Below are 57,671 nucleotides of genomic sequence, written 5' to 3'. Positions count from 1 at the left end.
TAGCCGCCGGGCCCCGCTCGCCGAATCCGACGTCCGGCTCACCTCGGGACGACTCGCCCCGGAGCATCGAGCGGGCCTCGTTCGCCTCCTCGGCGCCGAGCACGTCCTCGACGACCACGCCACGCGCCTGCGTCACGCCGGCGGTAAAAGCACCCCGGACCTGTTGCATCGGCAGGCCTCCGATCCGCAGACGGCACCGGACGCGGTGGTTCTCCCCGCAGATCACGACGAGGTCCTGACCCTCCTCGAGTACTGTGCAGCACAGTCGATCGCGGTTGTCCCATTCGGCGGCGGTACCAGCGTCGTCGGGGGAGTCGATCCCGATTCCGGCCGCTTATCCGCAGTGATCGCGGTGGATCTCCGGCGATTGAACGCACTCACCGATCTCGACCCCGTCTCCCGCATCGCCACTGTGCAGGCCGGGGCCACCGGGCCGCAGGCCGAAGAGTTGCTCGGTACCCACGGTTTCTCGCTCGGTCACTACCCGCAGAGTTTTCGCCACGCAACCATCGGGGGGTTCGCCGCAACTCGCTCCTCCGGCCAGGCCTCCGCTGGATACGGGAGATTCGACGACATGGTCGAACACATGACGGTGGCCACACCCCGCGGAACCCTTCGGGTCGGCCACCCACCCGCCTCCGCAGCCGGCCCGGATCTGCGACAACTCTTCCTCGGTTCCGAGGGGACCTTCGGAATCATCACGGACGTCGGTGTCCGGATCCATCCCGTCCCCGCCGTCGTCGAGCACCGGGCATGGCGCTTCCCCGATTTCGCCACCGGCGCGGACGCACTCCGCACTCTCGTCCAGAGCGGCCTGCCGCCGACCGTGCTCCGGCTCTCGGATGAAGCCGAGACAGGCCTCAACCTCGCCCTGCACAAGGACATCGGACGTACATCGCCAGGCGGATGTCTTGCCGTGACCACGATCGAGGGCGACGAGCGCTACGTGCGCGACCGTGGTGCAGCAGTGCAGGACATCGCCCAGGCAGCAGGAGGCGAGGACCTCGGAGCGGGGCCTGCCCGCCAGTGGGAGCAGGGACGATTCGACGCACCCCACCTGCGGGACGCGCTACTGCAGGCGGGTGCCCTCGCGGAGACGCTCGAAACTGCGACCACCTGGTCGAACCTGCCACGGTTACGTGTCGCGGTCACCGAGGCGCTCACGGACACGCTTCGTGAAGGCGGCACCCCGCCGCTGGTGATGTGCCACATCTCGCACACCTATCCGGCCGGCGCATCGCTGTATTTCACCATCGTGTGCGCACAGGCCGACGACCCGGTCGCGCAGTGGACCGCGGCGAAGCAGGCGGCCACCACGGCGATCGTCGCTGCCGGTGGAACCCTCACCCACCATCACGCCGTCGGACGCGACCATCTGCCGTGGATGACGGACGAGATAGGAGACTGCGGCGTGGACGTGCTCCGTGCCATCAAGAACGCGCTCGATCCGCACCACATCCTCAATCCCGGAAAGCTAATCCCTTGACCACCGGTTCGGTTGTGGTGCTGAGCAACCCGACCGCAGGCGCCGATGCCCTCCACACGCTCGCGGTTGCCAGCACACGACTGCGCGTGCACGGACGGCGCATCACTCACATCGCCGCCGATTCGGTCGACGAGTCGATCGCACTCACCCGACACGCGGTCGACGACGGCATCGACGCGGTCGTCGCTGTCGGCGGCGACGGCATCGTCTGGCAGGCGTGGCAGGCCACCGCCACCACGGGCACGCCCGTCGGGATCATCCCTGCCGGAACTGGAAACGATCTCGCCCGCGTCCTCGGGATCCCCGCCGACCCGGCTGAAGCAGCCGATGTGGTGGCCACCGGTCGGCGACGAACCATCGATCTGGGCCGAGTCTCCTCGACCCAGGGGCCCGCCCAGTGGTTCGGCACTGTGCTCGCGGGAGGTTTCGACGCTCTCGTCACCGATCGTGCCAACCGCATGAAGTGGCCGCGCGGTCGACTGCGATACAACGCCGCCACAGTCGTCGAACTGGTGAACCTGCGGCTCCTGCCGTACCGGATCACCTTCGACGACGAACCGGCCCTCGAACTCGACGCAACATTGGTGGCTGTCGGCAACGCCTCCACCTACGGGGGCGGCATGCGAATCGCACCTGGTGCGCTGCTCGACGATGGTCTGCTCGATGTGGTGGTTGCCACCTCGGCGAACCGTTCTCGCCTCCTGCGTCTGTTCCCGACGGTCTACCGGGGCACCCACATCGACCTGCCCGAGGTGATGGTGCGCCGCGCGCGAGAGGTGCGGCTCGAGTGCCCCGGCATCACCGTCTATGCCGACGGAGAACCGCTCCGGCCATTGCCGGTCGACGTCGAGGCGGTGCGCGGCGCCGGGACGGTGCTGGTGCCGGCCCGTTGACGTGGGGCAGCGGCCATTCCAGTGTCGATCGATGGAGGGTCAGTCGATGGAGCTGCGGAACTCCGCTCCTTCCTGGAGAATTCGCACACCTTCGGCGACGTCGACCACGGGATACACGTGGAAGTCGAAGAACGGGGAGAACTTCGTGGGCCCGTCGGCCACGTCTGCAGGGTTGTCCGACTCGACGACGGCGAACCCGCCACCGAGATCGAGACGGCTCACGAACTGGTGGAAAGTAGCGCTCTCCGGCGGTGCCCACTTCGAGAACACCTGTAGGAGACGCTGCACGTCCGGTTCTCTGTCGACTGCCGATCCGCCGGACCGGCTTTCCCACTCCACTACGTACTTCATCGTCCGTACCTTCTTCCCTTCTCGTTGATTGTCATGACACCCGGACCTCGGGTGGATCCGAGACCAAGGCCGGCGCGCACGTCATTGCGCAGGATCGTTCGCGGTCAGAGCGTGGTGCGATGTGATCGCATCCACCGCGTCGCCGTCGTAGGTCATCCGCATCGCCAGGTCGGCTCGCAGCACGCTCGGCAAGCCGGGGGCGAACTTCTTGAAGTACGCACGAAGCCATTCCTGGCGAGCCATCAGGAACGGAAAGTCGGTCGTCATCATATTGCGCGCCACGAGCATCGGAAGTGGTGCATCCAGCGGGTGGAAATCATGGTTCCAGAGGCCGGGCTGTGGGCAACCGGGGTAGAACTGGCCGAGCATGCAGCCGTGGCCGACGAACAGCGGCTTGCAATCGGCGTGAACGACGTCGATGACAGTGAAGTCGGTGAGATCGGGAAGGACCGTGACCAGTGTCTTCAGGCTGCGATCCTTGTCGTTGGGGCGGGCGAGATCGAGGTAGATGTCGAACTGATCTGCCACGATCGTGGCGAGAGTGGTCGCGCTTACGTCTGCTCCGTGCACGAACGCCACGCCGAAGAGCTGCCTGGCGAGGGAGGAGCGGACGAAGGGGCACACCGGACCGTCCCGGCCGAGATCCGGGTGGGGCGCGGTGAGGTACTCGCTCACCCAGGATCGCAGGAGGTGCGCGGTCGGTTCGTGCGCGTACTCGGACTGCTCCTCGAGCAGATCCACCCATGCGGTGCCCGACCGAGTCCCCACTCGTTTCTGGATCGGCATGTCGGCTTCCTTGCTCCCGGTCGGGGAATCGCAGACCTGTCTCGTGGGCGAGGATCCTCGATCAGGTTGTGGTGCACTCGGTTTCATCGTGTGATACCGGGGTATCGAGCGTGCACCATGATCGCGTGCACGCGATGGGTGGGGAGTCGCTGCGAGCGGCGGTGCGCCGCGATCCCGGCGCCGCGGCGTGATGTGACTCGACAACGATATGAACAGTCCCCCTATGAAAACCCCCTATGAAAGAAGCTCTGCCTCAATGCATTCGGATTTGCGGCGCCGATTCGGTCGCGGAGCCCGGGGGTCCTGCCCCGGTCCCGGGAGGGAACGGTCCGTACGCGGTGGCCAACGATCACTCCATGGCGCTTCGAGTCTGTTATTCGACAATACAACCACCATGGAAAAGGATCCAGGCATACAAACAAACTCTCAGTATAAGCCCTGAATGGGCGAATTACCCCACCGTGAACGCTGACCCGTGACGCCGCCATCGCCCCGTGCATCTCGGAGCGGTCCCGCGTGAGGTGTTGCCGCGCAACTGTACAGCCGCCTATTCTGACGGACATACAGCACGGCGTCGTCGTCCGCCTGTACTTCCCGTTTTCGTCCTCCGTCGGAGGAGGGCGATGCCGCGACGCGGCGGCGTGATCGACCACAACCATCGACGACAACGGTTTCCATGTGAAGGGGGCCGACATGGCCACGTCAGTTGCACGCCGCAACCACAGTTTCGGCGAGGCCCGGCCTCCCGATGGTGCATTCCCGTTGACGCCCGCACAGCACGGCATCTGGCTCGCGCAGCAACTCGTTCCCGAGGTCCCGTTCGTCATAGCGCAATATGTGGAGTTTCACGGCGACCTCGACCTCGACCTGTTGCGGTCGGTGTCGACGAGAGCGGGCCGCGAGTTCGAGACAGTGTTCCTGCGTCTGACCGAGGTCGACGGCACACCCTTCCAGATCATCGACAAGAGCCTCGGATTCGAGACCGAAGTATTCGATCTCCGCGGCGACGACGATCCGAGAGCGGTAGCGGACGAATGGCTCCGCCGAGACGTCGAGACCCCCATCGACCTGTTGTCCGACCGATTGTGCCGCATCGTCGTTCTCCGCACCGGCAACACCGACTACCTCATCTACGTCAAGGCCCACCACATCGCGCTCGACGGTTACGGAGCGATGATCCTGCTCGACCACGGCGCGGAACTGTACTCGGCAGCAGGAGCCGCTCAGGGCGCACAGCGAAAGGCGCCCGCAGACCTGCGGACGTTGTACGAGAAGGACCGGCGGTACCGCGCGTCGCGACGTTTCGTCGCCGACCAACAGTACTGGGCGGACCGGATCCGAGACCTTCCCGATCCGAACGAGGAGCCGCCTGTGCCGCCGGCCGTGCGGAGCATCACCATGCACACCGAACTGTCGGATGCGGCCGCCACTGGCCTGGCGGAGTCGACGAGAATACGAGGGGCGTCCCCCGCCGCGCTGGTACTCGCGGCCTTCGCATGCTGCTTCTCGCGCATGTCCGGTCGGCGCGACGTGCTCGTGAACATTCCCGTGTCGGCGCGGACAACCGCGGAACTGCGCCGCTCCGCAGGCATGCTGGTGAACGTCGTACCCCTGCGGATGCGGATCCTGCCGAACGACACCCTCGAGGCCACGGTCCGCCGGATGCAGATCGAACTGGTCGGGGCCCTGCGGCACCAGGGCTGCGGGATCGAGGACATCCACCGAGCCGCGTCCCAACCGGTGTCCCGCTTCTCGGTTCCCCTCGTGAACGTGATGCTCTTCGACCGACAACCGGTGCTCGGTGCGACCCGCGGGACACCCCACGTGCTGTCCCGCGGCCCGGTCGGAGACCGGTTGATCACCGTCCACCGCGCCGGAACACCCACCCGAACCGCGATCGAATTCCGCGCGAATCCGAACCGATACCGCCCGGACGCTGTGGCCGCGCAAAGCGAGCAGATTACGCAGATCCTCGAAGAATTCGCCACCGCCGACCCACAGACGCCCCTCAGCGAGATCCATCCGGCGAGCGCGTCCGCGGCCGCGGCACGCTACCGCGACACCGCATTGCTCGACCACTGGATGACGGTACTCGCCGGAGCGCCGGCGCCCGCTGCCTCGTCGAGTGCACGCGGTCCGGCCACCACCGCGGTGAATCCCCCCGGAAGCCCACACTCCTGGGCAGCCGTCGAACACCGGCTCGACGCCCGACTACAGCACGCGATAGCCACACTCACCGATCACCACGGCGCGGATTGGCACGACCTACTGCACGCCGCGACTGCGGTGTGGCTCGCCCGGATCGGGGACACCGACGACGTCGTCGTCGGAACCGTCGTGCCCGCTGTCGCCGGGTCCCGATCGAACGGTGCGACCACGCAGCGCCGCGCATTGCCACTGCGCACCACGGTGCACCCGGCCACCCGATTCTCCGAGCTGCTCGACGACGTCCACAGGGCACGTGGTGAGGTCCGTGCCCACGCCGACGTGCCGGCGCAGCGCCTGCTCGACGCACTGGCGCCGACCCGCAACGGGTCTCACGCACCACTGTTCCGGATCGTCCTCGCGCACCACGGCATCGCGGAACCATCGATGACGCACGCGGCGGCGCCCACCGGACCCGCCACCATCCTCGGCGACGTCGATCTCATCCTGACGGTGACCGACCACCGCGGCACAGTGACCGAACCCAGCGGCCTCGACGCGGCCACCGGACTCACCCTCCACCTCAGGTTTGCCACCGACGCCCACGACGCCGCCGCCGTCCGCAGCGTCGCCCGCCGGATCGTAGGGATCCTCGAGGCCGTTGTCGCCGACCCGTCCGTGCCCGTCGGCGACATCGACCTCCTCGACCCGCGTGAGCACCGGGCGCTGGTACCGGTGAGCGGAGCAACACCCGTCGCGCCCCGACTGCTGCCGGACATCCTCGCGTCCGCGGCAGCGCTGCACCCGGACGCCGTCGCGCTGTCGAGCGGCTCGACCGCCATGCGGTATCGCGAACTCGACCGCGCGGCGAGGCAGCTCGCCCGGTTGCTCATCGCACGGGGCGCCGCACCGGAACGCTACGTGGCGATCGGGATGTCCCGATCGGTCGAGTCCGTGACGGCAGCATGGGCCGTGGCCAAGACCGGGGCTGCGTTCGTGCCCGTGGACCCCGCCTACCCCCGGGACAGGATCGAGTACATGCTCCGCGACTGCCGCGCGGTGCTCGGCCTCACCACGGCCGAGGAGCGAAGCCGGATGTCCGACGCCGTGCCGTGGCTGGTGGTCGACGACCCCCAGACGGCGGAGGCCGTTGCGCGGCACTCGCCGGTGCCGGTGACCGACACCGATCGGCGCGCGACCGTTCGGGCCGACCACCCCGCGTATCTGATCTACACCTCCGGATCGACCGGCACCCCCAAAGGCGTCGCGGTCACCCACCGGGGACTGTCGAACCTCGTGGCACACACCAGGACTTTGGCGGATTCGAACGCCCGAGTGTGGCACGGTACGTCCCCGAGCTTCGATCTGTCGGTCTTCGAGATGCTCGTGGCGTTCGGGGCGGCCGCGCATCTGGTGGTGGGGCCGACAACCGTCTACGGCGGGGTCGAACTCGAGCGACTGCTCGGGGCCGAACGGATCACCCACCTGTGCACCACACCGGCGGTGCTCGCCACACTCGATCCGGACGCCGCGACGGGTCTCGCCTTCATCAGCGTCGGGGGTGAGGAGTGCCCGCCGTGGCTGGTGGCGCGCTGGGCACCCGGTCGCCGGATGGTCAACGGATACGGGCCCAGTGAAACCACCGTGCAGATGGCGTCGGCAGAGCTGGAACCGGGACAGCCGGTGACTGTCGGGGGGCCCGGCCCGGGGTTCGACGCACTCGTGCTCGACGGGCGCCTGCACCCCGTGCCGGTGGGGGTGGCCGGCGAACTCTATCCGGCAGGCCCAGCACTCGCTCGCGGCTACCACCGCAGGCCCGGACTGACCGCGACGCGGTTCGTCGCCGACCCGTTCGGGTCGCCGGGACAGCGGATGTACCGCACCGGCGATCTGATGCGGTGGGTCGCAGGATCCGGGGCGTCGCCGACCGCGGTGACGGATGTGCAACTCGACGATCTGCAACTCGACTATCTGGGGCGCGCCGACCTACAGGTGAAGCTGAGTGGGCGGCGCGTCGAACTCGGCGAGGTGGAGGCCGCGCTGCTGCACCTGCCGGAAGTGGCGCAGGCCGCGGTCGTCGTTCGCGCCGATCAGACCACGAGCCGCCTGGTGGCCTACGTCGTCCCGCGCACAAGCGTCACATCGGATCCGACGGCGATGCGTTCCGCGGTCGCCGCGACACTCCCGGAATACATGGTCCCGGCCGCGGTGGTGCCGCTGACCCGGATGCCACTGACTGCCAACGGAAAGCTCGACAGAAGTGCCCTACCTGCCCCTGAGATCCGCGGCGCCGTGTACCGGGCGCCGCGCAGCCGTCTGGAACGGACGCTGGTCGGTGTGTTCGCGGAAACACTGCGTGTAGCGCCGGACCGGATCGGCCTCGACGACAATTTCTTCGACCTCGGTGGAGACTCGCTGGTGGCGACCGGGCTCATCGCACGGCTGCGCTCGACACTGCACGCGGAGGTTCCGATCCGCGCGATCTTCGAAGCACCGACCGTGGCGGGCCTCGTACCGCGACTCGCCGAGTGCGGCGTCGCCCGGACACCGTTGGTCCCGCAACCCCGGCGACCGCGAATCCCCCTGTCCTACGCACAGACCCGCTTGTGGTTCCTCCACCGCTACGAAGGCCGTTCGGCGACGTACAACATCCCGATGGCAGCGAGGCTGACCGGGCGGCTCGACCATGCGGCCATGGAAGCGGCCTTCGCCGACGTGGTCGCCCGACACGAGAGCCTGCGCACGGTGTTCGGCGAGGCGGACGGAATTGCCTACCAGGAAATCCTGTCGATCACACGCGCAGCACCGTCGGTGCCGGTGACGGCGGTGCCGCCCGACGGCGTCGCCGATGCGGTGCACGCACAGGCGTGGCGTCCGTTCGATCTGTCGACCGAGATCCCGGTGCGGGCCCTGCTCCTGCGCGAAAGCACCACGGTCCACGTGCTGGTGCTCGTGCTGCACCATATCGCCGGTGACGGGGCATCGATGGTCCCGCTGGTCCGCGACCTGCTCGACGCGTATGCGGCACGCTCGGCCGGGACCGAACCGGGCTGGGACCCGCTGCCCGTGCAGTACGCCGACTACACGATGTGGCAGCGCGACATGCTGGGCAACGAGGACGACCCGCACAGCGTGCTCTCGGGCCAGTTCGCCTATTGGCGTGACGAACTGGCCGGCACCCCGGAGTGCCTGCGACTGCCGTCGGACCGGCCCCGGCCCGCAGTCCAGTCGTTCCGGGGCGGGCAGGTGCAGTTCACCGTCGCATCGAGTGTCCGGACCGCGGTCGAGGACCTCGCCCGCTCGCGGGGAGCGACAGCGTCGATGGTGTACCAATCGGCGCTGGCCGTGCTCCTGCACAAACTCGGCGCAGGCGACGACATCACCATCGGGGGGCCGGTCGCGGGCCGCACCGACGAGGCACTGACAGATCTGGTGGGCTTCTTCGTCAACACCTGGGTCCTGCGGGTGGACCTGGCGGAGGCACAGGATTTCCTCGACGTGCTCGACCAGGTTCGAGGAAAAGCACTGGCCGCCTACGAGAATCAAGACGCACCCTTCGAGCGGCTCGTCGAACTGCTCGATCCGGCCCGATCCACCGCACACCACCCGCTGTTCCAGGTCGCGTTCGCGTTGCAGAACAATCCGCTGCCCCGGCTCGATCACCCCGGCCTGCACGTCGAGGTCATTCCGATCCCGACCGAGGCCGCCCGGGTCGATCTGTACGTCAGCCTGTCCGCTGACACCGAGTCCGAAGAAACCGACACGCTGCGCGGGACGATCGAGTACGCAACCGATCACTTCGACCGCGACACCGTCGAACAACTCGCGGACCGCTACCTGCGGGTGCTGGACGCCCTGCTGCGGTCCCCGCGGGGACGACTCGACGTGGTCGATCTGCTCTCCCCGCGGGAGCGGCGGCTGCTCGTCGAGCTGTGGAGCGGTTCGGCGACCGCGATCCCGACGGGCACGGTGCCGGAGCTGTTCGGTGCCCGGGTATCGACCACTCCGGATGCGGTGGCACTCACCGCCGGCGCCGAGCACCGGACCTACCGACAACTCGACGCCCGCGCGAACCGGCTCGCACGACTGCTCATTGGCATGGGCGTGGGACCCGAAGCGGTGGTCGCTGTCGTGATGGACCGATCGGAAGCACTGATCGTGGCGCTTTTGGCCGTCTCGGCCGCGGGCGGTGCGTATCTTCCGATGGATCCGAACTATCCGAGCCGGCGGACGGCCTACATCCTCGCCGACGCCGCGCCACACGTGGTCCTCACCGACACCGCCGGCGCACGGAATCTCACCGCCGGAGATCATCCGCTGGTGCTGCTCGACGCCACGGGCACCCCGCACACCCACGAGCTGACGGAGGATTGCCGACCTGTCACCGATGCGGACCGAACTGCGTCGCTCCACCCCGAGAACACCGCGTACACCATCTACACCTCCGGCTCGACCGGCGTTCCCAAAGGCGTCGCGATCACGCACCGCAACCTCGTTCATCTGGTGACGAACGGCTGGCTACCGCATCGACCCCACACCCGGACGGCCATGACCGCCTCACCCGGATTCGATGCGTCGGTGTACGAGATCTGGCCGGCTCTGCTCGGCGGAACGGAACTCGTACTCGCCCCGCCCGGAACAGCCGACCCCTCCGACATCGCGGAGACGATCACCACGCATGGTGTGACGTCGATATTCGCGGCGACCCCCCTGTTCCACGCCCTCGCCGACCCCGGCAACGTGCCGGCTCACACATGGGATCGGGTCGGCCACGTGGTCACCGCCGGTGAGGTGCTGTCACCGGCGACCGTCGCACGCTTCGGCGCGCAGCACCCGGCGACGGTGGTCGTCAACGCGTACGGACCGACGGAAGCAACCGTGTGCACCACCGCTTACGCGGTACCCGCGCACGACAGCTCCCGCCCGGACGGCACGACTGCCACCCCGGTACCGATCGGGACACCGATCCCCGGCGTGCGCGTGTTCGTGCTCGATGCCGGCCTGCAACCGACTCCGCTCGGTGTGCCGGGAGAGCTGTACATCACCGGTGCAGGGGTAGGTCGCGGCTACCGTGACCGACCGGTGCAGACCGCAACCCGGTTCGTTGCGTGCCCATTCGGGGTACCGGGTCACCGGATGTACCGCTCCGGTGACCTCGTGCGGTGGGTTCACCGCGAGCACGCCGACCGCGACTCCGTCCCACACCTCGAATTCATCGAACGCGTCGACCAGCAGATCAAGATCCGCGGATTCCGGATCGAGCCCGGGGAGATCGAAGCGGTCCTGGCCGCCCACCCCGCCGTCGCGCGTGCCGCAGTCGTTGCCCGCGACACACCCGGCGGCAGCACGGGCACACACCTGATCGGATACGTGGTCCTGGACCGCGACCGCACCCTCGTCCCCGATCCCGAGCGAGCGACCGAGACCGTCGAGCGCTGGCGAGCGCTGTACGACGACGTGTACTCCGCGACGCGTGACCACCAGGACGCAGCCAGCCACACCCCGCGCCTCGGAGAGGACTTCAGCGGCTGGACCACCAGCGACACCGGACAGCCGATTCCCGTCGCCGAGATGCGACAGTGGCGTGATTCCACGGTGCACGCGATCCGCCGGCTGCGCCCCCGCCGCGTCCTCGAGATCGGGGTCGGCGCAGGACTTCTACTCGCCGAACTCGCCCCCGAATGCGACGAGTACCAGGCGACGGACTTCTCGGCAGCGACCATCGACAGCCTCCGCGCAGCCGTGGCCGGGCAACCGTGGGTGGAGCGGATCGAACTGCGCGTGCAACCAGCCCACGTGACCGACGGTCTGCCCGAACACCATTTCGACACCGTCGTGCTCAACTCGGTGATCCAGTACTTCCCCGACGCCGCGTACCTCCTCGACGTGCTCGGCAAGATTCTGCCGCTGCTGGCGCCGGGCGGCACCGTGTATCTCGGGGATATACGGAACCTGACCCTGCTGCAGCACTGCACCACCGGTGTGGAACTGGCCCGCGCCGACGGCAACGACACCGCAGGCACGATACGCGAACGCGTCCGCCGCGCCGCCCTCGCCGAACGCGAATTGATGCTCGCCCCCGAGTTCTTCACTGCACTGCCACGGCACGTCACCGGTGTCACCGGCGTCGATGTCCAGCTGAGCCGGATGCGGGCGATCAACGAACTGAGCCTGTATCGATACGCCGCCGTGCTGCACACCGCACCGGATCGGCTCCGCTGCCTCGCCGAGGTGCCGCAGCAACCGTGGGAGCGGTTCGGGACCCTCGACGCCGTCGGTGAGTACCTGCGCACCGCGCGCCCGCGCACAGTACGCATCACCGGCGTCCCGCGCGCCGGTCTGGGCCCCGCCGTCGCCGCGGTCACCGCCCTGGAGGGCGCACCCGCACACACCCCGATCCGGACTCTGCGCCGAGACACCACCGAGTCCGACGGCATCCTGCCGCACCGCTGCGATACGCTCGGCGCGGACCTCGGATACCGGGTCGCGGTGACGTGGTCGCCCGAACCCGGACTGATGGACATCGTTGTCATCGGTGACGGACCGGCCGCCGGCCAGGCCGCACCCGCGTGGACCGGCGTCTACCACCCGGCACGCGGCGTCGACGGACTCGCCGGGTACGTCAACGATCCCGTCGCAAGCACCCGGATCGACGACCTCCGCCGATACCTCACCGAACGATTGCCCGACTACATGGTCCCGGCTGCGCTGGTCCGGATGGCTGAGCTGCCCGTGACGGTGCACGGCAAGCTCGATCGGGGGGCGCTACCCGCACCGGACTTCGCCTCGCGCGGCGACGAGTATGTACCGCCGGCGACCCGGCTCGAGCGCACCGTGGCGCACCTCTTCGCCGCGGTGCTCGGAGTGGAACACGTCGGGGCGCGGGATTCGTTCTTCGCGCTCGGCGGGGACTCGATCATGTCGATCCAGCTGGTCGCGCGTGCCAAGGCCACAGGGGTGGTGTTCTCCCCCCGGGATGTGTTCGAACACCAGACTGTCGCGGCGCTCGCCGCGGTCGCCGCGACGCCCGAGCCGGCTGCTCGGCCGCTCGCGGAACTCCCCGGCGGAGGGGTCGGCGACATCCCGCTCACCCCGGCCGCACGACGGTTGGTCGGCGCGGGACGGCTCGCCCGGCGGTTCTGTCGATCGGAGTTCCTGACGCTCCCGGACGGACTCCCGCCGGCGAATCCGGAGGCGGCCCTGCAGGCCGTGCTGGATCGACACGACATGCTGCGTGCACGCCTGTCCACCGGCGCCGGTGGACAGGCGTGGCGTCTGGTCACGATGCCGACCGGATCGGTGCCGGCGGCGTCGATACTGCGGCGGGTGCCGGTCGATTCGGTCACCGGACCCGAGTTCGGGTCCCTCGTCGGCGTCGCGCGGACCGCGGCGGCCGGGCGACTGGACCCCGCCCGCGGAGTGGTGCTGCAGGCGGTCCTGTTCGACACCGGAACCGAGTCACGGCTGCTGTTGGTGGTCCATCACGCCGTGATCGACGCGGTGTCCTGGCAGATCCTCATCGCCGACCTGGCGATCGCATCGAGGCGGCTCGTCGACGGATCGGTTCCGGATCTCGCGCCGGTGAGCACCTCGATGCGTCGATGGGCCCACGGCCTCGTCGAAGAAGCGCGACAGGGAAACCGCACCGCGGAGCTGGACCTGTGGCGCACGATGCTCGCGGGCGCCGATCCCATGCTCGGGCGGAGACCGCTCGACCCGGACACCGACGTCGGCGCCACCACCGTCACCGTCACCGTCGACCTCCCGCCCGCCACTACCGCCACAGTGCTGACCACCGTGCCCACGGTGATCCACGGCGGCGTGCTCGACGGCCTCCTGACCGCCCTCGCCGCCGCCGTGATCAGCTGGCGGACCGACCGCGGGACGACACTGCCGCGGGTACGCATCGGGCTGGAAGGACATGGCCGCGAAGAACAGGTGCTCCCGGGCGCCGACCTGTCGCGGACCGTCGGCCGGTTCACCGCGGCCTACCCGATGACACTGGATCTGACAGGCATCGACCTCGGCGACCTCACCTGCGGCGGCCCGGCCGCGGGAACCGCGCTCAAGGCGGTCAAGGAACAACTGCTCGCCGTGCCCGACCACGGAATCGGATACGGCATCCTGCGCTACCTCGACGACAACTCCGGTCCGACGCTCGAATCTCTGCCCGAACCTCAGCTCACCTTCACCTACCGGGGCACGATCGCCGGGACCGGGACGGACCACGCGACCGGGTGGCTCCCGGATCCCGACGTCGACCTCGGCCACGGACTCGACCCCGCGCAGCCGGTGTCCGCGGTGCTCGCGATCGATACGGCAGTCACCCACACCCCGGCCGGCCCGGAACTGCGGGCGACGTTCGCCTGCCCGTCCGGTGTCCTTCCCCGGGTCGACGTGGCCGACTTGGCCGACCGATGGACACACATGCTCACCGGCCTCGCCCACCACGCCGTCGCCCCCGGTGCGGGTGGTCGCACGCCTTCGGACCTAGCATTGGTCCGCTTGGACCAGCGTCGGATCGAGGCACTGGAGCACCGATATCCGGGGCTCGAGGACGTGTGGCCGTGCACACCGTTGCAAGCAGGCTTCCTGTTCCACGCCCTGCAGACCGAATCGGTCGATACCTACACCGTGCAACTCATCCTGCACCTCGCGGGTCGGGTCGATCCGTCCCGCCTGCACCGGGCCATCACGACGCTGACGACGCGGCACCCCACCCTGCGGGTGAATTTCGTGCTCGACGGCGCGCAGCCACCCATCCAGATCGTGCAGGACCAGGTGGACATCCCCCTACGAGAGCGCGATCTGAGCGGACTGGACGAGCATCGTCGCGCCACCGAATTCGATCGTCTGCGCGCCGCCGAACGAGCAGAACGGTTCGACACGGCCCGCGGACCGCTGATCCGGGTGGTCCTGATCACGATGGCGCCGGGCGACTTCCGGCTGGTGGTCACCAATCACCACATCCTGCTCGACGGTTGGTCCACCCCCTTGCTGCTCAACGAGATACTTGCCCTCTACGCGAACGACGCCGACACCTCGATGCTGCCTCCGGTCCACCCGTATCGCGACTATCTGGCCTGGCTCGTGCAGCAGGACCACGTGGCCGCGCGCGACGGTTGGTCGAAATACCTCGCCGGTCTCGACCAGCCGACGCTGCTCGCTCCGGCCGCCCAGGGCGCACCCGTCACCGTCCTCTCCGAGAGCGTGAGCGGGGTCCTTCCGGCAACCGCGACCGGACGCCTGGACGTGTTCACCCGCCACCACGCGGTCACGACCGGCACCGCGGTGCAGGTCGCCTGGGCGATCGTGCTGGCCGCGCTCACCTCACGCGACGATGTCGTCTTCGGCACCACCGTCTCGGGTCGGCCCGCCGAGATCCGAGGCATCGAAGAGATGATCGGGCTGTTCATCAACACGCTGCCGCTCCGGGTTCGGCTCGACCCGTACGAGACACTCGCCGCACTGGTCGAGAGGATTCGCGCCGAACAGACGGAACTCCTCGACTGGCATCACCTCGGGCTCGCCGAGATCGGCCGGGTCGCGGGGCCGGCCGCGGTGTTCGACACGCTGACCGTGGTCGAGTCCTACCCGATCGACCGTGCCGGACTGTCCGACGCCATCGACCTCGCCGGCCTGCAGATACGCGAGGTCACCACCCGAGACTCCGGCCACTACCCACTGACCCTGATCGTCCACCGCGACACCCGACTCCAGCTACGACTCAGCTACCGACCGGACTTGTTCGAGCGCGCGGCGGCCGAGGAAGTCCTCGCGCACGTCGTGAGGGTGCTCGACACGATCGCGACCCGGCCCGACCTGCCCCTGGGTCGGCTCCGCATAACCGACGGGACCACCGTGCGGGGCGCCGCCGGGGACCGCGCCCGCCCGCCGACCCCGAGCAGGGTGTGGAACGACCTCCTCGATGCCCGGCCGGCCCGCGTTGCCGAGAGCGTCGCGGTGGTCGACGGTCACCGGCAGTGGACCTACGCAGACTTCGACAGCCGCGTCAACAGGGTTGCACGCCTGCTCATCTCGCGGGGAGTCGGCCCGGAGACACCCGTGGTGGTGGCGATGCGCCGGTCGGGTCACCAACTGGTCGCGATGTACGCGGTCATCCGGGCGGGAGGGGTGTACGTACCCGTCGATCCCGACCATCCCGGACACCGTACCGCCGCAATAGTCGCCGCAGTACGGCCGGTGTGTGTCCTCGTCGGCGGCGACGAGGACACCCTGCCCGGCACGGTGCCGACGGTGCGCATCGACGACTCGACCTCGAACGGATTCGCTGCCACCACCATCACCGACGCCGACCGTACAGCTCCCGTATGCGCCGACCACAGCGCCTACGTGATCTTCACGTCAGGATCGACGGGGGCGCCCAAAGGGGTGGTTGTGACCCACCGTGGCATCGCGAATCTGATCGACCGACTCTCGGACGTCGCGGACTCCGATTCGCGAGTAGCGCAGTTGGTGTCACCGGTGTTCGATGCATCCTTGCTGGAATCGATCGTCGCCTTCGCGGCGGGCGCACGGCTCGTCGTGGCACCGCCCGGGGCCGATGCGGGGATCGACCTCGCGCGGTTCCTCGCCGCTGCGGACATCACCCACCTGTACACCACACCCGCGGTGTTGACGACACTCGATCCGGTTACCCTGCCGGACCTGACATTCGTGAGTGTGGGTGGAGAGGTGTGTCCACCGTCGCTGGTGGCGAAGTGGGCATCGGGTCGTCGCATGGTCAACGGATACGGTCCGAGCGAGGCGACGGTGATGTCGAATCTGCTGGACCCGCTGGTTCCCGGGGCCGTCGTCACCGTCGGTGCTCCGATGCCCGGCTTCTCCGAGACCCTGCTCGATTCCCGTCTGCAATCCGCCCTACCCGGCGCAGTGGGGGAGCTGTATCTTTCGGGCCTCGGGCTGGCCCGCGGCTACCTCGGGGACTCGGGATCGACGGCCACGCGCTTCGTTGCCGATCCGGTCGGCGCCCCCGGAGAACGGACCTACCGCACCGGGGACCTGATGCGATGGACACAGACATCCGGCCGCACCGAACCCGAGTTCATCGGTCGGGCAGACTTTCAGATCAAGGTACGGGGCCTGCGCATCGAACTCGAGGAGATCGAGGCCACGCTGGTGCGACACCCGGCGATCGCGCAAGCCGCGGTGGTGGCCCGTGACGACCGACTGGTCGGGTACGTGGTCCCGGACGGGCCCGAAACGCTCGAGCCGGCCGAGGTACTGCACTTCGCGGCAGAACGACTACCGCGGTACATGATCCCGGCGACGCTCGTCACGCTATCTGAACTGCCCGTCACCTCCGGCGGGAAGATCGACCGGTCGACACTTCCGGAAGCCGACCTCGCCCGCGCGCAGTATCGCGCGCCGCGGACCCCGACGGAGCAGATCACGGTGCGGGCGTTCGCCACAGCACTCGACCGAGACCGGGTCGGAATCGACGACAACTTCTTCGATCTCGGGGGCAACTCCCTCAGCGCAGTCGGGGTGGCGGCGGACCTTCGGGCGCAGTTGGGCCGGGACATCGCACTGCAGTCGGTCTTCATCGAACCCACCCCGGCCGGGCTGGCGCGCCATCTCGACAGCCGCGGATCGGACGCCGTTCCATCGTCCGGAGCGCTCGATGTGCTGATCACCCTCCGCCGAGACGGACACCGCACACCCGTGTTCTGCGTGCATCCCGCGATCGGGCTCTCCTGGGTGTACGCGGGGCTTCTTCGATACCTTCCGGACCGGCCGGTGTACGGACTGCAGTTGCCGTTCCTGTCCGGAGGGCCCACCTACTCTGCAGCGGCCGACCTGGCGCATCGGTACGTCGAGGAGGTGCAGGCGGCACAACCTCACGGCCCGTACATCTTGCTCGGCTGGTCGCAAGGCGGCCTGATCGTGCACCACATGGGCGCCGAACTGCGTAGGGCAGGCGAGCACGTCGACCTGATAATCCTGGACTACTACCCGCTCGAGCGTGCCGCGCGGACGTTCACCCTCGCCGAGATGCTGACCGGTCTCGGGATCGAGATCGCCGGTGACGGCGCGGTGCCGGTGTCGTATGACGAAGCGCTCGATGCGGTGCACCGCGCAGTCGGCCACCAGACCGGACTCACCGCACGGGATCTGGAACGAATCATGGAAGCGTATGCCGAGGTTCATCGCAACCCGACGACGGTCGATCTCGGGTGCTTCGACGGAGACCTGCTGTTCTTCGCTGCCGCACGGTCTCTGGCGGGGTCCGACGGCGCCTCCCCGGCAGTGTGGCGACCCCACGTGACCGGCACGATCACCGAGCACACGATCGACTGCGACCATCTGCAGATGATGAGCGCGGACTACCTGGCGATCCTCGGGCCGGTCCTCGCCGACTATCTCGATGCCGTGATCGCAATGCCGTGATTTGTGGCCGTGTCTATCGGATCGATCGCCGCTTCTTGCGCTTCTTGCGCTTCTTGGTGTTCCCGGGAGGCTGCGAGGAGGTGCGCACTTCGGCGGACTCGACCTCAGCGGACTCGACCCCGGCCACAGGAGGCGCGACCATCTGCTCCTGCACCGACCGTTCCATCTCTCGACGCAGGCTGGCCATCAACTCGGGGGAGCGCAGCAGGAACGAGGCCTCCTGAAGCGCGAGGTACCGCGTCTTCGAGATCAACACTGCGGTGTCGTGTTTACCATCGATCTCGACCGCGACCGTATCGCGGTTGACCTTCCGGATCAGATCCCTCAACTGCGCGCGGGCCGCCTTCACCGTGATTGATGGCACCCGCGTGAACTCCGTTCGTCTCCTCGACCGACCCGCGCATCATCCCATCGTGCGTCGATTTCGGGTGGGAATACGACCCCGCGTGTCAGCGCGAAGTTACGGCAAGGGCCTCGGATGAAGGCCTCGACGGCCCGCATCGACCGGAGGCGGCCCCTCACCGCGGTGCCGAGGCGCGGACCACCAGCGTCGGGGGGTAGAGCTCGCGCATTGGGGTGATGCGGCCAGCGAGGCGTTCGGTGACGGCGGCGCCGGCACGGCGACCCATGGCGTACTGCGGTTGGTCGACGCTGGCGAGCCGCGGGTGCAGGTAGCCGCCGAGGGCGGTGTTGTCGTAGCCGATCAGCGCGAGGTCGCGGGGGATGTCGACGCCCTCGTCGCGGGCGTGGCCGGCTACCTCAGCGGCGGTGAGGTCGTTGTTGCACAGAATCCCGTCGTGCCGCCGGGCCGCAACGATCGACCGGATGCGTTCGGGCTCGTCGTCCCGCACCGTGTACACGGTGCAGTCGACACCAGCGGCACCCGCCTTCGCCCGCATCCCGCGAGCCCGCGCGTTGCTCGTGGCGCTGCCGGAACGGGTCAGGTACGCGAGCCGGCGCCGCCCCGACGTCACCAGGTGCTCGACTGCCATCGTCGCGCCCGCGAAATCGTCGCTCGCAATCGTGTCGATCTCCTCCGGGGGGTCGTCGATCTGGGTCACCACGACGGTAGGGACCTCGCGGCCCACCCGCGCGAGCGTGGCGCGCGGAACCCACGACGACACGATGACGAGTCCGTCGACGCGGAGCTCGACCATGGTGTCGATCTGCCGCTGCAACTGCGCCGGCCCGTGCCCGCCGTGTCCGATGACGACGGTCGCGTCGACGTCCTGCGCATGGGCCTCGATTCCGGACACCACGGCGGTGTGATGCGGATTGCCGATGTCGTTGAGCACGACACCGAACAGCCCGGACACCCCGCGGACGAGTGCGCGCGCCGCGGAGTTGGTCCGGTAGCCGAGCGCTGCGGCTGCCTCGAGCGTCAACTCCCGGTTCTTGTCACTGACACCGGGGTCGCCCCGCAGCGCGCGCGAGGCCAGCGACTTCGAAACCCCCGCCCGGTCGGCCACGTCGATGATCGTGGGCCTCCGCGTCACAGGTATCGCGGTGCCACCGGATTCGGTGATATCCATGCCTGCCGCCTTCGTGTTCACCGTCGTCGTAGGGAGATTCGCTCGGCGAACGCGTCCAGTGCAGGATATCGGGCGTCCGGTCCCGCGGCCACGAACCCCGGCGCGAGGTGGTCCGCACGGTCACCTTCGTCGGCGTCGAACCACAGCGGCCGATAGCTCCCGCCGGCCCGGCGCACGATCAGCGAGGCGCCCGCGACGTCCCACGGGTTGACCGAACCGCCGAACGCGGCGTCGGTCCATCCTGCAGCCACGTGCGCGAGGGTCAGTGCACCCGAACCGGTTCGGCGTACCGACGAGAACGCCTCGACGAGGCCGCCCAGGTCGGACAGCGCGACATCGCGACCGTCGCGCACCAGGTCCCACGCGGTCGGATAGCCGGTGATCATCGTCGCCGCGTCGTGCGGCTGCGCAGGTGGCGTCACCAGCGCCTTCCCGTCGAGATACGCCCCGGAGTCGTCGGCGCTGAACATGCGGTCTGCAATCGGGTCGTAGACCACCCCGGCGACCATCTCGCCCGCCACCTCGACACCCAAGGCTACGCAGAAGAAGGCGAGGCCCTGCGCGAAGTTCGACGTCCCGTCGATCGGGTCGACGTACCAGCGGACCGTCGACGCTCCACCCCGCACGCCACCTTCCTCGCCGAGGATCGACCAGTCCGGGCAGCGGCCGAGGAGATGACCGACGACGATGTCCTCCGACGCCCGGTCGTGCTCGGTGACCAGGTCGTGTCGGTCCCGCTTGTGGGCGACTCGCCTGCTGCCACGAAACACGGTACGCAGGTAGGTACCCGCGAGTCGGGCAGCCTCCTCGGCGACGTCGCGCAGGTCCGACGCGGAGTGCTCGACCAGGGCGGGGGAGTGTTCAGGGACGGACATGCAGCTCTCTCATTTCGTTCAGCAGGGTGCGGGGGGTATCGACGGTCAGGTCGGGCGCGACCGGGATGGCGTAGGGCTTCGGCGTGCCCGCCGGCGCGGGCATGAGGATGGTGCCCCCGACGCCGGCGCGCACCCCGCACAACACGTCCCGGTCGAGGTGGTCGCCCACGTACCAGCACTCGGCGACATCGACGCCGACGGCGTCGGCACCCATCACGAGGAAGTCGGGGTTGGGCTTGCGCAGGCCGCACTCGTCCGAGTACAGCTCGGCCGCGAAATACCCGGCAAGCCCCGCTGCGGCGAGGTAGTCGCGGTGCACCTGCCCGCACATGGCGTTGGACACGATCGCGACCGGCAGGTCGATCTTTGCGCACCAGCGCAGCAGGTCCTCGATGCCGTCACGCAGCACGCGCTGCTCCTTCGTCGCACTGATCAGGTAGCAGACCTTTTCGACGTGGGTCTCGATCGTGGCCCGTGCGTGCGCCGGCCAGTCGGCGGCGATGAAGTCCAGGACGTAGCTGCGCTGGTCCAGTTCTACCGGATGGCGTGGCCGGGACATGGCGTTGCGCCACAACCCCGCCGCGACGGCGCCGGCGGTGATGTCCGCGAGTATCCGCTCGCGGGCAGGTAGGACGCCGTTCCCATCGAGTGCCACGATCTCGTCGGTGACGACCTCCTGCCAGCCGGCCGGTGTCGTCGAGTCGACGACGACACCGCCGAAATCGAGCAGCAACGCGCGCGGGAACGAGATGTCGGTGCTCACGCCGCGACCTCCGTTCGGGTGTACCGGGTTCCGTCGCCGAGGAATTGGTGGACACCTTCGGCGTCGACCCAGGCGTCGACTCGGTCGCCGTGGTCGACCTGCGGTGGTCGGGCGGTGGTGACGAAGAAGCGGTGGTCCGCGTCGCTCAGCTCGATGATCCACGAGCCGCCCGTGGGCAGCACCGCGGTGACGGTCGCACGGAGCGTCAGCGCGCCGACCGGCGGCTCCGCCGCACCCGATGCGATCCGCAGGTCCTCGGGGCGCACCCCGACCGAGGTCGCGCACGAGCCGGTGACGTCAAGCCACCGGCCGACCGCGTCGGCGCTCGCCGACGCGGCACCACGGTCGACGACGTTGATCGGCGGACTGCCCATGAACTCGGCGACGAAACGGTTCGCCGGGCGGTTGTAGATGTCGAGCGGGGTGCCCACCTGCTGCACCGTCCCCTCGTTCATCACGACGATCCGGGTGGCGAGGGTCATCGCCTCGAACTGATCGTGCGTCACGAACACCATCGTCGTCCCCGACATGCGGTGAATTCGCTGGAACTCGGCACGCATCTCCAGCCGGAGCCGGGCGTCGAGGTTGGACAGCGGCTCGTCCAGCAGCATCACCTCGGGGCGGGCCGCAAGGGTCCGTGCGATCGCCACGCGCTGTTGCTGGCCACCGGAGAGTGCAGACGGGTACCGATCGGCGTACTCCCCGATGGCCAGTGTCTCGAGCGCCTCCCGCACCCGCTGCCGTCGTTGCGCCTTCGGTATCTTCTGCATCGCCGGACCGAAACCGACGTTGTCTCCCACCGTCAGATGCGGCCACAGGGCATAGTTCTGGAACACGAGGCCAAGTCCTCGGTGTTCGGCCTCGACGCGCGTGCCCGTGGCAACGTCGTCGACGACGCGGTCACCGATGACCACCCTTCCCGCGCTCGGCGTCTCGAGGCCCGCGACGATACGCAGCGTCGTGGACTTGCCGCAGCCGGACGGTCCGAGGAGGCAGAGGAACTCGCCGTCCTCGATGTCGATCGACACGTCGTCGACACTGGGGTGTGTGGATCCAGGATAGGTTTTGCTCACGTGTTCGAGCGCGATGTGTGGCACTGTTGTCCGTCTCGTTCGGTGGGGGAGGGGCTATCCGCGTGAGGTGCGCCAGAGGTCCTGCCATGACTCCCGCGAGGCCCAGTCCGTGTCCAGCCCGGCGTTGTCGTAGTAGAAGAGCTCGGCGCGGTGCTCGCCGATGTCGGCCGGATCTGCCGGCTGTTCGATGTCGCTGTTCGAGGAGATCTTGCCGTCTGCGATCTGTGGGGCGATACCCTCGGCGGTGAGTGCGTAGTGTACGAAGAGGCGTGCCGCATTAGGACTGTCGGAACCTGTCGCGACGGTGATCGCCTTCGGTCCCGCCTTGCCGACCCACGGCTGCATACCCTCGCACACACCCAGGGCATAGCCTTTCTCGTCGATGTTGCGGAACTTCGCGCTCGACATCAGTCCGACAGGCGGGTCAGTCTGCCCGAGGGCGCCCACGGCCTCAGACGCCTCCTCGCTGGACTTGGTCAGGATCGGGTTGTTTACCGCAAGGCGTGAGACCCATTCCGCAGCAGCGGAATCCAGATCCGTTACGAGCGGTTCACCGAACTGCTCCTCGTACGCGGCGCGCAGTTCGTCCTCGCCGTATCCGGCGAGCTGGCTGTACCAGTCGAGCGCGCCGTTGTCGCCGACCGGATCCTGAAAGGCCGTCTTGCCTGCGAACTCCGGGGTGGTGAGCTGCCACATGTTGTCGACGGGGCAGGCGTCGTACGCCTCGGTGTTGTAGGTCCACACGCTCGGATCGGTGATGACCACCAGCGGATCACGCATGCCGGGGTCGATGTGGTCGGCGATGTCGTCCGGAATCCAGCTGGTGACGAAATTGTTCGGCATCAGCTGGTTCTTCAGCGCGGGCAGGTCGGAGATGGCGATGACGTCGCCGACCACGTTGCCTGCCTGTGCTTCCCTGGTGACCATCTCGATGGACTCCGCGGCGTCCGCCTTCACGCCGGTCGCCTGGATACCGTACTTGTCGGTGAACGCCTCGGCCATGGCCTCGACCTTGGAAGTGCTGTCGTAGATCGTGATCGGGCCTTCGTTTCGTGCCGCCTCGATGAGTGCGTCGAGGTCGAATGGGCCGTCGGCGGTGACCGGCTGCGGGCTCGTGGTGGCCGTGTCCGGTCCGCTTCCGGCGCAGCCGGTGAGCAGCACGGCGCAGGCGGACAGTCCTGCAACGGTGGCGCGTCTGTAGTTCATCGTCATCTTCTTCTTTCTCGGTTGGTTGTCAGGCACCCAGGCCGTCGGACAGGTTGGCCCGGAGAAGTTTCTGTGTCAGCCAGGTTCCGGCCAGTGCGATGAAGCAGATCAGGACCACGACGGCGTTCGCCGCGTGGGTGTAACCGAAGTCGATGAGGTTCATCGACAGCACGGTGAGCAGTTGGGTACCGGGGGTCGCGAGGATGATCACCAAGCTCAGTCCCTGGACGCCGGAGATGAAAGGCAGCAGTGTCGCGCTTGCCAGGGCCCGCCGCTGGATGGGTACGACCACAGTACGCATCCGTCGCGTCCATCGGGCGCCGAGAGTCTGTGCCGCCTCCTCCGACTCGTTGCCGAGTTGCATCATCGCGGAGACGCCGGCTCGCGAGGCGAACGGCATCTCGTCGGCCACCATGATCAGGATGAGGATGGCGGCGGTGCCGTACAGTGCGGGGATCGGCCCGCGGGACACGGCGAACAGGGACAGGTACGCCACGGCGAAGGCCAGACCGGGTACGAGATACGGCACAAACGTGATGGCGCGCAGCGCAGTCCCCAGCTGCGGCAACGGTGATCGTACGACGACGTAGCCGACGAGCAGGCCGAGAAGACCGGTGATCACGGCCGCGGTCCCGACCATCCAGACGGTGTTCCACGCCGCGGCCCACGTCTGGCTGGATACCAGGACTCCCGACGGGAAGCCGGTGGTGGGAAGGTCGTGACCGATCCAATAGTCCAGGGTGAAGTTGCTGCCGGTGAACAATCCCGGCACGCGCATGACCGTCGACAGCAGCAAGGTTCCGAGCGGAATGAGAACCGAGACGGTGAACAGGGTGCCCACGGCGAGCACCGCCGGTGTACGCCAACGCTTCAGGGCAGTCGCCCGGGTACCGCCCACCCTGCCGGACATCGTGCTGAAGCGGCGAGCCTCGCGGAGGAATCGGAAGTCGACCCAGAGCGACACCGCTCCGAGCAGCACCATGACCACTCCGATGACGCCGGCTACACCCGCCTGCTGCGTCGTGATGCTCTGGTACAGGGTCGTCGACAGGACCTGGAACTCGACAGGCAATCCCAGGACATACGTGATGCCGAACTCGCCGAGTGCCTTGGCGAACATCAGTGTTGCGGCAGAGAGAATGGCGGGACGCATCAGCGGCACCGTGATCCGGCGCCACCGCGAGAGCGGACGTGCGCCCAGCATCCGGGCTGCCTCGTCCAGTTCTCCGGGTAGGTTCTTCATCGCGTTGGTGACCAACAGGATCACGAACGGCGTCAGGTGCAGAGAGAGGATGACGACGATGGGGAACCGGCCGTAGGCCACCCAGTCGGGAGGCTCCCAGCCCAGTGCCTCCATCCAGCCCAATTGTCCTGCCACCGAGCGGTTTTTGAAGATGGTCGTCCATGCGAGGGCGAAGGTCCACGCGGGCAGCATGTAGGGAACGACCAGTGCGGTGGTGAACCATCGCCGGGCCGGGAGGTCTGTGCGGGCCAGCAACCACGCGACCGGCACGCCGATGACGAGCGACATCGAAATCGAGGCCAACGCAACGACGAGTGTGTTGACGAGGGGGGTGTAGAAGATGAGGTCGGACACCGACGAGGTGAACACCCTGGCGAAGTAGTAGCCGGTGAACTCGCCTGCGACCTGACCGGTCTTCCCCTCGTCGCCGAATCCCACCTGCACGCTGCTGAGGATCAGCGAGATGGTCGGGGCGACGATCAGGTAGCCGAAGAGGGCGAGCAGGAGGACGCCGATCAGCGTGGCCGGATGTTTCGCGGCGACCTTGGTTCGGTAGAGGAGTCCGTGGCATGGCCTGCGCCGAGGGTGTGCATCGGGGGGTCGGGCCGATGATGTGGAACGTTCCCTTTTCGGGGTGACGGTTGCCACGAGGAGCCTCCTGCTTCATGGGTTCGACTACCTGGTATCGACCGTCGGAGTGGTTGGTCTCGAGGTGTGGACTCCGAACGTAGGGAGCCGGTGTGGACGCCCGGTGTGCCGAAGGTGAACTAACGGAACGCTTGCGTGAACGTCGCCGCGGATGTCGTCGAGTGGGTCACCGCTGCTCGGTGGATGACTCTCGACGTCCAGTGGGTTTCGGCCTGCTTGACCACCGCGACGCGGTGCGCGGGCAGCGATGAACGGGAGGTCGCCGTCTCGACCGCGCCTGCGCCGGCTACCTCCGGTGAACGGGTCGTATCGACGACGCGGTCATCCACATACGCACGCCGATCAACGAACTGATCAACGCGTGCGCCGAGGACTAGCGGGATAGGCCGGACGGGTTTACTGGACCAGCCTGGAATCTACGGTAGACTTCTAGATAGAAGCAAGCCGAGCGTGCCACCCACACGTAGGGAGGGGAGATGGCCCGCAGAACTGCCGACTCGGGCTATGAGTCCGATCCGCAGCAACGACACACCCACGTGAGCGACCACGAGTTCATCGCGCGCATGCGAGCCGAACTCAACAGTAGGCCGAGCATGCGACTTGTTGCCAACAGGATCACCCACATCATGCTGGCCGGACGGATCGCGCAGGACGACCCACTCCTCGAACTCATCGATTCGGACAACATTCTCGACGAGAAGGCCGTGCTGAGCGACGCCGTCGAGCACATCCTGTCGTTCCGGCACCTGTCGGCCAAAGACGTTGCCGATCGCTACGGCAAGACCTGGGCCAACCCCAGTGATGCACTGCGCAAGCTCAGTGCCAAAGGTGAGGTCATCGGACTCAAGCGCGGCGGGAAGTTCCGGTATCCGGAGTTCCAGTTCGCCCTGTCCGATGAGGCGAGCCAGATAGTGCGGGACGGCAATGTGCGGCTCGGTGCCCGGGACGATCCGTGGGGTGTCGCGTCGTGGTGGCTCTCACCCAACCCGTCGGCTCGAGACCGCAAGTCTCCGGCTCAATTGCTGGACGAGGGCTCTTTCGAGACCGTGCGCGCGTTACTGCACGCCGAGATCGACGACGTTGCCTGACCGTCCCTCACCGGCGTCGGTGACCGCGCACGTCGGCACACTCGCCGCAGGAGCCAGGCTTTGGCGCATCCACTCGAGCGCGCAGGACCGCGGAGCGCTGACCCTGAATCCGATCCCCGCGGGGGCAACAGGTGGACGGTTCGACTCCGCTGACGGAACCTACCACTACAGCTATTTCGGGGAGGACATCTCCACCTGCATCGCGGAAACCTACTGCCGGTCGTTGCCGTTGGATGATCACGTTCCGAGAATCCTGCGTAAGGCCAAGCTGACCGGTCGGGTCCTGTCCCAGGTCACCGTCACCGACGATCTCCCAGTTGCATTGGTGCACAGTTCACATCTGGCGGCGATCGGACAAGACACCTGGCTGACCAAATGCGCCCCCGTCGACTACGGGACCACCCGGGACTGGGCGGCAGCGATTCTCCGTGGGACCGACGGGATTCTCGGGCTCAAATATCGGGCACGCAATGACGAGGACAGGTTCTCCGTCGTCATGACCATCAGACCCGATACCGACGTGGCGCTGTGTGATCTGATGACCGTGTCTGCAGGTCCGATCGCGCTCGATGACCGAGCTGGGTTGGAGCTGGTCAGATCTCATATTGCGAGATACAACGCCACTGTCATCTAAACACGACACCGCCGATCCGCAATCTCTTGCGGGCACCTCATTTTAGGACGGTAGCTGTCCTGTATTCGCGACACACTCGGATCATGAGCGAAACCAACTCGGCTGTGGGACAGCCGGAACAGGCCGACATCACCGACTACAACGATCCCAACGCGCCGTGGAACCAGGCGTGGGACCAGCAGGGCAGCATCGCCAACTGGAACGACGATGTGATCACGGAGTTCCGGGAGAACTCGGGCACAGTGGGCGGTGCCTACGCGGGCGGGGACCTGATCCTGCTCACTACCACGGGAGCCAAGAGCGGCAAGCGGCATACGACTCCGCTGGGGCCTTTGTACCGGGACGACACCATGTACGTGAGTTCGTTCGTCGAGGACAGGTACCCGGCGTGGTGGTACAACGTCAAGGCGCATCCGCAGGTCACTGTAGAGCTGCGGGACAAGACCTACCGGGCGACCGGCAAGGTTCTCGAAGGCGCGGACTACGACGAGTTCGCGACCTGGGTGTTGGCCAACAATCCCCTGCTCGCGGACTTCCAGTCCAAGATCGATCGGCCCATGCCGTTGGTCGTACTGACCCTCGACGGCGAGGTCTGAGCGCTCCCGGAACCTTCGGGCCCCGGTGCGGGTTGTCGCGCCACTGACGAGCAGTTGGCCGGCAGAGGTCGGCATGTGGTCGAGCGTCGGGAACCGAGTAGAGGCAGGACACCTGGTCGGCGTCGAGTCGACTGTCGAAACCGGTCTGTGCCCCTCCTCGGTCCACAAGGGGAAGGTATCAGGACGACACACGACGGCCGGCCGCTGCCGCGCCTCCATGCTCCGCTGGCGTGGCGACGATGGATCACGCAGTTCTACAGTGAACGCGTGCCATCGATCAGGAACATTGCGGTAGGGCTGCCCATCCGCTCGGGCCGCGTTCTCGTCCTCGATGGCGTGGACCGGATGACGGGGAAGCGTTTCACCGCGCGATCGGCGGCGGCATCGAGTTCGGCGAGACCGCCGAGTCGGCATTGCGACGGGAGTTCGCCGAAGAACTGGGCGTCACGCTCGGAGCTGTCGAACTACTCGCTGTAATCGAGAACATCTTTGAGTACGAGGGCAACCCCGGACACGAGATCGCTCACGTCTTCGCGGTCGAGTCGGTCGAGATCGATGCGATTTCTCGGAACGCCACGCTGCAGGTGCTCGACGAAGGCAGCCCGATTCGATGGGTATCGATAGCCGGTGGGAATCGTCCCTTCTACCCGACCGGCGTTGCGGAAATCCTGGACATGCTTGTGCGACGCACCGGTCAGAAGGAAACGGTCGCCAGCAGCACACCCGGCGGTAGTAGCAATGAGTGAAGCCGTCAAGATCATCGCGGAAGGAGTGCTGAGGGCGCTACCGTCCGGTCGAGCGTTCATCGCTGTCGATGGCGTCGACGGGAGTGGTAAGAGCACCTTTTCGGCACAGCTCGTGCAGCGACTACATCCGCGACACGTCGTTGTGTTGCATGCCGATGATTTTCTCAACCCCGCTGTTGTCCGACATGCGAAAGGCAAGGACTCTCCTGAAGGATTCTGGACGAACCTGTACAACTATTCCGCGATGAGGGCGTACGCCCTCGATCCGTTGCGAGCAGGTTGTGATGGCTGGTACCGCTCGGCCTCGTACGACTCGGCAACCGATACCGTCATCTGCCCGCCGCCGCTGCATGCCCCGGGAGACGCGCTTGTGTTGGTCGAGGGACTTTTCCTTCACCGTGACGAACTCGTGGATCTGTGGGACATGTCGGTCTTTCTCGATGTGCCGTTCGAGGAGACCGCTCGTCGCTTGGCGGAGCGGGACGGCACCCATGCAGACCCCGACCATGACTCCATGCGCCGGTACATCGGTGGCCAACGCATCTATTTCGCGCGATCACGTCCGTGGGAGCGGGCCTCGATCGTCGTCGACAACACGAGGTTCGAGGAGCCGAGGATCATCGGTGTTGATCAGGTGAGTGCTGCGAGATGAATGGCCCCAGATCTGACTTACACACCTCGGATCGTCTCCGCACTGCTCTGCCCGGCTGAACTCTGCGATATGCTGCCCCGCAGTCGCGCCTCGTGATGGGCGTGGACCGCGATCTCGACGGCACGCACCGCGCCGCACCGCGCCGTGTGCATTCCCCGCGCCGCGCTCACCGACATCCCGCTGTCGGCCGCCACCTACCCCGCGGACGTGTCGTCCCCTCCAGAGACCGATCATCCTGGCACCGCCTCGTGACACACACTCGGCCGCAACGCGTATCACGGGTCTTCGACCTACCACAGAATGGAGTAACAGCATGAGTACCTACGGAATCACCCACGGCACCGAGCGAGCCATCATCGAGAACATGCTCGACCGCAACCGCGACGCGCTCATCGAGACGGTACGCGGCTCGAGTGAAGCTGATGCCCGCCGCCGCCTCGTCGTATCATTGACCACGCCGATCTCGTTGATCAAGCATGCCGCTGCCGCGGAACGAATCTGGTTTCAACGGATCTGGGCGGGACTCGACGAATCAGAATGCGACGGGTACTCGCGTCGTGATGAGGGCACCTTCGCTGTCGCAGACGATGAGTCGGTGGCCGAGGTCATCGCGGAGTTCCAGCGGGCAAGCAGTCGATCACGTGAAACTGCGGCCGGCTTCGACCTCGACGACACCAAGTACATTCCTGGTGAGGGAACGGTCAGTATGCGATGGACGCTGCTCCTGTTCATCGAGGAGCTCGCCAGGCACGCAGGCCACGGCGACATCCTCCGCGAGCAGATCGACAATCCGCCTCGGCGGTGGATGGACGCTTGAAATATCCCGGAGAGTCTCGTTCGTTGACGAAGGCCGAGGATCATGATGCGCCGGGCGGATGCGTGGGCGATGGACACGCGGTTGCCCTGAGGACTCGACCGCCGGGACTCCGCGCTCGAGCATGCCGTCAGGACCACCTACGATTCCTTGGTGACCGATTACGACGACTTCGACATGTTCGACGGCCTCGACACCTCCATGCTGCCGCTTCGCCAGCAGTGGATTCTGGCAACGATCCGGGATTGGGTGGCTGCACACGGATGCGCTCCCAGCACCCGTCAGATCGGGGACGCGGTGGGCCTGCGGTCGACGTCGTCGGTGTCGAAACATCTGAAGAGCCTCGAGGACAAGGGATTTCTCCGGCGAGGCACCTCCATGACTCGGCAACTGGATGTGCGCCCGTTCCTCTCCGGGGCCGAGCACGGTCGCTCGAACGACAACAATGTGGCCGTACCGGTGGTCGGCGACATCGCGGCCGGCGCACCGATCCTCGCCGAGGAATACGTCGACGAGATGCTGACGCTTCCGCGCGAGCTCGTCGGGTCCGGGACGGTGTTCGCGCTGCGAGTACGCGGTGAGTCGATGATCGACGCAGCGATCTGCGATGGCGACGTCGTGGTGGTGCGTCGCCAGGACGAAGCCCATTCCGGCGAGATCGTCGCCGCGATGATCGACGGCGAAGCCACGGTGAAGGTGCTGCGGCGCCGCAATGGTCACGTCGTCCTGGAACCACGCAATCCCGCCTACACCGATATCGACGGCGACGACGCGGTCGTTCTGGGCAAGGTCGTCTCGGTCATGCGCCGCATCTGACGACACGCAGATCGTCCTCGGCGACTCTCGCCGGAGACACTCCACCAACTCCGGGATCAATCGCTCCTCCATGACGGTCCTCCCAGACGTCTCCAGTGCCTGCGCGAGCTCGGGATCCCACGGGGACTCGGCTCGCGTATCGGTGGACTTCAACGCCTCGGAGTCACCACGGCCGAGAGCCGCACGATACGTGGCCGCATCCATCAGCCAGGGCGTCGCGCCGAACTCGGTGCATGCGCGACCGGTGGTGCGCAGCCCGGTCCAGTCGAAATCGCCGCGCCAGTACACCGTTCCGCGGGCTGTGCTCATCAACGTGCGGACTGCCTCCGACGGCTGCCCCTCGGTGCACACCAACGGTCTGCACTGCGCACCCAGTTCACGTTCGGCAGCCTGGAGGACGGTGGGATTCTCACACACGAACACCTCGCCCGCAGCCAACGTCGCATTCCATGCCCGCAGCTGTGCGAGCGTCCACACCTGATGGATCCCCGCATCCGCCGCGGCCCCGGAGATCGTCACCGCAGCGGCATGACCTTCGAGACGTACACCGAGGGTCAGGACGCGACTCGCCAGGCCGCTGTCGAGCACCCCGAACTGCTCCCACAGTGCAGCGCGCTCGGCACCGGTCGATGGTTCATCGACACCGCGGGCCGTCGCGAGAAGACGCAGCACCCATCGGCGTATGGGCGTGTCGGTCAGGGCTTTGGTATCGCCGAGCACCTGCTCGGCGAGCTCGACCGGTGACGCGCCCTCGGTGGGTAATGCCGCGAGAATGTGGGCGACGTCGCGCATCGTCCCCGACGTCAGGTCGGGTGCCGTGACCCGCGCGGCGTCGAGGAGCTCGAGCCACTGCCGATGCTCGGGTGCAGCCAGGATCGTGTGGATCTGTTCCCACGCCCGATCGATGGCGTCCTTCTTGGCGGACCGCTCGGCGGGTCGGTCGACGAGCGGTGACTCGGCGTCCAGCACGTCGAGCAGTGACCGACCACCGTTGGGGGGACGTCGCAGCCAGGAATCGAGAGATCGGATGTAGATGGGCACCTTGGTCGAGGTGCTGTGTACCTTGACTCTGCGCATCGCGAGCGCCAGCCGATACAGATCAGGAGTTTCCTCGGTGACCGGCACGGTGATCTTCCCGGTCACCTGAAGCCCGTTCCTCACGACATGTCGACGGGCCCTGTCGAGCACCGCACGCAGTTCGTTGCTACCGGCCCAGCCCATGAACCCTCCCGGAATCCCGTGCCGATCAGGCGAACTCGAACGCACCATCGAGCGGCTGCACCACCCGCCGCGTCCCCGGCGATCCCAGCGCCGTCGCCAGATCCGACCCGTCGTGCTCGGCCAGCAACTCGCCACCGGACCACACCAGCAGCGTGGCCGCGACGGTGTGCTCGGCCACCGAATGCGACAGATCGTAGTGCGCACACCCCGGCACTCCGCCGTAGGTGATCCACAGATCGAAACCGGTCATGAACAGGTCGAGATCGAATTGCACACACAGGCCCAGCAATTCGCTGCGCCCGGTATCGTCGACACCGGCGAACGCCTCATCGAGCGCCAGCAGCCGCGGCGCGTGCGGATCGGCCGAATCGAGCATCACATGCGCCGCCGCGAACAACGGCAGATGCAGCGACACCGACTGCTCACCACCGGACAACGCGGAATGCCGCGCCGGCGTCAACCGGTCCTCAGCGCCGTCGGCACCGATGAGGCTGAACGAGAACACCCGCCACCGCCGGTAATCGAGGGTCGACGCGAGGATCTCCGGGTACGACCGCTCCGGGTGCGCCGCCCGCTCCGCACGGATCCGCGACGCGAAATGCGCCCGGATCCCCGCCAGATCCTCCGGCGACAACGCCGACGCATCCCGATCGAGCAGCTTGCACACCGCCCGCGCCCGCTCGTCGAGATGATCGGCGAGCACCCAATGCACCCCGATCGTGGTGCCCGACGACATGTGCCGCTGCCGCATCTCGGTGCTCATCCGCCCGATCAGATCGCGGGCATCGACGGTGCGGTCGTGGATCTGCTGCGACAACCCCGTCAACAGGGCATCCTCGAGGATGCGACGCTCGGAGTCGGTGAGCAACGCCTCCTGCTCCTGCCGGGCCTGCGCGATGCGCGCCGCGAACCGCCCGACCGAGCTGTAGCCCTGCTCGTCCTGCACCTGCACCACCGTCACTCCATCGGGAGCATCCCAGGTCAGGCGATAGTCGCGTCCCCGCGCGAGCTCGGCATCGAAATCCTGCAGCGCCGACGTCAATGCCGATCCCGTCGACTTGCGAGCCGATTCCCCCGCCGACACCGACTGCGTCGCCGCCTCCAGCGACCGGAACAGCCCGGTCACCTCGACGGGCAGCACCTCGACGCCGTCACAGCCGGTGCCCGACTCCTGCCGGATCCGGTAGAGCACCTGCTCGACATCGAGCCACGCTGCCTCACTCGCCGGCCACACGTGCTCACTGTGCACCTCGAGCAACGCCACCAGGTCGCGGTGCGCGAACGGCGCCAGTGTGCGGGCATCGACGTGGCATTCCACCAGCGCCGACCGCAACGCCTGCTCCGCCGCGGTGTGCGCCGCTTCGGCCTTGCCGATCTGCTCGAGCGCCGACTGGAACGCATTCCGCGCCGCGCGCTCGGCCGCCTTCGCCGACTCGATTCGACCCCGCGCATCCTCGAGTTGTGCATCGATGCGCTCGGCGCTCGCCCCGATCGACACCCGCAACGTCTCGAGTCGCTGTTGTTGATGCGCCAGCGACTCCGCGGCCTCGAGAGACCGTTCGGCGGCCTCGTCCGCCGCAACCCGCGCCTCGTCGTGCCGAGACTGCGCCTCCCGCAGCCGTTCGGCGGCGTTCGCCTGATCACGCAGCGCCCGCAGCAGCGCCTGACCCTGCGCGCGGAAATGCCGGATCGCGGCGTCGAGGCTGTCCAACTCGGCGGCGGTGAGCGGGGTGCGGTGCCGCGCCGCAGCCGCCCGCAACTGCTGTTCCCTGGCCGCCGTATCGGCGATCGCCTGATCGAGATCCCGGTCGGCCGCCGCCGCCGATTCCTGCGCGGTCCGCAACGCACCCGCACACTCGGTGACCTTCCGCAGCGCCGCGAGCACCGCGCCGGTGCGGGGGAGCGCCTTCACCGCACGGTCGAGGGCAGAGAGCCGATCGCCGAGCGACTGCTCCTCCGCACGCAGGGTCTGCACCTCGGCGCGGAAGTCGGCGATGGTCGCCTCCAGTTCGGCGATGCGCCGCTGCCGACGCCGCGCCCGCGCCGTCGCCCCGATGAACTCGGCATGAAGCTTCACATGCCGGCCGAGCTGCACACCCTGCCGATAGCCGCCGCGCACATCCACCGCGACACCGGTGCCCGGCTCCGGCTCGGTCGTCAACGCGATCGACGCCAGCACCTCCGCGACCCGCGACTCCGGAACCGACGTATCCGATTCGGGCACAAGAACATCGGACAAGGTTCGGCCGGACGGCCGATGCTCGGGCGGTAACGCCACCAGGACCTGATCCGATTCGAGCTCCGGCACCTCACCGGCGGCCCCGACGAGCCACCCGTCGAGCAGATTCGCCGCCTGCAACGCCGCCTCGACACCCGCCGCCTCGTCCGCGGACACCTCGTCCCGGAACCGCACGAGCTGCCACAACGGAGCGCCGTCGAGGCCGTCCCGCGACCCGCAGCGCGCGGGGAACGGCGGGGGAGCGTCGTCCCGCTCCGCCGCCACCGCGGCACGTTCCTGCTCGAACTCGCCGATCCGCACCCCGAGCGCCTCGATCTCCGAACCCAGGGCACGCCGCCGGAACCGGATCTCCTCGACGACCGGGCCGGTGTGCTCGGCCAACGCCGCAGCCGGTGCGGTCGCGTCGTCCTCACCGACCGCACCGAACGCCGCATCGAGCGCCTCGAACACCGGCGTCGACAACCCCACCGCAGCAAAAGTATTCGTGTGCTCGGTCCACCAACGACGCACCTCGCTCGCCGACTCGCTGCGAGCCAACTCGACCACGGTCTCCGCGGCCTCCACCGCGGCCAGCGCCGTGTCGCGCTGACCACGGCTGCGCGTCGCCGCCGACTCCGCCCGCGTGCGCGCCGCGGCCGCCCCCTCGACCTTCGACAACGCGCTGCGCACCGCCCGCACATCGGCGTCGCGTTCCTCGGCGTTCGCCTCGATCACCGCCACCAGCCGATCCGTCCGATCGACGTGCTCCACACCCGACCACGTGATCGACGCATCCTCGGCCGCGGCCTGCATCGCCTCCTCGGTGCGGCGCCGCGTCGACGTCGCGGCCGTCACGATCTCCTCGGCGCGGGTCTGCTCGCCGATCCGGTCGGCGACCGCGGCCTGCGCCCGCCCGGCGTTCTCGGTCTGCGCGGAGGTGGTGCGCTCGAGATTCGCCACCACCGACGCGAGATCGTCGAGTTGCTGCTTACCCTCGTATGCGCTGGACCGCTGCAACGCATCGAGCGTGGTGCGGGCCTGTTCGTGCTCCCGCTCGGCCCCGACGAGCCGCTCCTCCGACTCGCTGCGCGCGACCGCGGCCTCCTGCTGGGTGGTGGCGGCCTGCCGCAACGCGAGCACTGCGGCGTCGACGGCCTCGAGCCGGCCCGACACCCGCTCGACCGCCACCCGCGCCTGCTGACGCACATACTTCGAATAGACAGTGACGAACCGCTGCGCTGCATCGTCGGCGGCTGCGAGCGACTCCAGTGTGCGGGCCACCTCCTCCATGTCGGAGAACGACCGGGCAGCCTCGACGACCAGCTCGTCGTCGAGCGGCCGTAAACCGTCGGTCAGGGCCTGCGACAGGCCCTTCGGATCGAGATTCTTCGCCAGCTGCGGACGCCGCAACGTCAGGATCAGATTGATCAACTGGTCGTAGCGCTGCGTGCCGAGCCCGAACATCCGCGCATCGATCGCCGCCCGGTACTCGATCGGACGCTCAGTGATCGCCTCGGCACCGACCTGCTCGATCAGCTGCTTCTTCGTCAGCGGCCGATCCTCGTCGTCCAGCAGCGAGAAGTCGACACCGACGCGGCCGTCCACCACGAAATGCCACCGGGTGACCTTGTCGTTGCCCTTGGTCGCGCGCATCCCGATCCCGACCGTCACCGCCTCCGGATCCTCGCGCTGCCCGCGGCTGAACTCCATCCACACATACGAATGCGCGCTCTCCTGCCCCTGGTACAGCAGATTCGAGCGCATGGTGCGTTCCTCACCGGCGAACGGGTTGAGCCGACGCGGCTCGATACGCCCGTCCAGCACGAACGGGAACAACACCTCCAGCGCTTTCGTCTTGCCGGAGCCGTTCGGGCCGCGCAGCACCAGACGACCATCCGCGAACGAGAACTCCTGGTCGCGGTAGTCCCACAGATTGATGATCCCGGCACGCGTCGGGCGAAAACGGGCGCTGCTCATGAGATCTCCGTGTCGATCGAATGGGGAACAGTGGACGCTGAGCTTCTGGAGGAATCGAGATCGCTGAACTCGGTTTCACCGGATGGTGGACCGTCCGGAGGGGACGAATCGGGAAACAGATCGATCTCCGGATCACGCTTGCGCACACTGACCGTCACACCGCGGAACCGCGCCAGCGCAGGCAACGCCACTACCCCGCCCGGCACCCGCACCACCAACCGCATCCGTGCGAGCCGCTCCGTCGCCGCCTGCGCAAGCCCCGCCGGATCCGCCTGCCACTGCGCGGCGAACGTCCGCCCATAGGTGTCGACGAGCCGCCCGATGGTGCCCGCAATCCACGAATCCTCAATCAGCGGATGCGTCGCCGGCCGCTCGGACGCGCCCTCGAACCGATCGACGAACTCACCCGGCATCGCCGACGCCAACGGCGTGAACAACCCCGCCCGCGGAATCGCACCATCGATCGCCGCCGCCAACGCATCATGCCCGCCCACGGGCAACGGCATCCGCTCCGGCACCGGAGCATCCGGATCCAACACCCGATCGCAGATCTCCCCGGCCAGCAGCAACGCCACCTGCGCGACCGTCCCCGTGTTCGGGAACCGTACATCCGACAACCGGCCCGATGTATCGACCAGCGCCACCCCCTCGGCGCGCCGCTCACACACCAGACCCGTCAACAACTCCACCGCATCGGTGGTGCGCGGCAACGCCAACTGCAGCGCCTCGTCGTCGGACAACTCCTCGGCGTAGACCACCGGCTGCTGCACCAGCGCGCGGCGCACCCGCCGCCGCACCTCACCCGTATCGCTGTGCGGCACAGACGAACCGAGCAGCGCCCGCACCGACGTCAGATGCTGCAACGCCCGCGGAGGACGGAACACCGCGGCCACCACCGCCCGATCGATGTCATACAGCGCCTCCCCGTGCCCCGGGTCGCTCACCCACCCACCCACATCACCATCGGCGAGCGCCAGCGCACCCCGCGCCGTCAACCACGCCACCGCATCGACGAACGCATCCCGATCCGCGGCCCGCTCGGTGTCGAGATCGACCCCCTCCACCCGGCTCGCATCCGACGCCACATGATCGGCCAACTCCGACAACGTGATCTGACCACCACCGCGACCCAACGCCGCGATCACCAACGCCAGATAGGCATACCGGCGACGATCGAACCGCCGATCCGTCGCCGTACTCGTACCCGCCCCTGGATCGAGTCGATCGGCGACCGTGAACAACCGCGCCGTGGTCTCGGTGACCTCGAGCCGATACCCGAACGTGGCGAGCAGATCCTCACGCAACTCCGTCGCCCACCGCCGCAGCGACGACAACGCCGACCGGTCCGGGAACGTCGTCGTCACCAGATGGTGCGTCAGGACCAGCCGTGCCGCACGCTGATACGAATCGAGATCGACCGACGCAATCGAACGCGCCTTCACCGCACCTCCACCGACAGATGATCCAAATACAGACTGCCCCGCACGGTGCGCACCACCATCGACTCCGCACTCGGCCGCAACGTGAGCGTCACCCCGTTCTGTGTCCCCGACGACCCCTCGCCGGGTCGCACCCGGCCACTGACCGGAACCCGCGCCGACAACGCCGCATCCAGCAGACTCAACAACACCTCGACTTCCGGCTCCGAGAGCTCCCGCTGCCGCACCCCACCGGCCACGAGCGATGTCGCGGCCTGCGCGCGGCGCCGCTGCGTCTCGAGTTGCTTCTCGCGGAGCCTGCGCACCCCGGCATCGTTGCGTTGGATCCGCCCGGGCGCCCCCGCCGCGGGCCGACGACCGGTTTCGGCGAGTGTGCGGGAGATCTCCACCGGCGGCGCCTCCCACCACGACCGGGTGACGGGAATGACGTCCGCGTCGGGATGCGGTATCGAGAAATGCCGGGGCCGGCCGAGATCGAACACGGCCCCGAACAGGGAGTGCGCGGCGTCCTCGGTGGGCGCGTTCGCGAACCACCCCGCCAGGTGCCGCAGTTGCGACTCGCGGCTGACGCCACCGCGCCGCTGCTCGGTCAGACGCCGCAACAGCGACAACACCGCCGAGATAGCATTGATCGTCGCGCCGCGCAGCCGCTCGGATTCGCTCGGCGCGGACCCCACACCGACGAACCAATGCTCGACGCCGCGCCACCGCATCCGCCAGTCGGCCTCACGTTCCTCGAACGAAAGCAGCACCCGCTCGTCGTGCTGCGCAGCCAACGTCGGCAGAGTATCGGCGCCGGTGGCATGCACACGATCGAGTGCCGCGGTGAGCTTCGGGGCGTAGCGGGCCAGATCGGAACTGAACTCACGCATGTGCGTGAGCAGCGCATCCTTCTGGTCGAGAAACACCTCCGGGGTGATCTCGGTGGTGCGCACCAGGTCGCCGAGCACCAGGTAGAAGCGGGCGGCGCGTTCGGCCATGTCCGACAATGTCGCGTCGAGCCGGCTCAATGTGCGGTAGACGAGTTCACCATCACCGGCTGCGTTCGCATCGGCGAGTTCGGTGAGGTCGGCGAGCAGATCCGCCAGCGCCAACCGGGACAGGGACACATCGTCCCCGCGCGCCGAGAGCACATCCTCGACCGCGCGGAACGCCCGGTAGCCGGCCTGCCCGAACTGATAGACGTAGTGGCGGTTGCGGTACTCGGCGAGTGTCGCGGCGCGGGTGCCGTCGTAGCTGCGTTCGAGCACGCCCCACGCGTGGAGCTGCTCGAGCAGCGCCGGAATGTCGGCGGCCTCCGGTACGTCGCCGGCACCGTCTGCGGCGATGCGGTGCAGGACGATCTCGACGTCCCCGGCGTGCAGCAGCACCGAGTAGTTGCCGCGCGCGTGGTCGAATGCGCGCAGAACCCACAGGTAGTGGGTGCGTTTCTCGGCGGTCGCGAACGAGAACAACCGCAGCCGGTCGTCCCGCACCAGCGGGTCCTCGACCGCCCCGACGTGGGATCGACCTGTTTCGTTCACTGTGACAGGGTAGGCGGACCACGGCCTCGGGTCCGCATCACCCACGGTCCGTGTCGGCCACCGGCATGTGCGTCCGGTATCTACAGTGGGCACCGACCCCGAGGAGAGCCGACCGCCGAGCGCGGTTGCACCGTCGAATACTGGAGGACACGTTGCCGAGTGTGCCGAGCCGTCTGCTGCCCTCAGTGATCAAGGCGATGCGCCGAAACCGCAACTACCTCGACCCGGTCACAGCCCGGGAACATCTCCGGGAAGTCTCGCTCCGACCCCGCCCCTACGGACCGCCGGCCCGACTGCGCCGCGACGTGACCGTGACGATCGACCGCAGCGGACAGTGGCCGATCTACACGATTGTCCCCGCGGCGGGAGAGCCTCACGGCAATACCGTGTACGTCCACGGCGGGGGATGGGTCAACGAAATCGTGTCGCAACACTGGCATCTCGCCGCGCAGATCGCGGCGGAGGCGCAGACGACCGTCACCGTGCCGATCTATCCGTTGGTGCCGTTCGGCAGCGCCGGGCAGGTCGTCCCCGCGATCGCCGAACTCGTCCTGGCCAACCACGACCTGTACGGCACCGTGTGCCTGGCCGGCGACTCTGCGGGCGGTCAGATCGCCCTGTCTGCTGCCATCGCGCTGCGCGACGAGCGCGCGCCGACGATGGCACGCACGGTGCTCATCTCCGCGGCACTCGACCTGTCCCTGTCCAACCCCGAGATCGACGTCGTCCAACCCACCGATCCGTGGCTCGCCCGCGAAGGCACCCGTGTGTTCATCGACCATTGGCGTCGCGACCTTGCCCTCGACCACCCGTGGGTCAGCCCACTCGCCGCCGACCTGCACGGCCTCGGACCACTCACCGTGTTCATCGGCACCCGCGACATCACCTACCCCGACACTCGCCTGCTCGTGGAGAAGGCAACGACGGCAGGGGTCGCCGTCGACTATCACGAAGGCGACGGGCTCCTGCACGTCTACCCGCTCACCCCCACTCCCGAGGGACGAGTCGCCCGCGGCATCATCGTCGACCGACTTCGAGCACGATGATCTGTGGAGCCGTGATCGTCTCCCACAGCCGACGTACACCCCACGCCTGATCTACCAGGGACAGTTGGTGTCGGAAATGACGGTAGGCGTACCGAAATATTGGACACCAACCGTCGGATCGAGCACCAACTGACGTGGATTGTCCAGATCGGACCTACTGGCTGAGACTTCCCCGTCCCCCTTTCACGTTATACACGATCGACGCCGCTCATGAGACCCCGAAAATTGGTTCATACTCGCCTCTCACATGCCGACGCCACAGGTGAGGAGCAGCGAAATGGGTTACGTGCTCGACTTCGACGAGATCGACCGCACGGAAAGTGCACGGGTCGGAGGTAAAGGAGCGAACCTCGGAGAACTGGCACGAATCGACGGCACACAGGTCCCCGAAGGATTCTGCGTGACAACGGATACCTTCCGTCGGGTCATCGCAGACACACACCGAATCGACGCGCTGATCGACCGGCTCGCAGGGCTGGACGACAACGACCGCGAACAGATCAGCGCCGCGAGTGCCGAGATCCGCCGCGCGATCGAAGCGTGCGAGATCCCCGACACGGTGGCGACGGCGATCGTCGGCGCGCACGCTGCACTCGGCGAACACGCCGCATATGCCGTGCGATCGAGCGCAACCGCCGAGGACCTACCCCATGCCTCGTTCGCCGGTCAACAGGACACCTACCTCAACGTCATCGGAGCGCAGGAAATCCTCCGGCACATCAGCCGCTGCTGGGCGTCGTTGTTCACCGAACGCGCCGTCACCTACCGGCTGCGGAACCGCTTCGACCACCGCACGATCAGCATGGCGGTCATCGTGCAACGCATGGTGTTCCCCCACGCGTCCGGAATCCTGTTCACCGCCGACCCCGTCACCTCCGATCGCACCGTGGTCTCCATCGACGCCGGATTCGGATTCGGTGAAGCGCTCGTATCCGGCCTCGTCAACGCAGACGTCTACACAGTGCGCGACGGAGACGTCACGGACAGGACAGTGGCAAGGAAAGAACTCGCGGTCGAGGCCGATCCGGCCGGCGGAACGACAGTCCGCACCCTCGAATCGGCACAGCAGACCCGGCCGGTGCTGACCGATGCGCAGGCAGTACGCCTCGCGCAACTCGGGCGCGACATCGAAGCCCACTTCGGACGCCCCCAGGACATCGAATGGTGCCTCGCCGACGACGAATTCCGGATCGTCCAGAGCCGGCCCATCACCACACTGTTCCCGATCCCCGAAGCCGCCGACGACGCCAACCGTGTATACGTGTCGGTCGGCCACCAGCAGATGATGACCGACGCCATCACACCGCTGGGGCTGTCCGTATGGCAGATGACGAGCACGGCACCCATGCGCGACGCAGGAGGTCGGCTGTTCGTCGACGTCACCGAACGATTGGTATCGCCCACGGCGAGCGCCGAGCTGGTGGCGGCCCTCGGCAACTCCGAACCGCTCGTCGGCGACGCCCTGCGCACCATCGTCGAACGCGGCTTCGTCCGGACCGTCCCGGATGTGCACTCCGACGGGGCACCGACTGCCGGTACCCCGCCCGCCCCGATCGAGACCGACGACGCACTCGTCACCGAACTGATCGCAGACAGCGAAGCCTCCACCGCAGAGTTGGCCCGCGACATCCGAACCCGAACCGGCCTTGCGCTCCTCGACCTCATCGAGAACGACATCCAGGAACTCCGTCGGATCCTGTTCGGGCCGAAGAGCTATCGGGCGATCATGGCGTCCTTGGACGGTGCGACCTGGCTCCGCGACCACCTCGACGGCTGGCTGGGGGAGAGCAACGCCATCGACGCCCTGACACAATCCGTTCCCCACAACATCACCTCCGAAATGGGTCTCGATCTGCTCGATGTCGCCGACGCGATCCGGCCGCACCCCGAGGCCGTCGCGTACCTCCGCCGTGTCGAGGACGCGGGAATCGACGACGCGCACTTCCTCGACGCGCTGGCGATGGTGCCCGGCGGACGAGAAGCCCGCGAGGCCATCGACTCGTACCTCGACAAGTACGGGATGCGCTGCGTCGGCGAGATCGACATCACCAGGCCTCGATGGCGCGAACAGCCCACCGACCTCGTCCCGGCACTCCTGGCCAACATCGCGAACTTCGAACCGGGTGCCGCCCGCCGACGTTTCGACGACGGCCTGCGCGCGGCGCGACAGAAGGAACACGAGATACTCGCGCGGCTCCGTGCTCTGCCGGACGGGGCCCGCAAGGCGGACGAGATCAAGGCGATGATCGACCGGGTCCGCACCTTCGCGGGGTACCGCGAATATCCGAAGTACGGAATGGTCTGTCGCTACTTCATCTACAAACAGGCCCTCCTCGGCGAAGCCGAACGCCTCGCCCGGGTCGGGGCGCTTCGGCGAGCAGACGACCTCTTCTTCCTGCGCTTCGATGAACTCCGTGAGGTCGTGCGCACCCACCACGTCTCCGATGAGATCCTCCGCGCCCGCAAAGAGGAGTTCCGCTCGTTTCAAGCGCTCACACCGCCGCGCGTGCTCACCTCGGACGGCGAGATCGTCACCGGCGTGTATCGCCGCGAAGATCTTCCCGTAGGTGCACTACCCGGCCTGGCGGTGTCGACGGGGATCGTCGAAGGGCGCGCCCGCGTGGTGCCCGACATCGGGCAGGCCGACCTCGAAGCGGGCGACATCCTGGTCACCGCCTACACCGACCCCAGTTGGACGCCGCTGTTCGTCACGATCGCGGGTCTGGTCACCGAGGTGGGCGGACTGATGACACACGGTGCTGTGATCGCGAGGGAATACGGACTGCCCGCGGTCGTCGCGGTGCCGGACGCCACCGTCTCGATCCGCGACGGCCAACGGATTCGCGTCAACGGAACGGACGGGTACGTCGAAATCCTCGCCGAGCAAATGTGACACACAACGCCCAGCAGCGCCAGGCGCCGCGGATACCTCGATACTGAGTCGATGCCGACACCCCGGAGACGCGTCGCGGCCTACGTGATCCGCCACCGCACAGGGCCAGGGCGAGCGGAGCGACGGGGGATTCGGTCAGAGCTGCTCGTGTTCGACCACCTCGATGTCCCCGACGCGGGTACTCAAATCCCCGCCGGGGGCATCCGGGCCGGCGAACATCCGTACACAGCTGCGCTTCGTGAGGTCACCGAAGAAACCGGGCTCGACCGCTGCACGGTGATCGGGGCGGTCGGCGTCGATCACCGACCGCACCCGATCACCGGGCAACCCCGCCACACCCACCTCCTGCACCTCCGCGCCCCCGAGGACAGCCACGACTCCTGGATCCACACCGTCCGCGGCGACGACACCGACGCCGGCCTACGGTTCGCCTGCCGCTTCGTGCCGCTACCACTGTCCGGCCCGCTCGCCGACGAGCAGGATCTGTTCCTCGGGCAGGTCGATGCGGACTGGATGACTCTGACCCGCAGATAACCGGACCCGCCGACAACCGCCGACACACGCACCGACCGGAGCCGACCAGAAACCGCCGCAGCAATGGCAGGATCAGATCTGTGAGTTCCGCGAACCTGTCCCGAGCCGAAACATCCGCGCGCGCCCGCGCTCTCGACGTGCACTCCTACCATGTCGAACTCGACCTGCGCGGCGCCGTCGACCCGGATCGCACCGGGTTCCCCACGGTGACCACCGTCGAGTTCACTGCGTCCACACCGGAGACCTGGCTCGATTTCCTCGGTGACTCGGTCGAATCCGTCACCGTCAACGGCGACCTGACCCCCGTCGCCTACGACGGCGCACGGATCACCATCAGCGGACTCCGTGAGATCAACGTCGTCACGATCGTCGCCACCGGTCGCTACAGCAGATCGGGGGAGGGCCTGCACCGCTTCCACGACCCGGTCGACGGCGAAACCTACCTCTACACCCAATACGAACCGGCCGACGCGCGCCGCGTGTTCGCCTGCTTCGAACAACCCGACCTCAAAGGCGCGCACACGTTCGTCGTCACCGCACCCGCACACTGGCAGGTCATCTCGAACCAAACCGTCGACCACCGCCAGCGGGGCGGCGACAACCAGACCGTGACGTTCGCCCCGACGCTGCCGATCTCCACCTACATCACCGCCATCGTCGCCGGGCCCTACCATCGCGTCGACTCATCCTGGGCCAGGGGAGAGGCCACCGTGCCGCTGCGCGTGCTGTGCCGCGCCTCCCTCGCCGAACACCTCGACGCCGACGAGATCCTCCAGGTCACCACCGAGGGCCTCGACTTCTACACCGAACATTTCGACTACCCGTACCCGTTCGGCAAGTACGACCAGGTGTTCGTCCCCGAATACAACCTCGGCGCCATGGAGAACCCCGGCTGCGTCACCTTCACCGAGGCCTACGTCTTCCGCGGCGCCGCCACCGAAGCCCAGTACCAGGCCCGCGCCAACACGATCCTGCACGAGATGGCACACATGTGGTTCGGCGACCTCGTCACCATGAAATGGTGGGACGACCTGTGGCTCAAGGAAAGTTTCGCCGACTATATGGGTTCACTCGTGAGCGCCGAAGCCACGAAGTACACCGATGCCTGGGTTGCTTTCGCCAACCGCCGCAAAGCCTGGGCGTACCTGCAGGACCAACTCCCCACTACCCACCCGATCGTCGCCGACATCGTCGACCTCGAAGCTGCCAAACTCAACTTCGACGGCATCACCTACGCGAAAGGTGCCAGCGTCCTCAAACAACTCGTCGCCTACGTCGGCCGCGACGCCTTCTTCGAAGGAGCCCGCCGCTACTTCCGCGCACACGCCTACGGCAACACCACCCTCGCCGACCTACTCACCGAACTGTCCGCCACCTCCGGCCGCGACCTCACCGCATGGGCGCACGCGTGGCTGCAGACCACCGGTGTGTCCACATTGGCCCTCGAACCCACCGGTGACGCCCGATACGCCATCGTGCAGACCGACCCGAGACCACATCGGCTCGCCATCGGCTGCTACGACCACAACCCCGCCGGCGACCTCATCCGCACCCACCGCGCCGAAATCGACATCGACGACGCCCACACCGCCATCGACCTGCCCGACGCACCCCTGATCCTGCTCAACGACAACGACCTCACGTACGCCAAGATCCGCCTCGACGAACGCTCGCTGACCACCGTCGAATCCTCACTCGACCGCGTCCGCGACCCCCTCGCACGCGGCCTGATCTGGTCGGCGCTGTGGAACGCCACCCGCGACGGTGAACTCGCCGCCAGCCGCTACATTGCCATGGCACAAAGATTCTCGACGAACGAACCGAACCTCGCGCTGCTCACCGCGGTCCTCGCCAACGCGCCCGCCGCCATCGAGCACTACCTCCCCGCTGCTATCCGGCCCCACGCGCGCGCGGCGTGGCTCGACGCAATGTGGCGCGGACTCGGCAGCGCCGCCCCCGGCAGCGGTGCCCAACTCGCCTTCGCCCGCGCAGTCGGCGCTGCCGCCGCGATGGACGCCCACCGCGCCGCGGACCTCCGAGCGATCCTCGACGGCGCCACACCCGCACCGTCCGGGCTCGCACTCGACGCCGACCTGCGATGGGCTTGGTGGACAGCACTGACCACTACCGGATATGCCGACAAGCCCGACCTCGACGACGAACTGCGCCGCGACGACACCGCCACCGGCCGCACAGCACATCTGCGGGCCATGACTGCGCGCCCGCGCGCAGAGGTCAAAGCCCACGCGTGGGCGACGATTTGTGCAGACCGCACTCTCACCAACGACCACCTCGACGCCACCATCGGTGGCTTCCGCGCCGGTGCGCGCCGCGACCTCACCGGCCCCTACGACAGCGACTACTTCGCACTCCTGCGAGACACCTGGTCCGAACGCAGCATCGAGATCGCACGCCGCGTTGTCCTCGGACTGTTTCCCGCGACAGACACCCTCGAGCAGGTGGACACGTGGCTCGCCGCGAACACAGACGCCCCCGGTGCACTGCGCCGCCTCGTCGTCGAACAACGCGACCACCTCGCCCGCGACCTGCGCGTCCAACAGATCAACGAAGCCTGACCGATCCCATGAGCACCGAACACGTTCCCGACATCATCACCTCGGCAGATCTCGCACACCCCGCCCCGCAACCCCCCGACGCGATCACCGACGCCATGCGCCGACTGCGGGACAAGGCCGCATCCGACAACACACGCGCGGCGCAACTGAACGACTGGGACACCTACACCCGCTGGTGCCACAGCACGGGACACAGCCCCCTCCCGGCGACACCCGACCAGATCTCCTGGTTCATCACCGAGAAATCAGCCGAAGTCCGCGCCGACGGCCGCCATGCCTATGCACCGTCGACCCTGTCCCGGTGGGTCTCGACCATCAACAAGATGCACTCCCTCGCGGGATATCCGAAACCCGGGCACCATGAATCGGTCCGCGACCTCCTGCGGGGAATCCGCCGCGAGCGCAGCACCCCACCAGCCCGGCGGACCCCACTACTCACCGACGATATCCGCACGATCCTCACCCACATGCGCGCCGACGCCGCGGCCGCCGGATGGGCCGAACGCGTTGCCGAACGCCGCGACGCTGCACTCCTTCTCATAGGACTCGCCGGGGCACTGCGCCGATCCGAACTGACTGCGCTCACCGTCGCCGACGTCGCCCCACACCGCGCCGACGGCCTCTACATCACCGTGCGTCAATCCAAAACCGACCGCAACGCGCGCGGGCGCACCGTCACCCTCCCGCACGGACACGATCCGCATACCTGCCCGGTGTGCGCCTACCGGCGCTGGCGTGACGTCCTCGATACCTGGGATGACGGAGGCAGGCCCGCGGTTGCGGCACTGCTCGAACGCGCCGACGAGGGGCCGATGCAGCATTGCTGCCGGGGCCTCGCCGCCGGGGCGAAGCCCGGTGGGAACCGTGCACTGTTCCGGCCGGTGCACCGCACCGGATCGCTCGGCGCCGAGGCATTGTCCGGGCAGTCGGTGCATTCTATGATCCAGCGCCGCGCCCGCAGAGCCGGGTTCAGCGACGACCTCGTCGCGACCCTCGGTGGACACAGCCTCCGTGCCGGATTCGTCACCCAGGCCGTCCGCGGTGGCGCCACCACTCAGACGATCATGACCCAGACCGGGCATGCCGACGAACGCATGGTCGCGCTCTACAGCCGTCAGCACGCCGGCCTCGTCGCCAACGCTGTCACCAGGCTTGGGCTCTGAGCATCTCCGCTCAGCTCACCCGCAACGTCTGTACCTGCGGCCAGATCTCGTTCCACGACATGGTGCGGCCGGACAGCAGCCACACGCCGGTGTCGATCTCGTCGCTCACCGGCCCTCGTAACTGCGTCGCCTCGGTGAAGAACGGCGCGAGAGCCGACGGATCCGTCCCCGCGAACAGCACATCGGTCTGTGAGTCGTCAGGTAGCGGAAAATATCCGTAGGCGCGGTTCGGGCTGTGGGCGGAGGGCAGGTCGACTGTCGCCGCATATCCGTCGAGGTACGCGGCGATGATGTACGACTGGCCGATCACCGCGGTACGGTCACGATCGTCTGCAGGCAGGTCCCGGTACGCCGCAGCTGTGCTCTCTGCGATCCTCTCACCCACATCACTGTTGGAGATCCCTACCGATGTCGCGAGCACGGTCCCGGCAACGAGTGCACTGACCGCGAATGCCGGCCACACCGTCCAACCCCACCGACCCGTCCAACCCCACCGACCCGTCCAACCCCACCGACGCAGCCCGCGTTCACGTCGTCGCTGCAATCCCACCGCCCCGACTGCGATGAGAGCGCCGTGGAACCCCGCGAGATAGTACGGCCGGCCCGCGGTGACCGTGAAGACGATCAGCAAGATGACGAAGGCAACTCCGAGAAACCGATACTGGCGGAACTCCCGATCGCGCAGCACCCACCACAATCCGGCCAGCACCAGGACGGTGCCCACGACACCGGCCCACACCACCATCTGGACCGTCACCGAGACCCGCCCGCCGTACAGAGCCTCGGCTTCCTCGGCAACGATCTCGGACATCAACAGCTGAGGCCACCCGTGCGCGGCCTGCCAGATCACCGTCGGCGCGGTGAGCACGGCTGCGATACCCACACCCGCCCAGAACATCGGTCGGCGCAACACCTCACGTGGCCCGCACACCAGCACAGCGACCACCAGCGCCACACACAACAACACCACCTGGAATTTCGTCTCCGCAGCAATCCCCGCGACCACACCGACGGCAAGCAGCAGTCGGTCGTCGCGGACACGCACCCATCGCACGAGCAACCACAACACCAGCAACCATTGCACCGGTTCGAGGGTGTACGGCGTGAGCCAGTGCCCGAACAATGCAGCCGAGATCGATGTCGCCTGCGCCGCGGCAGCGATGCCCTGCGCCCGCCGGTCTCCGCCGAGCTCACGCGCGATCATCGCTGTCACGACGACAGCCGCGACCGTCGCCACGATGGGCACAAGCCTCAGCACCAGGATCGACCCAGGTGCAACGACATCTGCCATCCACGCCAGCAGCGGTGCGACAGGCGGTTGATCGGCCGAGCCCCAGTCCAGATGATCACGGCCGATTGCGAGCATGTACACCTCGTCGAACCAGTAGCCGTTGCTGCCGGCCACAGCGGCGATGCCATGCGCGACAGCGACGAGAGCTGCGATCGGCCACACGACGCGGCCCGCGAACGGGTGCATCCGCTCTTGCTCGAGGGGCGCAGCGCCATCTGCGCGCTGGTCTGCTTCTCGGGCCCACGCCATGGGCACTCAACTCCCGAAGCCGCTCGATTCGTACGAGTGTCGACGGCCACGCCGCGCAGGCGCGTCGGACCGCCTTGCGGGCCACCCACCGCTGAATCCGAGATCGACGAGTAGGACGCCTGTGCGGTGGGTACCGTTCTTGCAGAGGGTACGCGAATGAGCCGGTTGTGCAGCACAACATCACGGTCGGTTGTCGTCGATGAGGAGCCTGATGCAGACCGCTGACGCTGAACCCACCATCCTGACCGATGGGGACGTCCACGATCTCGACGCATGGTGGCGGGCCGCCAACTACCTGTCCGTCGGGCAGATCTATCTCATGGACAACCCGCTGCTACGCGAACCACTACGAGCCGAGCACATCAAACCGCGCCTTCTCGGGCACTGGGGCACCACCCCGGGGCTGAACTTCATCTACGCGCATCTGAACCGCGCGATCCTCACCCGGGATCTCGACATGATCTACATCATGGGGCCCGGCCACGGCGGGCCCGGCCCGGTCGCCGCAGCGTGGCTCGAAGGAACATACAGCGAGATCTACCCCGACGTCTCCCAGGACGAAGCCGGCATGCAGCGTCTGTTCACCCAGTTCTCGTTCCCCGGGGGCATACCCAGTCACGTGGCCCCGGAAACCCCCGGATCCATCCACGAGGGCGGCGAACTCGGGTACTCGCTGTCCCACGCGTACGGCGCCGCATTCGACAACCCCGATCTCGTGGTCGCAGCGGTCATCGGAGACGGCGAAGCCGAAACCGGCCCACTCGCCGCGAGCTGGCACTCCAACAAATTCGTCGATCCACGCCGCGACGGTGCCGTACTTCCGATCCTCCACCTCAACGGATACAAAATCGCCAATCCCACACTTCTCGAGCGCATCGGCGACGACGAACTCGAATCGCTCCTTCGCGGATACGGACACGAACCGATCGTCGTGTCAGGTCACGACCCCGATTACATGCACCGGCACTTCGCGGATGCGCTGGACCGCTGTCTCGACCGCATCACCGAGATCCAGCAGCAAGCCCGGCTGTCCGGCAACAGCGACCGACCGTCGTGGCCGATGATCGTGCTGCGTTCCCCGAAAGGCTGGACAGGTCCGGTCGAGGTCGACGGGCTCCCGATCGAAGGCACCTGGCGGGCACATCAAGTGCCGTTCGCGCACGCCCGCGACAACGAGGAGCACCGCGACATCCTCGAACACTGGATGCGCAGCTACCGCCCTGACCAACTGTTCGACGACAACGGAACACCCGTGCCGGACCTGCGCACCCTGAACCCCGCCGGACCCCGGCGCATGAGCGCTAATCCACACACCAACGGCGGTCCCGCGATCCGGGATCTCGCCTTACCCGATTTCCGCGACCACGCGGTGGCCGTCGATCTGTCCGGGCACGACTTTGCCGAATCCACCCGAATCCTGGGCGCGTTCCTCCGCGACGTCATGCGCGACAACCCGACAATCTTCCGCATGGTCGCCCCCGACGAGCACAACTCCAACCGGCTGGACAAGGTCCTCGACGCCACCGACCGCACCTGGAACGCCGAGATACTGCCGACCGACGATCACCTCGCACCCGACGGCCGGGTCATGGAGATCCTGTCCGAACACACCTGCCAGGGCTGGCTCGAAGGATACCTGCTGACCGGACGACACGGACTGTTCTCCTGCTACGAGGCGTTCGTGCACATCGTCGACTCGATGGTCAACCAGCATGCCAAATGGCTGCGCACCACCAACCGGATCGGCTGGCGTCGCCCCATTCCTTCCCTCAACTATCTCCTCACCTCACACGTGTGGCGTCAGGACCACAACGGGTTCTCCCATCAGGACCCAGGATTCATCGATCACGTCGTCAACAAGAAGTCCGACGTGATCCGCGTGTACCTACCGCCCGACGCCAACACCCTGCTTTCGGTTACCGACCACTGTCTGCGCACCCGCCAGTACATCAACGTCATCGTCGCCGGGAAACAATCTCAGCCGCAGTATCTTTCCATCGACGATGCCATCGTCCACTGCACCAAAGGGATCGGCATCTGGGACTGGGCCGGCACCGACCGCGATGCAGAACCCGACGTAGTGCTCGCCTGCGCCGGCGACGTCCCCACCATGGAAACCCTCGCCGCAGTGGAGATTCTCCACGAATGGTTCCCCGACCTGCTGATCCGAGTGGTCAACGTCGTCGACCTGATGCGCCTCCAGGACGACCGAGAACACCCGCACGGATTACCCGACGCCGACTTCGACGCCTTGTTCACCACCGACACACCCGTGGTGTTCGCCTACCACGGATACCCATGGCTCATTCACCGGCTCACCTACCGCCGGCGCAACCACGACAACCTCCACGTGCGTGGATACATCGAAGAGGGCACCACCACAACCCCGTTCGACATGTGTGTCCTCAACAGGATCGATCGATTCGATCTGGCCTTGGATGTCATCGACCGTGTCGAACGACTCCTCCCGGTGGCCGCCTACGCGCGCGAACACCTGAAGAACACGCTGGTCAGGCACCGGCAATACATCCGGAAGCACGGCGAGGACATGCCCGAGATCGCCGACTGGCGCTGGCGCGGCCTCGACCGCTGAACACCGCTGGGTCACCGTGCGCGTCGCACCAGCCGTCCGTCGACGAACGCCTCACGATCCACATCATCGAGCGAGGCCACCACGAGATCCGCACCTGCCTGCGCCAACTCGCGCTCGTCGCCGGCACGCGCCACACCGAGCGCGACCATCGCGCCGGCCTTCGCGGCCTGCACACCGCTGACCGCGTCCTCGACCACCACACACCGCTCCGCTGTCACACCGAGTTGGGCGGCTGCGGTGAGGAAGATCTCCGGATCCGGCTTGCCTCTGACGAAATCGCGACCCGACAGGTCTGCGTCGAACACGTCGAGCAGAGTGGTGTCGCCGCCTCCGTACGCGCCGAGCCGGATCGCCCGCAGGAACCGGTGGGCGTTCTTCGACGACGACGCCGCCGCGACGGGAATACCCGCGGACCGCACCGCCATCACCAACCGCACTCCGTCGGCATACGCGTCGAACCGGCCCCCATCGATCATCCGGAGCAGTATCGTCTGCTTACGCTCCGCGTACTCGCTCTCACGCGACTGCGCGCCCGGGACGTCGAAGTACTCGAGGCAGGCCAGCGCGCCTGCATGCCGCGGCTTCCCGGACAGCACCTCGCGGTAGACCCGGGAGGTGAACGCACTCGGAGACCAGGCGGACCGCTCGGCCACATCCCGCCACGGGCCCGTCATGAGCTCGGCCAGCGACTCTCGCCAGGCCACCTCGTGTGGTGAGTCGACGAGCACCCCGTCGACGTCGAAGATCGCACCTGCGAACCCCGCCCCGGGAAAACTGCCCTCGCGCGTCATGGGTAGCCTGCTCGCTCAGGCGGGCAGGGGAGTGGTCGGGACCCGGAACTCGTGCGATTGCCCCGCACCGAGCTGCACCGTCTCTCCGTTGACGGCGACCCGCACCGGCACCCGGAACCCCTCGGTCTCAGCACGCACCGACAAGTTCTGACCGGAGATCTGCACCCGCAACGGGGTGCCCCGATACCGCATGGAGAACGACACCCCGTCGAGGTGAGAGAGCAACCGCGGCCGGAACACCAGCACCCCGTCGTAGATCCGGGCACCGACGTAGTAGCGCTGCACCAGATCCAAGGTCCCGGCCATGACACCCATGTGGATCCCCTCCTTGGTGGTACCGCCCTGCAGATCGCTCACATCGCTCTCGAGGGCAACCTTGAACCGCTCCCACGACGAGTCGGGATCGAACCCCGCGAGCACACCCGCGTACGCGACGAAGCTGAGCGTGGACCCGTGCGAGGTACGCTCGTCGTAGTAGTCGACCGTGCGCCGCACGAGATCCCTGTCGTACTCGTAGCCGAGACGCTCGAAGATCAGCCGCAACTCGTGGTCGTCGAACAGGAAGAACAGCATCACCGCATCCGCCTGTTTCGACACCTTGACACGATTGGGATCGTGCCCCTCGGCGCGCAGGATCCGGTCCATCCTCTGGATGTTCGAATACTCCGCGCGATAGTGATCCCAATCGATCTCGTCGAGATTCTCGTATCCCTCGAACTGACTGATCACCCCGTCGTGGAACGGAACGAACATCTTCCGGCTAATCTCCGACCACCGCTGCAACTCTTCGTTGGTCACCCGCAGCGCCGCCCTCAGCGCCGTCTGCCTGCTGGTCGACAGCAGTTCGAGTACCTCGATCGCCTTCGCCGCGATCCACGCCACCATCACGTTCGTATAGGCATTGTTGTGCAACCCGGCCTCGTCCGACTCGGGATAGCGCTCGTGGAACTCGTCGGGTCCCATCACCCCGTGGATCTCGTAGCGATCCCGCTCGGGGTTGTACTCGGCAATCGACGCCCAGAACCGGGTGATCTCGAGCATCATCTCGGCGCCCTGGTCGGCGAGGAACTCGAAGTCGTCGGTCGCCTGGTAGTACCTCCACACGTTGTGGAAGATCGCCGCACTCACGTGGCGCTGATGACGGCTCAGATCCGGATCCCACAGACCTGACCGCGGATTGAGATGGACGAGCTGAGTCTCCTCCGTCCCGTCCGATCCGCTCTGCCACGGGTACATCGCACCCCGGTACCCGGACTCGGCCGCCGCCGCCTGGGCCTCGGCCAATCGCCGGTACCGATACATGATCAGTCCTTTGGTGACCTCCGGAATCCTCAGATCCAAGAACGGATACACGTACAGTTCATCCCAGAAGACGTGCCCACGATAGGCTTCCCCGTTCAGTCCGCGGGCCGGAACACCCGCATCCAGACGCGAGGTGTGACGGGAACAGACCTGGAGAACATGCGCGACGTGCAAGCGCAGCAGCAACTGCGTGCGGGGTTCCCTGGGCAGCCGGATATCGCAGATGTCCCACAGTTCGTCCCAGGCCGCGGCATGCTCTTCCCAGGCCGCGGCGAAATCGGAGTAACGCAACACATGTCGGCCGGCGGACGCGAGAGGCTCGGTGATCGCATCGTCACGGGAGGTGAACATCGACACGATCTTCTCCACGCGGACCGCGCTACCCTCGGCGACGTCGAAGGCCAGGACCTGCTGGATATAGTCCTCCATCTGATACAGGTCGCGCTCGACGTCGATGGGCTCAGTGTTGTTGCCGGAAAACACCCGGGTGCGTGCGGCCTGCGCGATGTAGATGTCCGACTGCCGGGTCTGAACTTTCAATGCGATGGTGTCAGGACCGAAGGTGCGAGGTGTGACCGGATCGAGATGGCGCCCCTCGAGATCGCGATAACGGGCCACCGCGCGATTCGACACACGACCGTCGATCGCCGAGACGATCTCGACGCGGCCGGACCAGTTCTCGGGCGTGAGGGTCCATTCGAGTGCACCCTGATGCGAATGCGCCATGCTGACGAAACGTCGAGTCACCAAAGACGTCTCGCGTCCGTTCCGATCCCGGAAGCGAAGTTCTCGGATAACCGTCGCGGTGCGGATGTCGTACACGTGCCGGTAGGCCAGCACCTCGACATTCGACAACCGGATCGCGTCCTCGCCGTCGATGCGCAGTTTGAGGACCAGCCAGTTCGGGAGGTTGACCAGATCCTCGTTGTGGACGGGACTTCCGCCCATGACGGTCGTCTCGCGGTTGTAGCAGCGGTGCGCGTAGGTGCCGGGGTAGTGGACCTCGCCCGCGTCCTCCCACTCGGCGGCGCCGCGGGTACAGAAGTATCCGTTGCCGGTCGAGGTCATCGATTCCCTCAGGCCCTCCGACTCGGGATCGAACCGGTCGTACTCGAGGCTGAACTCGGGGTCGTACACGGATTACCTCCTGGCGGTCGAACCGTTCGGCTACATGATCGTCAACAACCCAGCTCGGACAGGAAGCGTGCCACGTCGTCGACCGACGCGAGCCCGAATTCGGCGGCGGTGACCCGATTCGTCATCTCGGGATCGTCGGGGCTGCCGACGAGAATCCCGATTCCTGGGCCGCGGAGAGCGGCGAACGCGTCCTCGTCGGTGATGTCGTCGCCGAGGTACAGCGGGACGATGTCGTCGGAGTCGAGGCCGAGCGCGTCGATCAGGTGCAGGACGGCCTTGCCCTTGTTCCAGTCGACCGCCGGCCGCAGCTCGTAGACCATTTTCCCGGGAATCACCTCGACTCGGTCGCGCAACTCGTCGAGCAACGCGCCGACGACATCGTGTGTGTGCTGACGTGCCTCCGGCCCGGCGTTCCGGTAATGCACGGCCACCGAGGCCCGCTTCGGTTCGAGGGTTACCCCGTCGGTGTCGGCGAGTCGTTCGCGCAGCGTCGCGGTGGTGTCGGCGACAAGTTCGGTGAAGTCGCCGAGGGAATCGGGGGAGATCACGCCTTGCCCGGGCGTCCAGATGTCGAAACCGTGACTTCCCGCGACCGTGAGGTCGTCGATGCCCATCAGGTGCTGAACGACGGTGCGGTCGCGGCCGGTGACGATGCACACGGGGCAGCGGTCGGCCAACGCACGGACGGTGGTGCGCATGGTGGCGGACAGGACTGCGTCGTCGGGCCTGTCGACGATGGGGGTGAGCACGCCGTCGTAGTCGAGGAATACGGCGGGCCTGCGTCCGTTCAGTCGACGTGCCACTGCTGCCGAGTCGAGCGCCGAGGGAAGGTCTCCGACCGCCGACGTGGAATCCATCTCGGCCGAACCTCCTTATGTGCGTGTGCTGCCACCTCGAACCGTACAGGCACCCCGCGCGCCGGTCAGTGGATGGGGCGACGCCAGTGCGCTTCGTCTTCGGTCAGGCGCGCACGCAGGTGCTCGGCGGCGTCCTGATTGCGGAACGGGCCGGACAACAGGTCTGCGTACACGTGCGACGGCGCGACGCTGCGAAGGGACCGGGTGCGGTCCATGCGATCGAACACCACCGGCGACCACGGAATCGCGACCACCACGTCGCCACCGCGATCTACGGGGCGCAGCCCCAGCGCACCGGCGAAGTCGTCGGGATCGTCGGCATACAGTTCCAGGACGTCGGATTCTGCGTAGTCAGTGGCACCGACACCGCTGAGCGCGTAGGTGATGTCGATTCGTTCGGCGAGCTGGTTCCGCACGATCTCGAGGCCGTCCGGCGCCGCGAAGCGACGGGTTGCGCACATCTTCCGATCCGCGGCCCAGGCGCGCAGCATCTGTTCCCACCGCACCTCGGTGATGCCCCCGCGGGGGATGCGCCGGATGAATTCTCGCTCCATGAGCACTTCCACCACGCGGTAGGTGGCGCCGGTGGACGCGCCGGAGAGCGTGATCAGTTCGGGCACGGTCATCTCACCGGAGTGGTCGGCGAGGGCTCGGACGACTCGGTCGGACGGTTCTCCGGTGAGCACACCCGAGGGGCGTCCAGGGCCCCGCCACGGATCTGCGTCGGCCCCGCGATTGCGCACCCACATAGCGGGGCGGGACGCGACCAGTGTGAGGTTTCCCGTGGCATCCGCGTAGGAGATGCCGTGCTGGTCGAGCTGCCGGCGCACGGGATCGGACAGGTAGTGCGCGCACACGAAGCCGCGGTCGGAGTCGGAGAGTTCGGCGGCGATCCGCGCGACGTCGCCGCTGAGGACACCCCGCGACGGGACGATCGCGAACGACACGGCCTCACCCTCGGGGGAGGTGACGACCAATCGCTGGGGAGCCTCGGGGGAGCGAGGCCTGTCGCTGGACAGCGTCCATCCCAGAGGAAGGCATGCTTCGAGGCAGACCGCCGCGCGGCGATAGATGTCGATCGGCCGCTCGGGCTTGGGGCCGGCAGCTTCGGTCGTCTCCGGTGAGTCTTGTCGCGTCACATCCGCCACACTATCAGTCTGTATGGGACGGAAAAGAAGATTAAACGAAATATTCGTGATGTCTGCGCATCACCTCAGCGCAAGCCGCGAAGTGGGATGGGTGCATGCGCTAACTTCATCGACATGAGTGACACCGCGCGCCGCATCGCGTTCATCCAGGCCACATGGCACCGCACTATCGTCGACCAGGCGAAGGAAGGATTCACCGACGAGATCGTCGCGCTGGGGCACGCGAAGGGCTCGCTGGACTTCTTCGAGGTTCCCGGTGCATTCGAGATTCCACTGCACGCTCAGCGGCTCGCTCGCACCGGGCGGTATGACGCGATCGTCGCGGCCGGGCTCGTCGTGGACGGCGGGATCTACCGCCACGACTTCGTGGCCACGGCTGTGATCGACGGTCTGATGCGTGTTCAGCTCGACACGGATGTTCCGGTGTTTTCGGTTGTGCTCACCCCCCATCACTTCCACGAGCACGAGGAGCACATCAACTACTTCACGCGCCACTTCGTCACCAAGGGAGCGGAAGCGGCGCGTGCTGTCGATGCGACACTGAAGTCTCTGCGCGCACTCCCGGCGGGGGAGTAGTAGCGGTCCGAGGGCCCTCGGTTTCGGTGGGGAAGTAGGCCTCCCCGAGATGGGCATCGAGCCAGTCGGGTAGTGGCAGAGAGCATTTCTGGAAGATCTGAGTGGGCAGTGGCTCCTGGATCGAGCGAGTCGCTGTGCACGAAGACGGAATCGGGGTGCAGCGCCCCACAAATATTCTGAACAAGACGGAAGTACAAGAAAAACAGAATAGCCGCAACTTCAAGAACCTCCTCACCACCAGCCACGACAATCAGCGCTCGGTCGCCGACACCTGATCCGACGGCATCATCATCGGCGCCATCACAGCGAGCAGCACTGCGGGGACGACAAATGCCGCGGCCGGGTGTGTGGCATACAGGGGAGTCAACGCTGCAGGAGC

At 67.2% G+C, this 57,671-nt stretch carries 35 protein-coding genes and 1 pseudogene (2 of these 36 cut by a window edge); 17 read left to right on the top strand and 19 right to left on the bottom strand.

Translation table 11 applies throughout. The annotated features are described in order from the left end of the window. On the top strand, positions 1 to 1,486 hold the 3' portion of the coding sequence (locus ACZI8W_RS08345; RefSeq protein ID WP_463368025.1) for an FAD-binding oxidoreductase. 137 nt of this gene lie to the left of the window's left edge; 1,486 of the gene's 1,623 nt are visible here — the last part of the coding sequence; its start codon lies off the left edge, out of view; its stop codon occupies positions 1,484 to 1,486. Further along, positions 1,483 to 2,379 (top strand): diacylglycerol kinase, encoded by an 897-nt coding sequence (locus tag ACZI8W_RS08340; RefSeq protein WP_463368024.1) that lies wholly within the window; start codon positions 1,483 to 1,485, stop codon positions 2,377 to 2,379. The genes ACZI8W_RS08345 and ACZI8W_RS08340 overlap by 4 nt, the downstream gene beginning before the upstream one ends. Before the next feature lie 39 nt (positions 2,380 to 2,418). Here ACZI8W_RS08340 and ACZI8W_RS08335 read toward each other — a convergent pair whose 3' ends face one another. Next, complete coding sequence (locus ACZI8W_RS08335; RefSeq protein WP_463368023.1) at positions 2,419 to 2,730, bottom strand: DUF3303 domain-containing protein; 312 nt, start codon at positions 2,728 to 2,730, stop codon at positions 2,419 to 2,421. Positions 2,731 to 2,811: 81 nt separating this feature from the next. Further along, a complete protein-coding gene (locus ACZI8W_RS08330) occupies positions 2,812 to 3,516 on the bottom strand; it encodes a DUF6875 domain-containing protein (RefSeq protein WP_463368022.1) in 705 nt (234 codons plus the stop codon). Positions 3,517 to 4,209: 693 nt separating this feature from the next. On the opposite strand from ACZI8W_RS08330, the gene ACZI8W_RS08325 reads away from it, so the two are divergent. Further along, on the top strand, positions 4,210 to 18,072 hold the full coding sequence (locus tag ACZI8W_RS08325; RefSeq protein ID WP_463368021.1) for an amino acid adenylation domain-containing protein: 13,863 nt from the start codon (positions 4,210 to 4,212) through the stop codon (positions 18,070 to 18,072). Positions 18,073 to 18,085: 13 nt separating this feature from the next. Here ACZI8W_RS08325 and ACZI8W_RS08320 read toward each other — a convergent pair whose 3' ends face one another. From ACZI8W_RS08320 to ACZI8W_RS08290, 7 genes are all read right to left on the bottom strand, one after another. Further along, entirely contained in the window at positions 18,086 to 18,436 is a 351-nt protein-coding gene (locus ACZI8W_RS08320) for a type II toxin-antitoxin system Phd/YefM family antitoxin (protein WP_463368020.1), read from the bottom strand. Positions 18,437 to 18,590: 154 nt separating this feature from the next. Continuing rightward, positions 18,591 to 19,604 carry a LacI family DNA-binding transcriptional regulator gene (locus tag ACZI8W_RS08315; RefSeq protein ID WP_463368019.1) on the bottom strand — a complete coding sequence of 338 codons (1,014 nt, stop codon included), beginning with the start codon at positions 19,602 to 19,604 and terminating at the stop codon, positions 18,591 to 18,593. 17 nt (positions 19,605 to 19,621) lie between these two features. Further along, positions 19,622 to 20,479, bottom strand: coding sequence for an inositol monophosphatase family protein (locus ACZI8W_RS08310; protein WP_463368018.1), 858 nt, complete (start codon positions 20,477 to 20,479; stop codon positions 19,622 to 19,624). Next, positions 20,466 to 21,242 carry an HAD family hydrolase gene (locus tag ACZI8W_RS08305; RefSeq protein WP_463368017.1) on the bottom strand — a complete coding sequence of 259 codons (777 nt, stop codon included), beginning with the start codon at positions 21,240 to 21,242 and terminating at the stop codon, positions 20,466 to 20,468. Before ACZI8W_RS08305 ends, ACZI8W_RS08310 begins: the two co-directional genes overlap by 14 nt. After that, positions 21,239 to 22,315 carry an ABC transporter ATP-binding protein gene (locus tag ACZI8W_RS08300; protein ID WP_463368016.1) on the bottom strand — a complete coding sequence of 359 codons (1,077 nt, stop codon included), beginning with the start codon at positions 22,313 to 22,315 and terminating at the stop codon, positions 21,239 to 21,241. The genes ACZI8W_RS08305 and ACZI8W_RS08300 overlap by 4 nt, the downstream gene beginning before the upstream one ends. 54 nt (positions 22,316 to 22,369) lie before the next feature. After that, on the bottom strand, positions 22,370 to 23,521 hold the full coding sequence (locus ACZI8W_RS08295; RefSeq protein ID WP_463368015.1) for an ABC transporter substrate-binding protein: 1,152 nt from the start codon (positions 23,519 to 23,521) through the stop codon (positions 22,370 to 22,372). Positions 23,522 to 23,549: 28 nt separating this feature from the next. Beyond that, positions 23,550 to 25,412, bottom strand: a complete 1,863-nt coding sequence (locus ACZI8W_RS08290; RefSeq protein WP_463368014.1) for an ABC transporter permease — start codon at positions 25,410 to 25,412, stop codon at positions 23,550 to 23,552. 476 nt (positions 25,413 to 25,888) lie between these two features. Between ACZI8W_RS08290 and ACZI8W_RS08285 the strand changes: the two genes are divergently transcribed. From ACZI8W_RS08285 to lexA, 7 genes are all read left to right on the top strand, one after another. Beyond that, the gene (locus ACZI8W_RS08285) at positions 25,889 to 26,500 is read left to right on the top strand and encodes a hypothetical protein (protein ID WP_463368013.1); all 612 of its coding nucleotides are present in this window, start codon (positions 25,889 to 25,891) and stop codon (positions 26,498 to 26,500) included. Positions 26,501 to 26,519: 19 nt separating this feature from the next. Then, entirely contained in the window at positions 26,520 to 27,134 is a 615-nt protein-coding gene (locus tag ACZI8W_RS08280) for an RES family NAD+ phosphorylase (protein ID WP_463368012.1), read from the top strand. Positions 27,135 to 27,217: 83 nt separating this feature from the next. Next, complete coding sequence (locus tag ACZI8W_RS08275) at positions 27,218 to 27,730, top strand: nitroreductase/quinone reductase family protein (RefSeq protein ID WP_463368011.1); 513 nt, start codon at positions 27,218 to 27,220, stop codon at positions 27,728 to 27,730. Positions 27,731 to 28,002: 272 nt separating this feature from the next. Next, complete coding sequence (locus ACZI8W_RS08270) at positions 28,003 to 28,476, top strand: NUDIX domain-containing protein (protein ID WP_463368077.1); 474 nt, start codon at positions 28,003 to 28,005, stop codon at positions 28,474 to 28,476. After that, positions 28,469 to 29,128 carry a nucleoside/nucleotide kinase family protein gene (locus ACZI8W_RS08265; protein ID WP_463368010.1) on the top strand — a complete coding sequence of 220 codons (660 nt, stop codon included), beginning with the start codon at positions 28,469 to 28,471 and terminating at the stop codon, positions 29,126 to 29,128. The genes ACZI8W_RS08270 and ACZI8W_RS08265 overlap by 8 nt, the downstream gene beginning before the upstream one ends. Before the next feature lie 313 nt (positions 29,129 to 29,441). Beyond that, positions 29,442 to 29,945, top strand: coding sequence for a DinB family protein (locus tag ACZI8W_RS08260; RefSeq protein WP_463368009.1), 504 nt, complete (start codon positions 29,442 to 29,444; stop codon positions 29,943 to 29,945). Positions 29,946 to 30,119: 174 nt separating this feature from the next. Beyond that, positions 30,120 to 30,758, top strand: a complete 639-nt coding sequence (gene lexA / locus ACZI8W_RS08255) for a transcriptional repressor LexA (protein ID WP_463368076.1) — start codon at positions 30,120 to 30,122, stop codon at positions 30,756 to 30,758. A 51-nt stretch (positions 30,759 to 30,809) separates the two neighbouring features. On the opposite strand, the pseudogene ACZI8W_RS08250 reads toward lexA, so the two are convergent. From ACZI8W_RS08250 to ACZI8W_RS08235, 4 genes and pseudogenes are all read right to left on the bottom strand, one after another. After that, a pseudogene (locus ACZI8W_RS08250) lies at positions 30,810 to 31,835 on the bottom strand (DUF2399 domain-containing protein); the annotation flags it as partial. 169 nt (positions 31,836 to 32,004) lie between these two features. Continuing rightward, positions 32,005 to 36,174, bottom strand: coding sequence for a TIGR02680 family protein (locus tag ACZI8W_RS08245; RefSeq protein WP_463368008.1), 4,170 nt, complete (start codon positions 36,172 to 36,174; stop codon positions 32,005 to 32,007). Next, complete coding sequence (locus ACZI8W_RS08240) at positions 36,171 to 37,616, bottom strand: TIGR02678 family protein (RefSeq protein ID WP_463368007.1); 1,446 nt, start codon at positions 37,614 to 37,616, stop codon at positions 36,171 to 36,173. Before ACZI8W_RS08240 ends, ACZI8W_RS08245 begins: the two co-directional genes overlap by 4 nt. After that, the gene (locus ACZI8W_RS08235) at positions 37,613 to 39,073 is read right to left on the bottom strand and encodes a TIGR02677 family protein (protein ID WP_463368075.1); all 1,461 of its coding nucleotides are present in this window, start codon (positions 39,071 to 39,073) and stop codon (positions 37,613 to 37,615) included. Before ACZI8W_RS08235 ends, ACZI8W_RS08240 begins: the two co-directional genes overlap by 4 nt. Positions 39,074 to 39,297: 224 nt before the next feature. Between ACZI8W_RS08235 and ACZI8W_RS08230 the strand changes: the two genes are divergently transcribed. From ACZI8W_RS08230 to ACZI8W_RS08210, 5 genes are all read left to right on the top strand, one after another. Then, on the top strand, positions 39,298 to 40,182 hold the full coding sequence (locus ACZI8W_RS08230; protein ID WP_463368006.1) for an alpha/beta hydrolase fold domain-containing protein: 885 nt from the start codon (positions 39,298 to 39,300) through the stop codon (positions 40,180 to 40,182). Between the two features lie 277 nt (positions 40,183 to 40,459). Then, a complete protein-coding gene (gene rph, locus ACZI8W_RS08225) occupies positions 40,460 to 43,075 on the top strand; it encodes a rifamycin-inactivating phosphotransferase (protein ID WP_463368005.1) in 2,616 nt (871 codons plus the stop codon). A gap of 51 nt (positions 43,076 to 43,126) precedes the next feature. Continuing rightward, complete coding sequence (locus ACZI8W_RS08220) at positions 43,127 to 43,609, top strand: NUDIX hydrolase (RefSeq protein ID WP_463368004.1); 483 nt, start codon at positions 43,127 to 43,129, stop codon at positions 43,607 to 43,609. An 80-nt stretch (positions 43,610 to 43,689) separates the two neighbouring features. Then, complete coding sequence (gene pepN / locus ACZI8W_RS08215; protein WP_463368003.1) at positions 43,690 to 46,185, top strand: aminopeptidase N; 2,496 nt, start codon at positions 43,690 to 43,692, stop codon at positions 46,183 to 46,185. 35 nt (positions 46,186 to 46,220) lie between these two features. After that, positions 46,221 to 47,348: a site-specific integrase gene (locus tag ACZI8W_RS08210; protein WP_463368074.1), complete on the top strand. Its 1,128-nt coding sequence runs from the start codon at positions 46,221 to 46,223 to the stop codon at positions 47,346 to 47,348. A 10-nt stretch (positions 47,349 to 47,358) separates the two neighbouring features. Here ACZI8W_RS08210 and ACZI8W_RS08205 read toward each other — a convergent pair whose 3' ends face one another. Next, positions 47,359 to 48,888 (bottom strand): glycosyltransferase family 39 protein, encoded by a 1,530-nt coding sequence (locus tag ACZI8W_RS08205; RefSeq protein ID WP_463368002.1) that lies wholly within the window; start codon positions 48,886 to 48,888, stop codon positions 47,359 to 47,361. Between the two features lie 211 nt (positions 48,889 to 49,099). On the opposite strand from ACZI8W_RS08205, the gene ACZI8W_RS08200 reads away from it, so the two are divergent. Then, a complete protein-coding gene (locus ACZI8W_RS08200; protein ID WP_463368001.1) occupies positions 49,100 to 51,481 on the top strand; it encodes a phosphoketolase family protein in 2,382 nt (793 codons plus the stop codon). Positions 51,482 to 51,492: 11 nt separating this feature from the next. On the opposite strand, the gene ACZI8W_RS08195 is transcribed toward ACZI8W_RS08200, so the two are convergent. The 4 genes from ACZI8W_RS08195 to ACZI8W_RS08180 form a co-directional block, all read right to left on the bottom strand. Continuing rightward, complete coding sequence (locus ACZI8W_RS08195) at positions 51,493 to 52,272, bottom strand: HAD family hydrolase (protein ID WP_463368000.1); 780 nt, start codon at positions 52,270 to 52,272, stop codon at positions 51,493 to 51,495. Between the two features lie 15 nt (positions 52,273 to 52,287). Next, positions 52,288 to 54,711 (bottom strand): glycoside hydrolase family 65 protein, encoded by a 2,424-nt coding sequence (locus ACZI8W_RS08190; RefSeq protein WP_463367999.1) that lies wholly within the window; start codon positions 54,709 to 54,711, stop codon positions 52,288 to 52,290. Between the two features lie 41 nt (positions 54,712 to 54,752). After that, entirely contained in the window at positions 54,753 to 55,568 is an 816-nt protein-coding gene (gene otsB / locus ACZI8W_RS08185; protein ID WP_463367998.1) for a trehalose-phosphatase, read from the bottom strand. A 65-nt stretch (positions 55,569 to 55,633) separates the two neighbouring features. After that, positions 55,634 to 56,707, bottom strand: a complete 1,074-nt coding sequence (locus ACZI8W_RS08180; protein ID WP_463367997.1) for a helix-turn-helix domain-containing protein — start codon at positions 56,705 to 56,707, stop codon at positions 55,634 to 55,636. A 123-nt stretch (positions 56,708 to 56,830) separates the two neighbouring features. On the opposite strand from ACZI8W_RS08180, the gene ACZI8W_RS08175 reads away from it, so the two are divergent. Then, positions 56,831 to 57,292 (top strand): 6,7-dimethyl-8-ribityllumazine synthase, encoded by a 462-nt coding sequence (locus ACZI8W_RS08175; protein WP_463367996.1) that lies wholly within the window; start codon positions 56,831 to 56,833, stop codon positions 57,290 to 57,292. Between the two features lie 250 nt (positions 57,293 to 57,542). Here ACZI8W_RS08175 and ACZI8W_RS08170 read toward each other — a convergent pair whose 3' ends face one another. After that, positions 57,543 to 57,671 carry the final stretch of an MFS transporter gene (locus ACZI8W_RS08170; RefSeq protein WP_463367995.1) on the bottom strand. It continues 1,014 nt past the right edge of the window, so only the last 129 of its 1,143 coding nucleotides appear in the window; the start codon falls outside the window, past its right edge — the gene reads right to left on this strand; it ends in the stop codon at positions 57,543 to 57,545.

The organism is Rhodococcus ruitaii, from assembly GCF_055230935.1.
The sequence above is the reverse complement of the archived record's forward strand: the minus strand, read 5'-3'. Positions and strand labels throughout refer to the sequence as shown.

Excerpts from the sequence above, each read along its gene's own strand:
- ACZI8W_RS08335 (WP_463368023.1), bottom strand. The coding sequence starts at position 2,730 with ATGAAGTACGTAGTGGAGTGGGAAAGCCGGTCCGGCGGATCGGCAGTC.
- ACZI8W_RS08330 (WP_463368022.1), bottom strand. The coding sequence starts at position 3,516 with ATGCCGATCCAGAAACGAGTGGGGACTCGGTCGGGCACCGCATGGGTG.
- ACZI8W_RS08325 (WP_463368021.1), top strand. The coding sequence starts at position 4,210 with ATGGCCACGTCAGTTGCACGCCGCAACCACAGTTTCGGCGAGGCCCGG.
- ACZI8W_RS08315 (WP_463368019.1), bottom strand. The coding sequence starts at position 19,604 with ATGGATATCACCGAATCCGGTGGCACCGCGATACCTGTGACGCGGAGG.
- ACZI8W_RS08310 (WP_463368018.1), bottom strand. The coding sequence starts at position 20,479 with ATGTCCGTCCCTGAACACTCCCCCGCCCTGGTCGAGCACTCCGCGTCG.
- ACZI8W_RS08295 (WP_463368015.1), bottom strand. The coding sequence starts at position 23,521 with ATGAACTACAGACGCGCCACCGTTGCAGGACTGTCCGCCTGCGCCGTG.
- ACZI8W_RS08285 (WP_463368013.1), top strand. The coding sequence starts at position 25,889 with ATGGCCCGCAGAACTGCCGACTCGGGCTATGAGTCCGATCCGCAGCAA.
- ACZI8W_RS08275 (WP_463368011.1), top strand. The coding sequence starts at position 27,218 with ATGAGCGAAACCAACTCGGCTGTGGGACAGCCGGAACAGGCCGACATC.
- ACZI8W_RS08265 (WP_463368010.1), top strand. The coding sequence starts at position 28,469 with ATGAGTGAAGCCGTCAAGATCATCGCGGAAGGAGTGCTGAGGGCGCTA.
- ACZI8W_RS08260 (WP_463368009.1), top strand. The coding sequence starts at position 29,442 with ATGAGTACCTACGGAATCACCCACGGCACCGAGCGAGCCATCATCGAG.
- lexA (WP_463368076.1), top strand. The coding sequence starts at position 30,120 with ATGTTCGACGGCCTCGACACCTCCATGCTGCCGCTTCGCCAGCAGTGG.
- ACZI8W_RS08245 (WP_463368008.1), bottom strand. The coding sequence starts at position 36,174 with ATGAGCAGCGCCCGTTTTCGCCCGACGCGTGCCGGGATCATCAATCTG.
- rph (WP_463368005.1), top strand. The coding sequence starts at position 40,460 with ATGGGTTACGTGCTCGACTTCGACGAGATCGACCGCACGGAAAGTGCA.
- ACZI8W_RS08220 (WP_463368004.1), top strand. The coding sequence starts at position 43,127 with ATGCCGACACCCCGGAGACGCGTCGCGGCCTACGTGATCCGCCACCGC.
- ACZI8W_RS08205 (WP_463368002.1), bottom strand. The coding sequence starts at position 48,888 with ATGGCGTGGGCCCGAGAAGCAGACCAGCGCGCAGATGGCGCTGCGCCC.
- ACZI8W_RS08200 (WP_463368001.1), top strand. The coding sequence starts at position 49,100 with ATGCAGACCGCTGACGCTGAACCCACCATCCTGACCGATGGGGACGTC.
- ACZI8W_RS08195 (WP_463368000.1), bottom strand. The coding sequence starts at position 52,272 with ATGACGCGCGAGGGCAGTTTTCCCGGGGCGGGGTTCGCAGGTGCGATC.
- otsB (WP_463367998.1), bottom strand. The coding sequence starts at position 55,568 with ATGGATTCCACGTCGGCGGTCGGAGACCTTCCCTCGGCGCTCGACTCG.
- ACZI8W_RS08175 (WP_463367996.1), top strand. The coding sequence starts at position 56,831 with ATGAGTGACACCGCGCGCCGCATCGCGTTCATCCAGGCCACATGGCAC.